The sequence below is a fragment of the Paenibacillus sp. Lou8.1 genome, from assembly GCF_024213565.1.
GTDB lineage: Bacteria > Bacillota > Bacilli > Paenibacillales > Paenibacillaceae > Paenibacillus > Paenibacillus polymyxa_B.
In genome coordinates, this window is the sequence record NZ_JANAVN010000025.1 from 1 (window position 1) to 56,799 (window position 56,799).

At 45.3% G+C, this 56,799-nt stretch carries 69 protein-coding genes, 1 rRNA gene and 1 other annotated feature (1 of these 71 only partly in view); all 70 genes read left to right on the forward strand.

The features are described from left to right. Window positions 1–74, forward strand: a 5S ribosomal RNA gene (rrf, locus tag NLX78_RS26945); the annotation flags it as partial. Window positions 75–236: 162 nt separating this feature from the next. Beyond that, window positions 237–1,424, forward strand: coding sequence for a GNAT family N-acetyltransferase (locus NLX78_RS25470; RefSeq protein WP_254351856.1), 1,188 nt, complete (start codon window positions 237–239; stop codon window positions 1,422–1,424). A gap of 538 nt (window positions 1,425–1,962) precedes the next feature. After that, a complete protein-coding gene (locus NLX78_RS25475; RefSeq protein WP_254351857.1) occupies window positions 1,963–2,427 on the forward strand; it encodes a CtsR family transcriptional regulator in 465 nt (154 codons plus the stop codon). Window positions 2,428–2,496: 69 nt separating this feature from the next. After that, window positions 2,497–3,021, forward strand: a complete 525-nt coding sequence (mcsA, locus tag NLX78_RS25480; RefSeq protein WP_023990574.1) for a protein-arginine kinase activator protein McsA — start codon at window positions 2,497–2,499, stop codon at window positions 3,019–3,021. Between the two features lie 28 nt (window positions 3,022–3,049). Next, a complete protein-coding gene (mcsB, locus tag NLX78_RS25485) occupies window positions 3,050–4,114 on the forward strand; it encodes a protein-arginine kinase McsB (RefSeq protein WP_254351858.1) in 1,065 nt (354 codons plus the stop codon). 44 nt (window positions 4,115–4,158) lie between these two features. Then, on the forward strand, window positions 4,159–6,603 hold the full coding sequence (gene clpC / locus NLX78_RS25490; protein WP_023990572.1) for an ATP-dependent protease ATP-binding subunit ClpC: 2,445 nt from the start codon (window positions 4,159–4,161) through the stop codon (window positions 6,601–6,603). Window positions 6,604–6,843: 240 nt separating this feature from the next. Then, a complete protein-coding gene (gene radA, locus NLX78_RS25495) occupies window positions 6,844–8,217 on the forward strand; it encodes a DNA repair protein RadA (RefSeq protein WP_013312184.1) in 1,374 nt (457 codons plus the stop codon). A 12-nt stretch (window positions 8,218–8,229) separates the two neighbouring features. Then, entirely contained in the window at window positions 8,230–9,306 is a 1,077-nt protein-coding gene (gene disA, locus NLX78_RS25500) for a DNA integrity scanning diadenylate cyclase DisA (protein WP_013312183.1), read from the forward strand. Between the two features lie 54 nt (window positions 9,307–9,360). Then, window positions 9,361–10,107 carry a CDP-diacylglycerol--serine O-phosphatidyltransferase gene (pssA, locus tag NLX78_RS25505; protein ID WP_254351859.1) on the forward strand — a complete coding sequence of 249 codons (747 nt, stop codon included), beginning with the start codon at window positions 9,361–9,363 and terminating at the stop codon, window positions 10,105–10,107. 193 nt (window positions 10,108–10,300) lie between these two features. Continuing rightward, complete coding sequence (locus NLX78_RS25510; protein ID WP_254330788.1) at window positions 10,301–11,386, forward strand: PIN/TRAM domain-containing protein; 1,086 nt, start codon at window positions 10,301–10,303, stop codon at window positions 11,384–11,386. 69 nt (window positions 11,387–11,455) lie between these two features. Continuing rightward, window positions 11,456–12,154: a 2-C-methyl-D-erythritol 4-phosphate cytidylyltransferase gene (gene ispD, locus NLX78_RS25515; RefSeq protein WP_061831389.1), complete on the forward strand. Its 699-nt coding sequence runs from the start codon at window positions 11,456–11,458 to the stop codon at window positions 12,152–12,154. Further along, entirely contained in the window at window positions 12,151–12,627 is a 477-nt protein-coding gene (gene ispF / locus NLX78_RS25520) for a 2-C-methyl-D-erythritol 2,4-cyclodiphosphate synthase (protein WP_254351860.1), read from the forward strand. Before ispD ends, ispF begins: the two co-directional genes overlap by 4 nt. Window positions 12,628–12,666: 39 nt before the next feature. Then, complete coding sequence (gltX, locus tag NLX78_RS25525; RefSeq protein ID WP_254351861.1) at window positions 12,667–14,127, forward strand: glutamate--tRNA ligase; 1,461 nt, start codon at window positions 12,667–12,669, stop codon at window positions 14,125–14,127. 486 nt (window positions 14,128–14,613) lie between these two features. Next, window positions 14,614–15,294: a serine O-acetyltransferase gene (gene cysE, locus NLX78_RS25530; protein ID WP_069290484.1), complete on the forward strand. Its 681-nt coding sequence runs from the start codon at window positions 14,614–14,616 to the stop codon at window positions 15,292–15,294. A gap of 24 nt (window positions 15,295–15,318) precedes the next feature. Next, window positions 15,319–16,722: a cysteine--tRNA ligase gene (cysS, locus tag NLX78_RS25535; RefSeq protein WP_069290483.1), complete on the forward strand. Its 1,404-nt coding sequence runs from the start codon at window positions 15,319–15,321 to the stop codon at window positions 16,720–16,722. Further along, window positions 16,719–17,177: a Mini-ribonuclease 3 gene (locus NLX78_RS25540; RefSeq protein WP_250260331.1), complete on the forward strand. Its 459-nt coding sequence runs from the start codon at window positions 16,719–16,721 to the stop codon at window positions 17,175–17,177. The genes cysS and NLX78_RS25540 overlap by 4 nt, the downstream gene beginning before the upstream one ends. Window positions 17,178–17,232: 55 nt before the next feature. Further along, window positions 17,233–17,979, forward strand: coding sequence for a 23S rRNA (guanosine(2251)-2'-O)-methyltransferase RlmB (gene rlmB / locus NLX78_RS25545; RefSeq protein WP_013312173.1), 747 nt, complete (start codon window positions 17,233–17,235; stop codon window positions 17,977–17,979). A gap of 4 nt (window positions 17,980–17,983) precedes the next feature. Next, window positions 17,984–18,505 carry an NYN domain-containing protein gene (locus NLX78_RS25550; RefSeq protein ID WP_007432599.1) on the forward strand — a complete coding sequence of 174 codons (522 nt, stop codon included), beginning with the start codon at window positions 17,984–17,986 and terminating at the stop codon, window positions 18,503–18,505. 162 nt (window positions 18,506–18,667) lie between these two features. Then, window positions 18,668–19,312 (forward strand): RNA polymerase sporulation sigma factor SigH, encoded by a 645-nt coding sequence (gene sigH, locus NLX78_RS25555; protein ID WP_016324748.1) that lies wholly within the window; start codon window positions 18,668–18,670, stop codon window positions 19,310–19,312. Between the two features lie 334 nt (window positions 19,313–19,646). After that, complete coding sequence (rpmG, locus tag NLX78_RS25560; RefSeq protein WP_023990562.1) at window positions 19,647–19,796, forward strand: 50S ribosomal protein L33; 150 nt, start codon at window positions 19,647–19,649, stop codon at window positions 19,794–19,796. Window positions 19,797–19,816: 20 nt separating this feature from the next. Next, window positions 19,817–20,008 (forward strand): preprotein translocase subunit SecE, encoded by a 192-nt coding sequence (gene secE / locus NLX78_RS25565; protein WP_013312170.1) that lies wholly within the window; start codon window positions 19,817–19,819, stop codon window positions 20,006–20,008. Window positions 20,009–20,030: 22 nt separating this feature from the next. After that, window positions 20,031–20,564 (forward strand): transcription termination/antitermination protein NusG, encoded by a 534-nt coding sequence (nusG, locus tag NLX78_RS25570; protein ID WP_007432596.1) that lies wholly within the window; start codon window positions 20,031–20,033, stop codon window positions 20,562–20,564. Window positions 20,565–20,637: 73 nt separating this feature from the next. Then, window positions 20,638–21,063, forward strand: a complete 426-nt coding sequence (gene rplK / locus NLX78_RS25575) for a 50S ribosomal protein L11 (protein ID WP_007432595.1) — start codon at window positions 20,638–20,640, stop codon at window positions 21,061–21,063. A gap of 87 nt (window positions 21,064–21,150) precedes the next feature. Then, entirely contained in the window at window positions 21,151–21,843 is a 693-nt protein-coding gene (gene rplA / locus NLX78_RS25580; RefSeq protein ID WP_013312169.1) for a 50S ribosomal protein L1, read from the forward strand. Between the two features lie 68 nt (window positions 21,844–21,911). Continuing rightward, window positions 21,912–22,063 (forward strand) — a sequence feature (ribosomal protein L10 leader region). A gap of 74 nt (window positions 22,064–22,137) precedes the next feature. After that, on the forward strand, window positions 22,138–22,641 hold the full coding sequence (gene rplJ, locus NLX78_RS25585) for a 50S ribosomal protein L10 (RefSeq protein ID WP_013312168.1): 504 nt from the start codon (window positions 22,138–22,140) through the stop codon (window positions 22,639–22,641). Window positions 22,642–22,709: 68 nt separating this feature from the next. Further along, on the forward strand, window positions 22,710–23,075 hold the full coding sequence (gene rplL / locus NLX78_RS25590) for a 50S ribosomal protein L7/L12 (RefSeq protein WP_254351862.1): 366 nt from the start codon (window positions 22,710–22,712) through the stop codon (window positions 23,073–23,075). A 148-nt stretch (window positions 23,076–23,223) separates the two neighbouring features. Beyond that, entirely contained in the window at window positions 23,224–23,826 is a 603-nt protein-coding gene (locus tag NLX78_RS25595; RefSeq protein WP_254351863.1) for a class I SAM-dependent methyltransferase, read from the forward strand. A 355-nt stretch (window positions 23,827–24,181) separates the two neighbouring features. Next, entirely contained in the window at window positions 24,182–27,727 is a 3,546-nt protein-coding gene (gene rpoB, locus NLX78_RS25600) for a DNA-directed RNA polymerase subunit beta (RefSeq protein WP_061831396.1), read from the forward strand. A 140-nt stretch (window positions 27,728–27,867) separates the two neighbouring features. Then, a complete protein-coding gene (gene rpoC / locus NLX78_RS25605; RefSeq protein ID WP_029514492.1) occupies window positions 27,868–31,482 on the forward strand; it encodes a DNA-directed RNA polymerase subunit beta' in 3,615 nt (1,204 codons plus the stop codon). Between the two features lie 216 nt (window positions 31,483–31,698). Beyond that, a complete protein-coding gene (locus NLX78_RS25610; RefSeq protein ID WP_007432588.1) occupies window positions 31,699–31,950 on the forward strand; it encodes a ribosomal L7Ae/L30e/S12e/Gadd45 family protein in 252 nt (83 codons plus the stop codon). A gap of 144 nt (window positions 31,951–32,094) precedes the next feature. Then, complete coding sequence (gene rpsL, locus NLX78_RS25615) at window positions 32,095–32,517, forward strand: 30S ribosomal protein S12 (protein WP_007432587.1); 423 nt, start codon at window positions 32,095–32,097, stop codon at window positions 32,515–32,517. Between the two features lie 50 nt (window positions 32,518–32,567). Next, entirely contained in the window at window positions 32,568–33,038 is a 471-nt protein-coding gene (gene rpsG / locus NLX78_RS25620; protein WP_007432586.1) for a 30S ribosomal protein S7, read from the forward strand. Between the two features lie 47 nt (window positions 33,039–33,085). Further along, entirely contained in the window at window positions 33,086–35,164 is a 2,079-nt protein-coding gene (gene fusA / locus NLX78_RS25625) for an elongation factor G (RefSeq protein ID WP_029514491.1), read from the forward strand. 94 nt (window positions 35,165–35,258) lie between these two features. Continuing rightward, window positions 35,259–36,449: an elongation factor Tu gene (gene tuf, locus NLX78_RS25630; protein ID WP_023990558.1), complete on the forward strand. Its 1,191-nt coding sequence runs from the start codon at window positions 35,259–35,261 to the stop codon at window positions 36,447–36,449. 339 nt (window positions 36,450–36,788) lie between these two features. Continuing rightward, window positions 36,789–37,097, forward strand: coding sequence for a 30S ribosomal protein S10 (gene rpsJ / locus NLX78_RS25635; protein WP_005544556.1), 309 nt, complete (start codon window positions 36,789–36,791; stop codon window positions 37,095–37,097). A 32-nt stretch (window positions 37,098–37,129) separates the two neighbouring features. Continuing rightward, window positions 37,130–37,753, forward strand: a complete 624-nt coding sequence (rplC, locus tag NLX78_RS25640) for a 50S ribosomal protein L3 (RefSeq protein ID WP_013312161.1) — start codon at window positions 37,130–37,132, stop codon at window positions 37,751–37,753. A 26-nt stretch (window positions 37,754–37,779) separates the two neighbouring features. Next, complete coding sequence (rplD, locus tag NLX78_RS25645; protein ID WP_013312160.1) at window positions 37,780–38,403, forward strand: 50S ribosomal protein L4; 624 nt, start codon at window positions 37,780–37,782, stop codon at window positions 38,401–38,403. Continuing rightward, a complete protein-coding gene (gene rplW / locus NLX78_RS25650; RefSeq protein WP_013312159.1) occupies window positions 38,403–38,693 on the forward strand; it encodes a 50S ribosomal protein L23 in 291 nt (96 codons plus the stop codon). Before rplD ends, rplW begins: the two co-directional genes overlap by 1 nt. Before the next feature lie 30 nt (window positions 38,694–38,723). Beyond that, window positions 38,724–39,554 carry a 50S ribosomal protein L2 gene (gene rplB / locus NLX78_RS25655; protein ID WP_013312158.1) on the forward strand — a complete coding sequence of 277 codons (831 nt, stop codon included), beginning with the start codon at window positions 38,724–38,726 and terminating at the stop codon, window positions 39,552–39,554. 72 nt (window positions 39,555–39,626) lie between these two features. Continuing rightward, window positions 39,627–39,905, forward strand: a complete 279-nt coding sequence (gene rpsS / locus NLX78_RS25660) for a 30S ribosomal protein S19 (RefSeq protein ID WP_007432579.1) — start codon at window positions 39,627–39,629, stop codon at window positions 39,903–39,905. A gap of 36 nt (window positions 39,906–39,941) precedes the next feature. Further along, complete coding sequence (gene rplV, locus NLX78_RS25665; protein WP_013312157.1) at window positions 39,942–40,274, forward strand: 50S ribosomal protein L22; 333 nt, start codon at window positions 39,942–39,944, stop codon at window positions 40,272–40,274. 13 nt (window positions 40,275–40,287) lie between these two features. Then, entirely contained in the window at window positions 40,288–40,953 is a 666-nt protein-coding gene (rpsC, locus tag NLX78_RS25670; RefSeq protein WP_013312156.1) for a 30S ribosomal protein S3, read from the forward strand. Between the two features lie 2 nt (window positions 40,954–40,955). Further along, the gene (rplP, locus tag NLX78_RS25675) at window positions 40,956–41,390 is read left to right on the forward strand and encodes a 50S ribosomal protein L16 (RefSeq protein WP_007432576.1); all 435 of its coding nucleotides are present in this window, start codon (window positions 40,956–40,958) and stop codon (window positions 41,388–41,390) included. After that, on the forward strand, window positions 41,380–41,577 hold the full coding sequence (gene rpmC / locus NLX78_RS25680; RefSeq protein ID WP_007432575.1) for a 50S ribosomal protein L29: 198 nt from the start codon (window positions 41,380–41,382) through the stop codon (window positions 41,575–41,577). Before rplP ends, rpmC begins: the two co-directional genes overlap by 11 nt. 50 nt (window positions 41,578–41,627) lie before the next feature. Then, the gene (rpsQ, locus tag NLX78_RS25685; RefSeq protein ID WP_007432574.1) at window positions 41,628–41,891 is read left to right on the forward strand and encodes a 30S ribosomal protein S17; all 264 of its coding nucleotides are present in this window, start codon (window positions 41,628–41,630) and stop codon (window positions 41,889–41,891) included. A gap of 34 nt (window positions 41,892–41,925) precedes the next feature. Beyond that, entirely contained in the window at window positions 41,926–42,294 is a 369-nt protein-coding gene (gene rplN, locus NLX78_RS25690) for a 50S ribosomal protein L14 (RefSeq protein WP_007432573.1), read from the forward strand. Window positions 42,295–42,330: 36 nt separating this feature from the next. Continuing rightward, window positions 42,331–42,684 carry a 50S ribosomal protein L24 gene (gene rplX, locus NLX78_RS25695; protein WP_013312155.1) on the forward strand — a complete coding sequence of 118 codons (354 nt, stop codon included), beginning with the start codon at window positions 42,331–42,333 and terminating at the stop codon, window positions 42,682–42,684. 31 nt (window positions 42,685–42,715) lie between these two features. Next, window positions 42,716–43,261, forward strand: coding sequence for a 50S ribosomal protein L5 (gene rplE / locus NLX78_RS25700; protein ID WP_007432571.1), 546 nt, complete (start codon window positions 42,716–42,718; stop codon window positions 43,259–43,261). Between the two features lie 76 nt (window positions 43,262–43,337). Then, complete coding sequence (locus NLX78_RS25705; RefSeq protein ID WP_010348808.1) at window positions 43,338–43,523, forward strand: type Z 30S ribosomal protein S14; 186 nt, start codon at window positions 43,338–43,340, stop codon at window positions 43,521–43,523. Between the two features lie 32 nt (window positions 43,524–43,555). Continuing rightward, entirely contained in the window at window positions 43,556–43,954 is a 399-nt protein-coding gene (rpsH, locus tag NLX78_RS25710) for a 30S ribosomal protein S8 (RefSeq protein ID WP_007432570.1), read from the forward strand. A 33-nt stretch (window positions 43,955–43,987) separates the two neighbouring features. Then, window positions 43,988–44,530 (forward strand): 50S ribosomal protein L6, encoded by a 543-nt coding sequence (rplF, locus tag NLX78_RS25715; RefSeq protein ID WP_013312152.1) that lies wholly within the window; start codon window positions 43,988–43,990, stop codon window positions 44,528–44,530. A gap of 115 nt (window positions 44,531–44,645) precedes the next feature. Beyond that, window positions 44,646–45,014 (forward strand): 50S ribosomal protein L18, encoded by a 369-nt coding sequence (gene rplR, locus NLX78_RS25720; RefSeq protein ID WP_007432568.1) that lies wholly within the window; start codon window positions 44,646–44,648, stop codon window positions 45,012–45,014. 27 nt (window positions 45,015–45,041) lie between these two features. After that, window positions 45,042–45,539: a 30S ribosomal protein S5 gene (rpsE, locus tag NLX78_RS25725; RefSeq protein ID WP_013312151.1), complete on the forward strand. Its 498-nt coding sequence runs from the start codon at window positions 45,042–45,044 to the stop codon at window positions 45,537–45,539. Between the two features lie 12 nt (window positions 45,540–45,551). Beyond that, window positions 45,552–45,737 (forward strand): 50S ribosomal protein L30, encoded by a 186-nt coding sequence (gene rpmD, locus NLX78_RS25730; RefSeq protein ID WP_013312150.1) that lies wholly within the window; start codon window positions 45,552–45,554, stop codon window positions 45,735–45,737. Window positions 45,738–45,780: 43 nt separating this feature from the next. Beyond that, entirely contained in the window at window positions 45,781–46,221 is a 441-nt protein-coding gene (gene rplO / locus NLX78_RS25735) for a 50S ribosomal protein L15 (RefSeq protein ID WP_013312149.1), read from the forward strand. Then, entirely contained in the window at window positions 46,221–47,519 is a 1,299-nt protein-coding gene (secY, locus tag NLX78_RS25740) for a preprotein translocase subunit SecY (protein ID WP_061831397.1), read from the forward strand. The genes rplO and secY overlap by 1 nt, the downstream gene beginning before the upstream one ends. Before the next feature lie 90 nt (window positions 47,520–47,609). Next, window positions 47,610–48,254, forward strand: coding sequence for an adenylate kinase (locus tag NLX78_RS25745; protein ID WP_061831398.1), 645 nt, complete (start codon window positions 47,610–47,612; stop codon window positions 48,252–48,254). Window positions 48,255–48,259: 5 nt separating this feature from the next. Beyond that, entirely contained in the window at window positions 48,260–48,799 is a 540-nt protein-coding gene (locus NLX78_RS25750; protein ID WP_254351864.1) for a M24 family metallopeptidase, read from the forward strand. Window positions 48,800–48,808: 9 nt separating this feature from the next. Then, window positions 48,809–49,117, forward strand: coding sequence for a KOW domain-containing RNA-binding protein (locus NLX78_RS25755; protein ID WP_013312145.1), 309 nt, complete (start codon window positions 48,809–48,811; stop codon window positions 49,115–49,117). A 2-nt stretch (window positions 49,118–49,119) separates the two neighbouring features. Then, the gene (gene infA, locus NLX78_RS25760) at window positions 49,120–49,335 is read left to right on the forward strand and encodes a translation initiation factor IF-1 (RefSeq protein WP_006212898.1); all 216 of its coding nucleotides are present in this window, start codon (window positions 49,120–49,122) and stop codon (window positions 49,333–49,335) included. Window positions 49,336–49,453: 118 nt separating this feature from the next. Next, window positions 49,454–49,567: a 50S ribosomal protein L36 gene (gene rpmJ, locus NLX78_RS25765; RefSeq protein WP_003333770.1), complete on the forward strand. Its 114-nt coding sequence runs from the start codon at window positions 49,454–49,456 to the stop codon at window positions 49,565–49,567. Between the two features lie 21 nt (window positions 49,568–49,588). Next, window positions 49,589–49,957, forward strand: a complete 369-nt coding sequence (gene rpsM / locus NLX78_RS25770) for a 30S ribosomal protein S13 (protein WP_007432560.1) — start codon at window positions 49,589–49,591, stop codon at window positions 49,955–49,957. Window positions 49,958–49,976: 19 nt separating this feature from the next. Then, on the forward strand, window positions 49,977–50,372 hold the full coding sequence (gene rpsK / locus NLX78_RS25775; RefSeq protein WP_013312144.1) for a 30S ribosomal protein S11: 396 nt from the start codon (window positions 49,977–49,979) through the stop codon (window positions 50,370–50,372). Window positions 50,373–50,507: 135 nt separating this feature from the next. Then, window positions 50,508–51,452, forward strand: coding sequence for a DNA-directed RNA polymerase subunit alpha (locus NLX78_RS25780; protein ID WP_007432558.1), 945 nt, complete (start codon window positions 50,508–50,510; stop codon window positions 51,450–51,452). A 34-nt stretch (window positions 51,453–51,486) separates the two neighbouring features. Continuing rightward, on the forward strand, window positions 51,487–51,852 hold the full coding sequence (gene rplQ / locus NLX78_RS25785) for a 50S ribosomal protein L17 (protein ID WP_013312143.1): 366 nt from the start codon (window positions 51,487–51,489) through the stop codon (window positions 51,850–51,852). A 151-nt stretch (window positions 51,853–52,003) separates the two neighbouring features. Next, on the forward strand, window positions 52,004–52,789 hold the full coding sequence (gene truA / locus NLX78_RS25790; protein ID WP_061831400.1) for a tRNA pseudouridine(38-40) synthase TruA: 786 nt from the start codon (window positions 52,004–52,006) through the stop codon (window positions 52,787–52,789). 183 nt (window positions 52,790–52,972) lie between these two features. Next, entirely contained in the window at window positions 52,973–53,410 is a 438-nt protein-coding gene (gene rplM, locus NLX78_RS25795) for a 50S ribosomal protein L13 (RefSeq protein WP_013312141.1), read from the forward strand. A 20-nt stretch (window positions 53,411–53,430) separates the two neighbouring features. After that, the gene (gene rpsI / locus NLX78_RS25800; protein WP_013312140.1) at window positions 53,431–53,823 is read left to right on the forward strand and encodes a 30S ribosomal protein S9; all 393 of its coding nucleotides are present in this window, start codon (window positions 53,431–53,433) and stop codon (window positions 53,821–53,823) included. A 1,246-nt stretch (window positions 53,824–55,069) separates the two neighbouring features. Then, window positions 55,070–55,762, forward strand: a complete 693-nt coding sequence (locus NLX78_RS25805; protein WP_013312138.1) for a phosphoadenylyl-sulfate reductase — start codon at window positions 55,070–55,072, stop codon at window positions 55,760–55,762. Window positions 55,763–55,815: 53 nt separating this feature from the next. Next, window positions 55,816–56,799, forward strand: the 5' portion of a protein-coding gene (gene sat, locus NLX78_RS25810) for a sulfate adenylyltransferase (RefSeq protein WP_254351865.1). Its footprint extends 186 nt past the window's final position; 984 of the gene's 1,170 nt are visible here — the first part of the coding sequence; it begins with the start codon at window positions 55,816–55,818; its stop codon lies off the right edge, out of view.

Consider the following 56,799-nt stretch of genomic DNA (forward strand, 5'->3'; position numbering starts at 1 on the left):
ACACGACCGTTAAGCCCTCCAGCGCCGATGGTACTTGGACCGCAGGGTCCTGGGAGAGTAGGACGTCGCCAAGCAAAAGTGAAAAGGATGATAATCTCAATGAGATTATCATCCTTTTTTATGCGTTTTTAGATGACCACCTGTTTCTAAGGTTGACAGAGAGAATGGGGTTTGCCACACTCTAAGTGTGTAATCTTTTTATGGATGTCCAAGTATACAAGCGAGGTGACGAAGTTATGGAGATTAGACAATTACAACGTAAGGAATTTGAAGCGGCTATTGAATTATCTCAATATGCTTTTCAGTTTACAATGTCCAGGGAGGATCTGGAGAAAGCTAGGAAGAAGTTCAAACCAGAGCAAACATGGGGAATATTCGACGGACATGACTTGAATGCTAAACTGACTTTGTTACCGCTACAGGTATACATAAACGGTCAGGTTTTTGATATGGGAGGCATTGCTGGTGTGGCAACATGGCCAGAAAAGCGTCGCGGAGGCATGGTTTCACGTTTGTTGACGCATGCGCTTGAAGAGATGAAGTCTGCGGGACAAAGCCTTTCTTTTCTGCATCCCTTCTCCTTTGCCTTCTATCGTAAATTTGGATGGGAAACGTATATTGAATACAAAAAGTACGTCATTCCCATTGAAAAATTCCCTGCAAAACTTAAAACAGAGGGTACAGTCAAACGCGATGTCAACGATATTTTAGAATTGGACCAAGTGTATCAAGCGTATGCATCTCGTTATAATGGCACGCTGGTACGAGATAAGGAATGGTGGCAAGAGCGGATTTTAAATGAGAATTATCGAACTGCGGTATATTACTCAGAAACAGGCGATCCTCAGGGATATGCACTGTACAAAATTGAAAATAAACAGTTGAATTGTGATGAGTTGGTTTATGAAAATGAGACGGCCCGTCGGGCTTTATGGACTTATTTTGCAAATCATGACTCCATGATAACCCATGGTAAATTTATTTACGTTCCAGCAGATGACAATCTGCCATTTTTACTTGATGATCCGCGAATTCAACAGGAGACCGTGCCTTATTTTATGGGCCGTATTGTGGATGCAGCTGCTTTTGTAGAAAGATACCCTTTTGAGCAGGTTGGAGAGGAAACACGTTTAACCTTAAATCTGACAGATCGGTATGCACCATGGAATGAAGGAGTATGGAGATTAACAATTACTACGGAAGGGAAAGGACATCTGGAGAGAGTGGGTACAAGCAATTCATCTGAAAACGCTATGGTAGCTGACTTGAAACTTGGGATTCAGTCATTGACGACTCTGATGCTTGGCTACCAGCAGGCTGATGATCTGTATAAGTGGGGACGTATTGAAGGGGACAGTGAATCTGTGTCTGCACTTAAACGTGTAATACCAGTAAAACAAACGTTCTTATTGGATTTTTTCTGATAAAGGCCCATTTAGGTCTTCTTATGCTTCGTTTTTCAGGGAATATAACTTGTGTGATTATTATAATTTTCAAAACTCTTTCTGTAATTGGGAAGAGTTTTTTTATGGTATTGTATAAAACATAATTAGATTGCGAAAAATGGTATTGACCCCTTGGCAAAAATGAATAATGTGCTATAATATGAGTATAGTCAAAGAAAGTCAAAGTCAATCAAACCTCGTGAGGTTCTGTAGAAGTATTTTGATGGATTGGCCGTATAAAGTAATTTTAATAGCAAAGAAGCAAACGAGGATCGAAATGATTTGCGTATAATTAGGAACTGCCTTTTATGAAAATAAGAGAAGTGTATGACTAATCGCAAATAAAGGCCACACTAGAGACAAAACGGTACAATTCCAATGAGTGTAGAATAGGCAACAGCCTGAATACAGCTTAGGTTCGTGACTTTACCGTTTGGTTAAGTTCAATATACGGCGGACTCTGTGGAGCGTGAAATGTACTTGAATACTTGCGTTTCCGTTAGTGGAGGATGATGAAATGCGCAATGTTTCCGATATTATTGAACAATATTTAAAGAGTATATTGCTGGAAAGTTCCCAAGGTTTAGTGGAGATTCAGCGCAATGATCTGGCTGACCGCTTTTCCTGCGTGCCGTCGCAAATTAATTATGTAATTAGCACCCGGTTTACGCTGGAAAAAGGCTATGTGGTGGAAAGTAAACGCGGTGGCGGGGGCTACATTCGTATTCAGCGAATTCAGCTGCCTGCACAGCATGCCATCCATACACATCTTCATCAGAGCATCGGGGAGGAAATAAGCCAATCGGCAGCAGAAGGACTGATTTATCAGTTAGAGGAGGCCCATTTTTTAAGCAAAAGGGAAGCTAATCTAATGAAGGCTGCCTTATCGAGGGATACATTATTACTGAAGCTTCCCTATCGTGATCAACTGCGAGCAAGATTGCTTAAGGCTATGCTGATCTCGTTGCTGGCGACCAAATAGTTTGTGAATAGAGACTAACGTTTGGATGTAGGGATTGGTATAAATCCTGACATTAAAGGAGGTGCTTTTATGCTGTGCCAAGAATGTAATATGCGGCCGGCAACTTTGCATTTCACCAAAATTGTGAATGGCGAAAAGACAGAGTTTCATATTTGTGAGACGTGTGCCAAGGAAAAAGGGGAGATGATCCCTGGAACACCTAACGGCTTTTCGATTCATAGCTTGTTGTCGGGGATGCTGGATTTTGACTCCAGTACAAAGAGCCAGTCTCCAGGCCACAGTGGTCCGCAAAACCTGCAATGCAAGGATTGTGGCATGACCTATGCACAGTTTAGTAAGCTGGGACGTTTCGGATGCCCGTCGTGCTATCAATACTTTGATAGTCGTCTGGACCCTCTGTTCAAGCGTGTGCATGGCAGTACGAATCATGTTGGTAAAGTTCCGGTTCGCACTGGAGGACGACTGAAGGTTAAACGGCAAATTGACGATTTGAAAAAAGAGATGCAACAGCATATTGTACAGGAAGAATTTGAATCAGCTGCTGAGCTTAGGGATCAAATCAGAGAGCTTGAAAAAGAAATGACTGAAGAGTAAAGTTTGTGAAGAGTAGGAGGGATGCGTAATGCCCAATATTCGGTTTACGGAGAAGCCGCTAAGTGACTGGATGCGTGGTGATGCTGCGGATTCGGAGATTGTCATTAGCAGCCGGGTGAGAATTGCGCGTAACTTGCAGCATCTGCCTTTTCCCATGCTTGCTACCAATCAGCAGTCGGAAGAAGCGCTTCAACGCTTAACGGATATCCTTCAGTATGATGATTTAGGTGGTTTTGGTACTTTTCATACGTTGAAAATATCCGATTTGGATGAGATCGACAAGCGGGTGCTGGTTGAGAAGCATTTGATTAGTCCTAATTTGGCGAACGAATCTCGTAACGGTGCTGTTTTAATTAGCGATGATGAATCGGTTAGTGTTATGATAAACGAAGAGGATCATCTGCGAATCCAGTGCTTATATCCGGGATGTCAGGTTAGGGAAGCTTGGGAACGCGCTATGATTATTGATGATGCATTTGAAGCGCATGCTGATTATGCATTTGATGATCGGAGAGGTTTTCTGACCAGTTGTCCGACGAATGTCGGCACAGGTATGAGAGCTTCGGTGATGATGCATTTGCCCGCATTAGTCATGACTCATCAAATCAATCGTATATTGTCTGCTGTTTCACAAGTAGGTCTTACGGTTCGCGGCATTTACGGTGAAGGTAGCGAAGCTGTCGGAAATTTGTTCCAGGTATCTAATCAGATTACACTAGGACAAACCGAAGCGGAAATTATAGAGAATCTACATGGCGTGGTGCTACAAATTATTGAGCACGAGCGTTCTGCCAGAGAACGGCTAATGAATGAATCTATGCTGCGAATTACAGATCGGGTGATGCGTTCATTCGGTATTTTGTCATATGCAGCAGTATTGGATTCCAAGGAGGCTGCACAGCGGCTGTCCGATGTGCGTCTTGGCGTAGATTTAGGAATTTTGGAGCGTCCTTCCACCGCAGCGATGAATGAGCTGAATGTGATGACACAACCCGGGTTCCTGCAAAAAAGCTTTGGGGATAAAATGAATACCGAAGAGCGCGATATGTACCGGGCGAAGCTGATCCGGCAAAAATTAGGCACAACCCTTTAATATATAGAATGATCTGAAATACACACTGTGGAGGTGCAGGATATATGATGTTTGGAAGATTTACGGAACGTGCACAGAAAGTGCTTGCTTTGGCTCAGGAAGAAGCTGTTCGATTGGGACACAACAACATTGGCACAGAGCACATTTTGCTAGGCCTCATTCGTGAAGGTGAAGGAATAGCAGCGAAAGCTTTAATCGGTTTAGGACTGGGACTGGAAAAAATCCAGGATGAAGTGGAAACGCTGATTGGACGCGGTCAAGAGCAACCGACGAACATTGCCTATACTCCACGCGCCAAAAAAGTCATCGAACTGTCTATGGATGAAGCCCGCAAACTGGGCCATACCTATGTAGGTACAGAACATATTTTGCTTGGTCTTATTCGTGAAGGCGAAGGCGTAGCAGCACGTGTACTGAATAACCTGGGCATTAGTCTGAACAAAGCGCGTCAGCAAGTGCTTCAATTACTCGGTAGCAGCGAGGCTGTTTCCAGCCATCACGGTGCTCCAGCTAATGTCAGCACGCCAACTCTGGACAGTCTGGCACGCGATCTGACGGCATCTGCGAAGGAAAACAACCTGGACCCTGTTATTGGGCGTAGCAAGGAAATTGAACGCGTAATTCAGGTGCTCAGCCGCCGTACAAAGAACAATCCGGTTCTGATTGGTGAGCCTGGGGTAGGTAAAACGGCGATTGCCGAAGGATTGGCCCAAAAAATCATAGCGAATGAGATTCCCGAAACGTTGCGCGACAAGCGCGTAATGACACTGGATATGGGTTCTGTGGTAGCAGGCACCAAGTATCGTGGTGAATTCGAGGATCGTTTGAAAAAAATTATGGACGAGATTCGTCAAGCGGGTAATATCGTGTTGTTCATTGATGAGCTGCATACGCTGATTGGTGCTGGTGGAGCGGAAGGCGCAATTGATGCGTCCAACATCCTGAAACCTGCTCTGGCACGTGGCGAGCTGCAATGCATCGGTGCGACCACGCTGGATGAATACCGCAAATATATTGAGAAAGATGCTGCTTTGGAGCGTCGTTTTCAACCAATTACAGTGGATCAACCTTCTCCAGAAGAGGCGATTCAAATCTTGTATGGTCTGCGTGACCGTTACGAAGCGCATCACCGTGTAAAGATCACTGATGAGGCTATTGAAGCAGCCGTAAAATTGTCAGATCGTTATATCACCGACCGCTTCCTGCCAGATAAGGCTATTGACCTTATTGATGAGGCGGGCTCCAAAGTAAGGCTGAATTCTTACACTGTACCGCCAAACCTGAAACAGCTGGAAAACCGTCTGGAAGATATTCGTAAGGAAAAGGATTCAGCGGTACAAAGTCAGGAGTTTGAAAAAGCGGCAGCGCTGCGTGATACAGAGCAAAAAATCCGTGAAGAGTTAGACGTAACGAAAAACCAATGGAAAGAACAACAGGGTCGTACAGATTCCGAAGTTACCCCAGAGGATATTGCTCAAGTCGTTGCAATCTGGACAGGTGTTCCAGTCAGCAAGCTGAAAGAGGAAGAAACACACCGCTTGTTGAATATGGAAGAGTTGCTGCATGAGCGGGTAATTGGACAGGATGAAGCAGTTAAGGCAGTAAGCCGGGCGATTCGCCGGGCACGTGCCGGACTGAAAGATCCGAAGCGTCCAATTGGTTCCTTTATTTTCCTCGGTCCAACTGGGGTTGGTAAAACAGAGCTGGCACGCGCCTTGGCTGAATCCATGTTTGGAGATGAAAATGCGGTTATCCGTATCGATATGTCCGAATATATGGAGAAACACTCCACGTCCCGTCTGGTAGGAGCGCCTCCAGGGTACGTTGGATATGAAGAAGGCGGCCAACTGACTGAGAAGGTACGTCGTAAGCCATACTCTGTTGTGTTGCTGGATGAAATTGAAAAAGCACACCCAGAAGTATTCAATATTCTTCTGCAAGTGCTGGAAGATGGGCGTCTGACAGATTCCAAAGGTCGTGTCGTTGATTTCCGTAATACACTCATCATCCTAACATCTAATGTTGGTGCACAGGCGATTAAACGTAACTCCACGCTTGGTTTTACAGCTGTAGTGGACGCTGGAGCGGATTACGATAATATGAAGGGCAAAGTGATGGATGAACTGAAGAAAAGCTTCCGTCCTGAGTTCTTGAACCGGATTGATGAAATTATCGTTTTCCATTCTCTCGAAGAAAAACATATTGCCGAAATTGTATCACTCATGTCTGAGGAGCTGCGTAAGCGCCTGAATGAGTATGAAGTGGACTTCGAGTTGACAGACAATGCTAAAAAATTCCTTGCCAAGGAAGGCTTTGATCCAGCGTATGGTGCGCGTCCATTGCGTCGTGCAATCCAGAAGCATATTGAAGATCGCCTGTCCGAGGAACTGTTGACTGGCAACATTACTAAAGGTGACTCACTCTTCATTGATGAGGAGAACGGTGCATTGACTGTAACCAAAAAGGATAATGTATCTGCCAAGTCCTAAAGCAGTTTACTAAATAAATAGTAGAAAAGGGTGTCTCGCAAGCTGGAAAGCTATTGCGAAGACACCCTTTTTGTGTATAAAACACGGTGAAAAGGTTGGGTAAATGCTTTGGGAAAGTTTGTGATATTGCTTTACGTCCGCCAAGCTTCAATGGTAAACTTTTATTGTTACAGCTCTTTCTGGGCTGTATGAACATAAATTTGACATCATCGTCGTCAATAAGGAGCCAGGGAACAAAGTATGGCTAAAGTGAAAACTAAATTTTCCTGTACGGAATGTGGTTATGAATCGCCCAAATGGTACGGAAAATGTCCTGGATGCCAGGCATGGAATTCCATGGTCGAAGAAACGGAAAGCGTTGTAAAAACTCAAGGAATGGGGTCTTCCCTTCTTACTCATAGCACAAAAGACAAGCCACTCCCTATTATAGAGGTGGAGAGTGGCAAAGAAACACGAATTTTGACGGGAATTGGCGAATTGAATCGAGTACTCGGTGGAGGTGTGGTGCCGGGTTCACTCGTTTTGGTGGGCGGTGATCCGGGAATCGGTAAATCTACGCTCATGCTGCAAACATCTAATGAACTGGCTTTAACTGGTTTAAAGGTGCTGTACGTGTCTGGTGAGGAATCTGTCCGTCAAACGAAACTACGTGCAGATCGGCTCGGTGCCTTGTCCCCCAGCCTATACGTATTATGTGAGACGAATTTGGAGACGATTGAAGAAGCGGTGGACAGCTTGAAGCCGGAGTTTTTGGTCATCGATTCGATACAGACTGTATATTTGCCTGAGGTGACGAGTGCACCAGGTAGTGTGGCTCAGGTGCGGGAGTGTACTTCACGCTTTATGCGAATTGCCAAGGGGCTAGGTATTGCTACGGTATTGGTAGGACATGTGACCAAGGAAGGGGCCATTGCAGGTCCGCGTTTGTTGGAACATATGGTTGATTGTGTGCTTTATTTTGAAGGAGAGCGTCACCATACGTATCGGCTTTTGCGTGCAGTTAAAAATCGTTTCGGTTCTACAAATGAAATTGGTATTTTTGAAATGGCTGAAAGCGGTTTGCGTGAGGTGTCGAATCCTTCTGAACTTTTCCTGTCTGAACGACCACTGGGTGTGGCAGGCTCTACTGTTGTAGCCAGTATGGAAGGAACCCGGCCTGTATTGGTTGAACTGCAAGCATTGATTGCAGCTACACATTTTCCCTCTCCACGCCGAATGGGCACAGGAGTCGACCATCATCGAATGGGATTAATCATAGCCGTGCTAGAAAAGCGGATGGGCATGTTTTTGCAAAACCAGGACGCTTATCTCAACGTAGCCGGAGGCGTGAAGTTGGATGAACCGGCGGTGGATTTGGCTATAGCTGTGAGTATTGCTTCCAGCTTTAGGGATGCTCCTACAAAGCCGTATGATGTGATTTTTGGCGAGGTGGGACTGACAGGTGAGGTGCGCGCGGTATCCCGAGCAGAACAGCGAGTACGAGAAGCGGAGAAACTAGGTTTCAAACGGGTGATCATGCCGGAGAAAAGCTTGAAGGGCTGGACACATCCGAAAGGGATACAAATTATAGGAGTAGGAACGGTGGCAGATGCACTGGCAGCCGCATTAGATTAGGGGGCATTGAGAATGAAAGAAGCGAGCCAACTGGATAAAATGAACGATTTGCTGCGGCTTGTGGCACCGGGAACTCCCTTTCGCGACGGGTTGGAAAACGTTTTGCGTGCCAAAACGGGTGCTCTTCTGGTCGTTGGCTATAGCCCAGAAGTTATGGAAGTCGTGGATGGCGGTTTCTCCATCAATTGTGATTTTTCACCGAACTATTTGTATGAGTTGGCTAAAATGGACGGCGCAATCATATTGAGCGAGGATTTAAAACGAATTTTATATGCCAATACACAACTGATTCCGGACTCCTCCATTTCTTCAATTGAAACAGGAATTCGGCACCGGACAGCAGAACGAGTTGCAAAGCAAACTGGCAAATTAGTTGTGTCTATTTCCCAGCGGCGTAATATTATTACCTTGTATCAGGGGACATTACGGTATGCGCTCAAGGAAATCGGAGTTATTTTAACGAAAGCCAATCAGGCTATTCAGACGTTAGAAAAATATAGATCCGTGTTGGGGCAAGCCTCTACCAATTTGACAGCATCTGAATTTGAAGAGTTGGTTACCATGCCGGAGGTCGTTAATGTCATCCAGCGGATCGAAATGGTGCTGCGCATCAAAATGGAAATCAAACGATTTATTAACGAGCTCGGAAATGAGGGCCGTCTGATTAGCATGCAGATGGAAGAACTTGTCAGCAATATTGAGGAAGAAGCTTGGTTGCTGTATAAGGATTATGCCAAAGACGATAGCGACGAGAAGATTCGTGAAATTATATTGGGACTCAAACGTTCTACGGACGATGAATTGTTGGATGTGAATCATATTGTACGTTTACTAGGCTACCCTTCTTCAGCTGCGACATCAGAGGAGTATATTGCTGCACGTGGCTATCGGGTACTGAACAAGATACCGCGTTTGCCAAATGTGATTATTCATAATCTGGTGGAGCGGTTTGGACGTTTTCCACATGTCATCACAGCAACGATAGAAGAACTGGATGAAGTGGATGGTATTGGAGAGGTTCGTGCGCGTACGATTAAAGAAGGTCTTAAACGTTTGCAGGAACAAGTTTTCATTGACAGGCAAATGTAAATGTAATACAGTGAAAGGATTATAATGGAACAATTCATACATTGAGGTGAAGAGATGATTACCAAATCAATTCCGAACATGTGTACCTTAGGTAACTTGTTTCTCGGAATGATCGCCATTTTATTGGCGGTAGACGGAAAATACAGTCTTGCCGCTATTATGGTTATTGTCGCCATGTTGTTGGACGGACTGGATGGTAGGATGGCCCGGGTCCTGAATGCCCAAAGCGAATTCGGTAAAGAACTGGACTCCTTATCAGATATGATATCTTTTGGTGTTGCTCCCGCAGTTATTATGTACATGGTTGCTTTTCATGATGCGAATTCGGCTCTCGCTTGGACGGTTACTGCCATTTTCCCGATGTGCGGAGCGTTGCGTTTGGCTCGATTTAACGTACGTCCTGGTGTTCCAGGTTATTTTACGGGGTTGCCAATTCCGGCAGCAGGTGGCGTATTAGCCACTTTGTCCTTATTCCATAACGATATTTCATTGTTATACATGTCGATTGCCATGTTGCTGGTTTCTTATTTGATGGTCAGCTCCATGAGATATCCGAATTTTAAAAAGGTCGGCCTTCCGAAAAAAGCGATCTGGGTTGCTCCATGGGTCGTAATTGCAGCGGTGGTGTTGGCTGTTAAATTCCCTGACCAGCTGTCGAAGCTGATTTTTGTGCCGCTGGTGCTGTATGCATTGTATGGTATGAAGCTGAACATTCGTAAGCTGTCACGCAGACGTGGACGTGATCGGGAGCGTTCCAGTCAGGAAGAACAGGACGATCAATATCGTCATTCACAGCACTAGTATCAAGCAAGAACAAGAATAAGCATTTATTTCCTTGAATCATTTTAGGGAGATAAATGCTTTTTTTTATGCATAAAAAGTGAAAATACAGGGTTAGTTATGTGGGAAATGGATCATACTGGTAAGAGAAATGCTATGTATCCAACAAGCAGCAGACTATATGCAAAGAAAATAAAGGAGGTATAGAGACTCAATGTGGAGAAAGGCTATTTTAACTTTTACAGGATTGTGCGGAGCATGGTTTGGCTATACGTTATACCAGCGGGTAGGAGGCATTGTATCGTGGATGCCACAATGGTTGAGTGATGGGTCTTTACCGGGAATGATTGTTTGGATGATGGCGGGAGCAGTGCTATTTATGGCTGGGTGTTCATTCGCAGGGGCATCCGTGGCAAATCGATTGCAGCAGGGCATTGAAGGCTTGGTACGAATTCCGATGAACGAGATGATGGCAGGTGTGATTGGTTTAGCGGTGGGATTGATGCTTTCCTTAGCAGTTTATCCGCTTTTTTCATGGTTGGGGGCCCCAGGTCAACTTATCCAGACCGCTGTTACCGTGATATGCGGATATGTAGGATTGATGGTTGGACTAGAAAAGCGGGACGAGCTGTCATCCTTTTGGAGTTCTGGTTTTTTTGGTCGGGGAACGGGTGTAGAAGAACGCAAGCTGGAGGAACATAAAATATTGGACACCAGCGTCATTATAGATGGACGTATTGCAGATATTTGCAAGACAGGTTTTATTGAAGGAACGATTGTGATTCCTGAATTTGTGCTGGAGGAGCTTCAGCATATTGCAGATTCATCAGATTTACTTAAGCGTAATCGTGGACGCCGGGGTCTGGATATTTTGAATAAAATCCAAAAAGAGCTGGATGTGAATGTGCTCATTTACGAAGGTGATTTTGAGGAAATTTCAGAGGTCGACAGTAAGCTGGTCAAGCTGGCAAAGGTGTTGCAGGGTAAAGTTGTAACTAATGATTTTAACCTGAATAAAGTATGCGAACTGCAAGGTGTATCGGTGCTAAATATTAACGATTTGGCGAATGCAGTGAAGCCTGTCGTATTGCCCGGCGAGGAAATTATGGTGCAGATTATTAAAGACGGCAAGGAGCATGGGCAGGGTGTAGCCTATCTGGATGATGGCACGATGATTGTTGTAGAAGGCGGACGTGACTATATTGGCTCTTTGATGGAGGTACTGGTCACGAGTGTACTTCAGACCTCTGCCGGTCGTATGATCTTTGCTAAACCAAAATTATTGGAAAAAGCTCAATAAACGCGGTATGATGAAGTAGATGTGTTATCATACGGATCGTCCAAAGCGATCAGGGCAGGAGTTATTTGAATGAACAATCGGGTAGGAGTTGTCATTGTGGCAGCAGGGCGCGGCTCCCGTATGGGGACGCAGGAGAGCAAGCAATTTCTGCTTTTGCGGGACAAGCCCATCTTCATACATACACTTGAAATATTCGCAGCTATGCCCGAAGTGGATGAAATGGTGATGGTGACTGGGACAGGAGATGTGGAACGCTGCCGAGATTGGATTCATCAATACAAAATCGGTAAAAATGTACGGGTGGTGGCTGGTGGCAATGAACGCCAGCATTCGGTTTATCGCGGTCTGCGCCACTTACAAGCGGATTGGGTGATGGTGCATGATGGTGTGCGTCCACTCATTCAACCTGAGCTTGTACGTTCATGCCTTGAGGCAGCCCAGCGTACTGGTGCTTCTGTAGCGGCAGTACCTGTAAAGGATACAGTCAAGCAAGTGAACGGGGATGGTATCATTACAGCAACGCCGGATCGCCGAAGTCTGTGGAGTATTCAAACGCCACAGACTTTTCGTCTTTCCGATCTGCTGCGAGCCTATGAGGAAGCGGAGCAGTCGGGATTCTTGGGAACAGATGATTCTATGCTGATAGAGCGGCTAGGAATTCCGGTTACTGTCGTTCAAGGCAGCTACAAGAACATCAAAATTACTACGCCTGAGGATTTGGATATGGCGGCGTTATGGGTAAAAACAGAGGGAGAGGATATCAAATGATCAGAGTGGGACAAGGATTTGACGTCCACCAGCTGGTGGAAGGAAGGCCATGCATCATCGGAGGTGTGAATATTCCGTATGAAAAAGGTTTGTTGGGCCATTCCGATGCAGACGTGCTGCTGCATGCCATTAGTGATGCTATCCTAGGCGCGCTTGGCTTGGGAGACATCGGGAAGCATTTTCCGGATAATGACCCAGAATTTAAGGATGCCGACAGTCTTAAGCTACTGGAGCATGTGTGGGGGCTAGCTAAAGAGCGAGGATATCGCTTGGGGAATATCGATTCTACGATTATCGCACAAAAGCCCAAAATGGCATCGTATATTCCGCAGATGAATGAAGTCATCGCACGGGTGCTGGAAGCAGAGGAGCTATCCCAGGTGAACGTCAAGGCGACCACGACAGAGCAACTCGGGTTTCCCGGACGGGGTGAAGGAATCGCGGCTCAATCGGTTGTCTGTCTTATCAAGTAAATGCTATCATCTTGAGTAATTCAATTTGGAGGAGATTATATGAGCACGGAAGTTCGTGTACGCTATGCACCAAGCCCTACAGGGCATCTGCACATTGGAAATGCCAGAACGGCATTATTTAATTATTTGTTTGCTCGCAATCAAGGTGGAAAATTTATTATTCGTATTGAAGACACAGATGTGAAGCGCAATATTGAGGGCGGAGAAGAAAGCCAACTTAAATATTTGAAATGGTTGGGTATGGACTGGGATGAGAGCGTAGACGTGGGAGGCGAGTTTGGACCTTATCGTCAGACGGAACGCTTGGACATATATAAAACGTACTGGCAGGATTTGCTGGATCGTGGTTTGGCTTATCGCTGTTACTGCACTGAAGAAGAGCTGGAGCGCGAGCGTGAAGAACAGACGGAACGTGGGGAGACACCACGCTATTCTGGAAAACATCGTGATCTAACAGAAGAACAGTGCCAGGCATTCGAAGCAGAGGGCCGTGTACCAAGTATTCGTTTTCGCGTACCGGAAGATCGTGAATATACGTTTGACGATATCGTTAAAGGTCAAATTACGTTTAATTCCAAGGAAAGCGGCGATTTTGTTATCGTCAAAAAGGATGGTATTCCGACATATAACTTCGCTGTAGCGGTTGACGATTATTTGATGAAAATATCGCATGTACTACGGGGCGAAGACCATGTTTCCAATACACCGCGGCAGTTGATGATCTTTGAAGCTCTCGGTTGGGAACCGCCACGCTTCGGTCATATGACGCTGATTGTAGGCGAGGATCACAAAAAGCTCAGTAAGCGTAACGAATCCATTATTCAGTTCATGGAGCAGTATGATAAGTTGGGCTATTTGCCAGAAGCTATATTCAACTTCATTGCACTACTGGGCTGGTCCCCGGAAGGCGAAGAAGAGATCTATGATCGGGAACAACTGATTTCGATTTTCGATCCTAATCGTTTGTCCAAAAGTCCAGCTGTGTTTGATACAAATAAGCTTGCTTACCTAAACAATCACTATATTAAAAAGGCTGATCCTGAGCGAATTTCCAGTATGGCGATTCCACATCTCCAGGCAGCGGGGCTGTTGCCAACTGAACTGTCTTCGGAACAACTGGATTGGGCTAAGGCCCTTGTTCGTTTATACCAGGAACAGATGACTTCTGCATCCGATATTGTAGCGTTGTCTGAGTTGTTTTTCCGTTCACATCTGGAGCTGGATGCTGAAGCAGCAGCTGTATTGGCCGAAGAGCAGGTTCCTGAGGTACTTAGAGCTTTTACGGGTAAAGTTGAAACGAGCGAGGAATTTACAGCTCCACAAATGGCTAAGCTGATCAAGGAAGTTCAAAAGGAAACGGGTTTTAAGGGAAAACAACTATTCATGCCGATTCGTGTGGCTCTTACAGGCCAAACGCATGGACGAGATCTGAATGAAACCATCTTTTTGCTCGGACGTGACAAGGTACTGGATCGTCTCAAGGCACAAATTAAAGGCTGATATTTCTTGTCAATTTGTTGTCTTTTCGCTATAATGACTCCATTGATACGGATTGATATTTACGTGTAAAGGCTGCGAACAGGAGAAGTACACTGCATATGGGCATCTGCCAGAGAGGACGGTCGAGGGGAAACTCCAGGCTGAGAGCCGTCCAGATGACCTGCGGAGGAAATGCGCCTGGGAGCCGTGCGCCCGAACTTTCATTAGCGTCAAATGCTGATGTGACAAGGGCGTGCCGAGTCGTTCCCGTTACAGGACGCCAAAGACGGACTGTCTGCTTTTTATGCAGCAGATATGTTCGAAGCAGAGTGGGACCACGTTCATGCGTCTCTGCAGCTTAGGCTGCGGAGACGCTTTTTCTTTTTTATCAGACTCAGACTCGTTATAGATTGAAAAATGTCGAAGAGTGCTGGTGGATGCGAAAATTGGCGGAACGTGAAGTGTTGTGATGATGCGGCAAGGATATGAAGGGAATAGGAGGGCGACATGTTCAGACATTTCAAATCCGACATTCAGACTGTTTTGGATAATGATCCGGCCGCCCGGAGTAAGCTGGAGGTCATTTTTACGTATTCCGGCGTTCATGCCCTTTGGGCACATCGAATCGCACATTGGTTTTATTTGCGAAACTGGTGTACTCTAGCCCGTGTTATATCCCAGGTATCAAGGTTTATGACAGGCATTGAAATTCATCCTGGCGCTCGTATCGGAGATCGGCTGTTCATTGATCATGGCATGGGAGTTGTCATCGGTGAAACCTGTGAGATTGGCGACGATGTCATATTGTATCAGGGGGTCACACTCGGCGGGACTGGGAAAGAGAAAGGGAAGCGCCATCCGACCATTGGGAATAATGTTGTTATCGGCTCCGGTGCAAAGATATTAGGTTCTTTCACGATTGGGGCACAATCCAACATTGGCTCTAACTCGGTTGTGCTCAAAGAAGTTCCACCAAACAGTACGGTGGTGGGCATCCCGGGGCGAGTTGTCAGACAGGATGGTAGGCGTCCAGACCGACTTAGTCATCAATTGCCTGATCCGGTTGTGGACTCTATGCGAGAACTTCAACGGGAAATAGAACGTTTGCGTGCAGAAATGTCTGATTTGAAGGATGGGGCATCTGCTCAGAAACATCAGGTGACCCAAGAGAATAAATTAGAAAAATGATTTTCATGAGGGAGGAACATAACAATGCCGCTTCAAATTTATAATACAATGACGAGGAGTCGGGAGCCTTTTGTGCCACTAGAGCCTGGAAAGGTTAAAATGTATGTATGCGGACCTACCGTGTATGATTACATTCATATTGGCAATGCACGACCTGTAATTGTATTTGACGTGGTGCGCAGCTACCTGGAGTACTTGGGCTATGATGTAAACTATGTGGTGAATTTTACGGATGTCGATGATAAATTAATCCGCAAAGCTCGGGAACTTGATATGGAGGTTTCGGCAGTTGCTGAGAAATTTATTGCTGCCTACCATGAAGATCTGGCAGGATTGAATGTTCCTGCTGCCAGTATGAACCCTCGTGTAACAGAGAGCATGGACCTGATTATTGATTTTATTAAGGAATTGGTAGACAAGGACTATGCCTATGAGAATGATGGCGATGTGTTCTATCGAACCAAAAAGTTCAAAGATTACGGACAACTGTCAGGTCAAAATCTGGAAGAACTTCAGTTCGGTATTCGCATCAATGTGGATGAGCGCAAGGAAAATGCTGAGGACTTTGTACTCTGGAAGGCAGCGAAACCGGGCGAAATTTATTGGTCGAGCCCTTGGGGAGATGGACGACCAGGCTGGCATATCGAATGCTCTGCTATGGCTCGCCATTATTTGGGGGATACACTGGATATTCATGGAGGCGGACAGGATCTGCAATTTCCGCATCATGAATGTGAATGCGCACAATCCGAAGTGATCACGGGTAAGCCATTATCTCGCTACTGGATGCATAACGGCTATATTCGCATAGATAATGAAAAAATGTCGAAATCACTCGGTAATGGTATTTTGGTTAAAGATTTGCGCGCTCATCACAAGCCGGAGGCTTTACGTTATTTTATGTTGTCGACGCATTATCGGAATCCGTTGAACTACAACCAAGAGACTATGAGTCAGGCGGAGAACAGTGTCGAGCGGATCGCCAATGCAGTTGCCAATGTGAAGCATCGTTTAGCTAATGCGCTGGAAGGTAATGGGGGAGTATCGACGGAACTGCAAACGAAGCTCGACGGAATTTTGCAGCAGTTTGGCGAAAAAATGAATGATGATTTCAATACACCTGATGCGATTACTGCTGTATTTGATTGGGTTAGCGAAGCAAACCATTTGTTGCAGCGAGATGTCGTACATCAGGCGGAACTACAAGCTGTATTGCATACCTTTCAATCGATGAATAACGTTCTTCGCATTTATTCGGAACCGAGTGAAGAGTTGCTGGATGACGAAATTGAGCAGTTAATTGCAGAACGTGTCGAAGCTCGTAAGACCAAAAACTGGGGTAGAGCTGACGAAATTCGCGATCTGTTGGCTGCAAAAGGCATTGTGCTTGAAGATACGGCGCAGGGTATGCGGTGGCGGCGAAAATGAGTGATAAGCCACTGAACTCAGGAGCATTGGCAGGTACGGGGAACTGGTTCCCGTACCCTGCGTCCAAGCCAGCTCGTTTGATGCCTCCCATTGCACTAGCTTATATTGGTGATGCAGTGTATGAGGTAGCTGTCCGGCAATATTTGTTGGCACAGCCCAACCTGCGTCCAAATCATCTGCACCGCCGAGCCACAGGGCTAGTCTCCGCCAAGGCGCAGAGTCGCATGTTGGGGCTATTGGAAAAGATACTGACGGAAGAAGAACGCGATATTGTCCGACAAGGAAGAAATGCTAAATCAGGAAGTTTGCCCAAAAATGCTGATGTGCTTGAGTATCGGCACGCCACTGCACTGGAAGGGTTGATTGGATCTCTTTATTGTGATGGACATTTGGACAGATTAAGAGAGTTGATTACGTACGGAATTGCACAGATGGAAAATACAGAAAAATCATAAATGGGAACGGACTGGATGGAACAAGTATCGGCCGTTTCCCGGGAGGAAGCTAGAGATGGAAGAAGAATGGATTGCCGGTAAGCATTCGGTAACGGAGGCATTGCGTTCAGGCAGAACGATAAATAAAATATGGATTGCGGATAATGCACAAAAACATTTGACGCTGCCGATTACAGCGGAGGCCAAAAAAGCAGGAATTATTGTCTTGCAGGTGGACAAGCGTAAGCTGGATCAAATGGTTCCGGGCATTCAGCATCAGGGAGTGGTCGCGCAAGCTGCGCCTTTTGCCTATGTTGAAGTGGAAGAATTGCTCGCCACTGCTCGTGATAAGGGAGAAGAGCCGTTTTTAATTTTGCTGGATGAGATTGAAGATCCTCATAATTTGGGCTCCATCCTTCGTACAGCGGACTGTACTGGAGCACATGGTGTTATTGTGCCGAAAAGGCGCTCTGCAGCTGTAACTGTAACAGTGTCCAAAACATCGGCAGGTGCTGTGGAGTACGTCCCGGTGGCGCGTGTAAACAATCTGGGACAAACCATTGATCGTCTTAAAGAAGAAGGTGTATGGGTAGTTGGCACGGATGTTACAGCGACAGACCCTGTCTTTGGGAATGGAGTATTCACGGGACCAGTAGCCATTGTCATTGGTAACGAAAATAAAGGAATGGGCCGTTTGATCCGTGAAAAATGCGATGTACTCGTCAAGCTGCCAATGGCGGGGCAAATTAATTCCCTTAATGCTTCTGTAGCTGCGGGTGTTGTCATGTACGAAGTATTGCGCGGACGACAGGCACGGGGCTAACGATATGGCTGACACGCGGGATGTTCTGCTTGTGGACGGTTACAACATGATTGGAGCCTGGCCCGAACTTTCCGCACTGGTACAATCTGGTATGCAGGAGGCGAGGGACAGACTTCTTGAACGACTGGCGGATCATCAGGCGTATTCCGGCAGAAGAGTCATCGTCGTATTTGATGCTTACAGGGTGCCAGGATTAGGTAAAACTTTTGCTCAGAGCAAAGTCCAGATTTATTTTACCAGAGAAAAAGAAACTGCTGATGAGTGCATCGAGCGATTGGTTCGGGAGCTGAGCAGTAAAAGAAGAAGTATTTACGTAGCGACAAGCGATCAGGTAGAGCAACATGTCGCATTTGGACAAGGTGCACTCAGGGTGTCGGCGCGGGAATTACTGATCGAGATTGAGGAATCCGAAAGGGAAGTGCAGAAGCGAATCCAGCAGGATAGTGCCAAATTGTCCCGTAACTCGCTAGATGCCAAACTGAGTCCGGAGCTTCGAAAGTTGTTTGAACGATGGAGAAGAGAATAAACCAATAATTGGGCGCTCCTCCATTTTGAAACCATTGACAATTTTGTTAGCGCTCTTCTTTTTTAGGTTGTTGTGGTTGACGGTATCAGGTTACATCGCGTATACTTGTCGTATATTTGAGAGAGTAACGGGTACCTTGCGTTGCAGCCGGAGGGATTGTTAGTGAGTGTGGACCTCAAGGATATCATGTTGTCAAAGTTTGATTACAAAAATGATGAAGACATTGTCGGAGCAGTCCATGAAGGTGATGGGGAAGCGCTGGAGTTTCTGATTAACAAATACCGGAACTTTGTGCGGGCCAAGGCCAGATCCTACTTCTTGATTGGTGCTGATCGCGAGGATATTATTCAGGAGGGCATGATTGGTCTCTACAAATCCATTCGTGATTTTAAGGGAGACAAGCTTGCTTCGTTCAAGGCTTTCGCCGAGTTGTGCATTACACGACAGATTATTACGGCAATTAAGACGGCTACACGACAAAAGCACATTCCTCTGAACTCTTACGTATCTTTGGACAAACCCATCTATGATGAAGAGTCAGACCGCACGTTGCTCGATGTGATTTGCGGAACACAAGTAAGTGACCCTGAAGAGCTGATAATCAATCAGGAAGAGTTTGTGGGCCTTGAGGACAAGATGTCCGAGATTCTGAGCGAGCTGGAACGCAAGGTACTTATGTTGTATCTGGACGGACGTTCGTATCAGGAGATTGCAGAGGATCTTGACCGCCATGTGAAATCCATTGATAACGCGCTGCAACGGGTCAAGCGTAAACTTGAAAAGTATCTGGAAGTAAGAGATAGTTGAAAGTAGAGGCTGACAGGGAAAAGGCTCGAGTCCGAGTCTTTTTTTATTCGTTATAGGTAGGCTATGCAGGTTTATAAGTGTTACAAATGATTTATACTAAAAAAGATGAGTAATAGATATCGCCTTGATTTTTGAAGCAGCTTTTCAGAGAACAGTTTTAAAGGATGCACAGATGTTAAAATGCACCACAGCCGGGACTGCGAATTGTATGCAAACATTCGTTGACATGGAAAACCCCGTGTGATAAAGTGTTTTAGGTAGGCCTAAATTCGCGGTTTTTTTTAGGATCAATTATGAGACTTCCGGTGTTGGATGTCTTCGGGAGGTGCACATCATGCGGGTAATTATTACTTTGGCTTGTACAACATGCAAACAAAGAAATTACACAACGACGAAAAACAAGCGTAATCACCCCGACCGCATGGAGATGAAGAAATTCTGTAAGTCCTGTAACGAACAGACTTCTCATCGGGAAACCAGATAGTTTTTGGAGGTGTAGTCGGCGTGAAACGCAGTTTCAAGTCTCTGTTTTCCTTTTTCTCTGAAAGCTGGGCTGAACTCAAGAAGGTTCGCTGGCCCAATCGTAAAGAACTGACCAACTATACGTTGATTGTCATAGGGACAATTGCGTTCGTCACGATTTATTTTTGGGTTCTCGATATCGGCATTTCCGCTGTGATCGAAGCGATTATCTAGGAAGGGTTCCAGGTGGCTTGATATGGAAAAAAGATGGTACGTCGTTCATACCTATTCAGGGTATGAGAACAAAGTCAAAGCCAATTTGGAAAAACGCGTTGAGTCCATGGGCATGGAAGACAAGATATTCCGTGTTCTTGTTCCTATGGAAGAAGAACTGGTAACCAAGGACGGTAAGAAAAAAACCGTTATGCGTAAAGTCTACCCTGGTTATGTCTTAGTCGAAATGGTCCAAACCGACGACTCTTGGTATGTTGTACGCAATACACCAGGTGTTACGGGATTTGTAGGGTCGACAGGCTCGGGTTCCAAACCGACGCCATTGCTTCCAGAAGAAGTTGAACAGATTCTGAAGCATATGGGCATGGTAGAGCCGAAACCGAAGATTGAATTCGATGTTAAGGAATCCGTGCGAATTAAAGTTGGTCCTTTTGCGAATTTTGTGGGCTCCGTGGAAGAAATTTTGGTTGAGAAGAGCAAGCTTAAGGTTCACGTCAACATGTTTGGGCGGGAAACCCCGCTTGAGTTGGATTATACTCAAGTGGAGAAAATATAGATTTTTCTTACAGGTTTCTTGTGGGAGGATCGATAGGTCCGTCTACCACTATTGAGTCAAGGAGGTGTCATCCATGGCAAAAAAGGTAATTAAAATGGTAAAACTGCAGATTCCTGCAGGGAAAGCTAATCCAGCGCCTCCAGTAGGTCCAGCTTTGGGTCAAGCAGGTGTCAACATCATGGCATTCTGTAAAGAGTTCAATGCTCGTACTGCTGATCAAGCAGGCCTGATTATTCCGGTTGAAATTTCGGTATTTGAGGATCGTTCTTTTACGTTCATCACCAAAACTCCACCGGCTGCTGTTCTGTTGAAAGTTGCTGCTAAAATCGAAAAAGGTTCCGGTGAACCGAATAAAACGAAAGTTGCAACTGTAAATCGCGCTGCTGTTCGTCAAATTGCAGAGCAAAAAATGCCTGACCTTAACGCAGCTTCCGTAGAATCGGCAATGCGTATGGTTGAAGGTACTGCTCGCAGCATGGGTATCACCATCGTAGATTAATTTTATTAATCTACGTGTGCCGGCAGTTTGACTGTCCGGCAAGTGTGGGAGGAATATCCGCTAATACCACATAAGGAGGAAAACATTATGGCTAAACATGGTAAGAAGTACCTGGAAGCTGCTAAGCTGATTGACAGCGAAGCAACTTACGAGCCTTTAGAAGCCGTTGAACTGGTGAAAAAGGCTGCGACTGCTAAATTCGACGAAACCGTTGAAGCAGCAGTTCGTCTGGGCGTAGATTCCCGTAAACAAGACCAGGCTGTTCGTGGTGTTGTTGTCCTGCCGCATGGTACGGGTAAAACACAACGCGTTCTGGTATTTGCAAAAGGTGACAAAGTGAAAGAAGCGGAAGCGGCTGGCGCTGATTTTGTTGGCGATCAAGATATGATCAACAAAATCCAACAAGGCTGGTTCGAATTCGACGTCTGCGTTGCGACACCTGATATGATGAGTGAGGTTGGTAAACTGGGTCGTTTGCTCGGTGGTAAAGGTTTGATGCCTAACCCTAAAGCAGGCACAGTTACTTTCGACGTTGCCAAGGCTGTTCAAGAAATTAAAGCCGGTAAAATCGAATACCGTCTCGACAAAGCCGGTCAAATTCACGCGCCAATCGGCAAAGCTTCCTTCAGTGCTGAACAGCTGAACGAGAATCTTAAAGCCTTGGTTGAAGCCTTGAACCGTGCGAAGCCAGCGGCTGCTAAAGGTGTATACCTGAAAAACATCGCTATTTCTTCGACTATGGGACCAAGTGCACGTGTGAACGCATCTGTTTATAGATAATGTTTTGATTGACATGTTCAATCAAATTTGTTATTCTGTAAAAGTTGTGAGTCCTTGTGACTGACCATTAAAGTTGAATATGCTTACCGTAGACAGTAGGTGCCTTTGGGCTTAATTTCCTACCGAGGTGTTATGATAGAACGTTTCATGTGACGGGCTTGTCCCGTCCATGTAGATTTATCAAGCCTTCGTACTCTACGGAGGCTTTTTTCATGCTTATGAAAGCAAGCTTTGTAAGATCACCAGATTGGGTGCTTCGAACAAAGCGGATAAATTGATCAGGAGGTGTACAGTTTGGCAAATGCAAAGGTGATTCAAGCAAAACAAGAAGCTGTTGAAGTTGTAGCTGCAAAATTGCGCGAGAGCGTAACGACTGTGGTTGCAGACTATCGCGGTCTGAATGTTGCCCAAGTAACTGAGCTGCGTAAGCAGCTTCGCGAAGCCGGAATCGAATTTCAAGTGCTGAAAAACACACTGCTCCGCCGTGCAACTGCGGCAGCAGAATTGACTGAACTGGACGCAGTATTGACAGGTCCTACTGCAATCGCGTTCGGCAAAGATGATGCAGTGTCTGCAGCTAAAATCTTGAACGATTTCGCTAAGAAGAACAATGCACTGGAACTGAAAGGTGCAGTTGTAGAAGGTCGCGTTATCGGTGTTGAGGAAATCAAAGCACTGGCAGAACTGCCATCCCGCGAAGGTCTCCTTTCCATGCTCCTCAGCGTGCTTCAAGCTCCTGTGCGCAACTTCGCGCTTGCAGTTAAAGCTGTTGCAGAAAAAGAAGAACAAAGCGCATAAGTTAGGGATTAAACCTGCTGTATAGCAGTTGAGAACAAAAAAATACGAATTTAAATGGAGGTTCAACCATGAGTAAAGAGCAAATCTTGGAAGCAATTAAAGGTATGTCCGTATTGGAACTGAACGATCTCGTGAAAGCAATCGAAGAAGAATTCGGCGTAACTGCAGCAGCTCCAGTAGCTGTAGTAGGTGGCGCAGCAGGTGGCGCAGCTGAAGCTGAGCAATCCGAGTTCGACGTAATCTTGACAAGCGCTGGCGCTTCCAAAATCAACGTTATCAAAGCAGTTCGCGAAATCACAGGTCTTGGCCTGAAAGAAGCAAAAGAACTGGTTGACAACGCTCCAAAACCACTGAAAGAAAAAATCGCTAAAGAAGAAGCTGAATCCATTAAAGCAAAATTGGAAGAAGCAGGCGCTTCTGTAGAAGTAAAATAATTGACTGCTTTCTAGCAGACAATGGACTAAAACAAACCCCTTGAGGTGATCTTCAAGGGGTTTGTTGCTGTAAAACGGTAGTACCAGCATGTCTGAAAGGTTATTGTAAAGGCTATGATGGTAGTACAACCGAAAGAGGTGGGCATGAATGGCTGATCATTATTACTCCAAGCGGCCAGAGACGGCGCATGAACGACGGAGCCTGGAAACAGTGCTGCGGGGGCGGTCATACCGTTTTGCCAGCGATTCAGGCGTTTTTTCGAAGCAGGGAATTGATTACGGGAGTCGTGTGCTGATTGAAGCGATGCAGCTTCCTGCACAAGCCTCGGTATTGGATGTAGGATGCGGTTACGGCCCGATTGGTCTGGCGGCAGCCGCGCTTGTCCCAGAGGGACACGTCACAATGGTTGATATTAATGAGCGAGCCGTTCAACTTGCGATAGAGAATGCGGAACGTAATGGGGTTAAGAATGTCACCATTAAGCAAAGCGATTTGTTTGCGGAAGTGAAGGAAGAACGCTTTGACGTGATCTTGACGAATCCTCCTATACGTGCAGGAAAAGAAACAGTGCATACCATTTTTGAGCTTGCTTATGAGCATTTAAACGAAGGTGGAGCTTTGTGGGTAGTCATTCAGAAAAAGCAGGGGGCCCCTTCGGCGAGTGCTAAGATAGAGAGCCTTTTCGGTCATGTAGAGGAAGTTACAAAGGATAAAGGTTATCGAATTTTGAAGGCTGAAAAAAGTTTTTAAGAAAATGCAATAGGACCATTGACTTGAATCCTGGTCTGTGATATTATTATAAAATGTCAGTATTAGGATGCCCTCCATGGCTTTAGTTTGTTGAAATGTCAATAGATTTATGCGTAGTAGGTATAGTATTTATCTCTATTACGTATAATACAACCATTTTGGGCAAATCTACAAGTGATGAAGATCTTCCGGTAAGAGGATTCTGCAGATACGGTGCTCTTTTTTCGAATGCATTCGAGTAAGGGCTTTTCTGTATTTGTAAGATTGAATCTTCTGTATGTGTCTTATTATAAGGTCACAAACAGAGGTTCGCAATGTATTTTTAAAGTGAGTAGACATGAGGGGTGAGTTTAAGTTGGCAGGACATCTTGTTCAATATGGTCGACGCACTCGGCGCAGTTATGCACGTATTAATGAGGTACTCGAGGTTCCGAACCTGATTGAGATCCAACAAAAATCCTATGATTGGTTTTTGGAGGAAGGATTACGGGAAATGTTTCGGGATATTTCTCCAATTCAGGATTTCACTGGAAATCTAATTCTGGAGTTTATCGACTATTCTCTCGGAGAACCCAAATATACCGTTGACGACGCAAAGGAACGCGACGTTACGTATGCAGCACCGCTTCGGGTAAAAGTCCGGCTTATTAATAAAGAAACCGGGGAAGTGAAAGAGCAGGAAGTATTCATGGGAGACTTCCCGCTGATGACTGAAACGGGTACGTTTATTATTAACGGTGCGGAACGGGTTATTGTCAGCCAGTTGGTTCGCTCTCCCAGCGTCTATTTCAGCACAAAAGTCGACAAGAATGCGAAAACAACATACACCGCAACGGTAATTCCTAACCGGGGGGCTTGGCTCGAACTGGAGATGGATGCGAAGGATATTATCTATGTCCGGATTGACCGTACCCGCAAAATTCCGGTTACGGTGTTGCTGCGTGCGCTGGGCTTTGGCACTGATGCTGAGATTCTGGATTTGCTCGGCAATGACGAATATATCCGCAACACACTTGATAAAGACAACACGGATTCCACCGAGAAAGCGCTGATTGAAATTTATGAGCGTCTTCGTCCAGGTGAGCCGCCTACACTGGATAACGCAAAGAGCTTGCTAGTTGCTCGTTTCTTTGACCCTAAACGTTATGATCTGGCCAACGTAGGCCGTTACAAAATCAATAAAAAGCTTCACATCAAAAACCGTTTGTTCAATCAACGACTTGCTGAGACTTTGATTGATACAACAACTGGTGAAATCATCGCTGAAGCCGGTCAAATGGTAGATCGCCGCCTGTTGGACGAGATTTTGGCCCAACTGGAGGAATCAGTAGGACATCGTACGTATCATGTTGCGAGTGGTGTGCTAGAAAGCAATGATATTCCACTTCAAACAATCGATGTATTCTCACCAATTGAGGATGGTAAAGTAGTAAAACTGATTGCTAACGGAAATATTGATAAATCGGTTAAGAATATTACGCCTGCCGATATTATTTCCTCCATCAGTTATTTTATTAACTTGCTTCACGGAATCGGAAGTACGGACGATATTGACCATTTGGGTAACCGTCGTTTGCGTTCTGTAGGTGAGTTGCTCCAAAACCAGTTCCGTATCGGTTTGTCCCGTATGGAACGTGTGGTGCGTGAAAGAATGTCAATTCAGGATGCTAATGTAATTACGCCACAAGCGCTGATTAACATACGTCCAGTAATTGCTTCGATTAAAGAGTTCTTTGGTAGCTCGCAGCTGTCTCAGTTTATGGATCAGACGAACCCGCTTGCTGAATTAACGCACAAACGTCGTCTGTCCGCACTCGGACCCGGCGGTTTGACGCGCGAACGCGCGGGCATGGAAGTGCGTGACGTCCATCCGAGTCACTACGGCCGTATGTGTCCTATCGAGACACCAGAGGGACCAAACATTGGTTTGATCAACTCTTTGTCCACTTTTGCACGCATTAACGAGTATGGGTTTATCGAAGCTCCTTATCGTTGGGTAGATCCAAAAACCGGAAAAGTTACAGACCAGATTGATTACCTGACTGCTGATGAAGAAGATAACTACATCGTAGCTCAGGCGAATGCGGAATTGACGGAGGAAAACACCTTTAAGGATGAGGTTGTCATTGTCCGTTATAACAAACAGTCTGATAACATTATTCCGATGGCTAGTAGCCGTGTCGATTACATGGACGTATCGCCTAAACAGGTCGTATCGGTCGCGACTGCACTGATTCCGTTCTTGGAGAATGATGACTCTAACCGCGCATTGATGGGTTCCAACATGCAGCGTCAGGCTGTCCCGCTTCTGATTCCGAAGTCTCCATTGGTCGGAACAGGAATGGAGCACAAGTCTGCAAAAGATTCCGGTGTTTGCGTTGTATCCAAATACAACGGAGTTATCGAACGTTCTTCGGCTAACGAAATTTGGTTGCGTCGTATCGAAACTGTAGATGGCGCTGAAGTGAAGGGCGACATTGTTAAGTATAAATTACACAAATTTATGCGATCTAACCAAGGAACTTGCATCAACCAACGTCCGATTGTGAACAGAGGAGATATTGTCAAAGTTGGCGATATTCTTGCGGATGGTCCATCTACAGAGATGGGTGAGTTGGCGTTGGGACGTAACGTTGTCGTTGCCTTCATGACTTGGGAAGGTTACAACTACGAGGATGCGATCTTGCTGAGTGAGAAACTGGTTAAGGAAGATGTATACACCTCAATCCATATTGAGGAATACGAATCCGAGGCTCGTGACACGAAGCTTGGACCTGAAGAAATCACTCGCGACATTCCAAATGTCGGTGAAGAAGCGCTTCGCAACTTGGATGAGCGTGGTATCATACGTATTGGTGCTGAAATTGGCGCAGGTGACATTCTCGTTGGTAAAGTAACACCTAAAGGTGTGACTGAATTGACAGCTGAAGAACGTCTCTTACACGCAATCTTTGGTGAGAAGGCACGCGAGGTTCGCGATACTTCTTTGAGAGTTCCTCACGGAACAGACGGGATTGTTGTAGATGTAAAGGTATTTACACGTGAAAATGGCGATGAACTGCCACCAGGTGTAAATCAGTTGGTTCGTGTATATATTGCTCAAAAACGTAAAATCTCCGAAGGCGATAAAATGGCTGGACGTCACGGTAACAAGGGTGTCGTTGCCCGTATTCTGCCTGAAGAAGATATGCCGTTCCTGCCGGATGGCACACCAGTACAGGTCGTTCTGAACCCGCTGGGCGTACCTTCACGGATGAACATCGGACAGGTGCTTGAAGTCCATCTGGGTATGGCTGCAATGCGTCTTGGTATTCATGTGGCAACTCCAGTATTCGATGGTGCCAAGGAATATGACGTATTCGATACAATGGAAGAGGCAGGCATGCAGCGTAATGGTAAGACTGTGTTGTATGACGGACGTACGGGTGATCGTTTTGAACGTGAAGTTACTGTCGGTGTCATGCACATGATCAAACTGGCGCACATGGTCGATGATAAAATCCATGCTCGTTCTACAGGTCCTTACTCTCTCGTTACGCAACAACCATTGGGTGGTAAAGCTCAATTCGGTGGACAGCGCTTCGGGGAAATGGAAGTATGGGCATTGGAAGCCTACGGTGCAGCGTACACGCTTCAGGAAATTTTGACTGTGAAATCTGATGATGTGGTTGGACGTGTTAAAACTTACGAATCCATTGTCAAAGGTGAAAATGTACCTGAACCGGGTGTTCCAGAATCATTTAAGGTCTTGATCAAAGAGCTGCAAAGCTTGGGTATGGACGTGAAGATTCTGTCTGAAGACGAACAAGAGATCGAAATGAGAGAGCTTGATGATGAGGATGACACAACCGGCGATAAGCTGAGTTTGAATCTGGAAGGCTCTGAGGTTGGCGTAGAGTAGTTTGACTGCTGACTGACTCATATCAGCTTTGTTATATACCTTGATCCATTCTAGGATGGATCAGGTTTCTTGATACCGCCCGGTGCTGCTGGGCGGTATCAAACCTAAAAACTCAGGATTTGGTTAAGGAGGGTTGCTCCTTGTTGGACGTTAACAATTTCGAATATATGAAAATCGGGCTTGCTTCCCCCGAAAAGATTCGTTCTTGGTCCCGCGGAGAAGTCAAAAAACCGGAGACGATTAACTATCGTACGCTTAAACCGGAAAAAGAAGGACTATTTTGCGAGAAAATTTTCGGACCTACGAAAGACTGGGAATGTCATTGCGGTAAGTACAAACGTGTACGCTATAAAGGTGTTGTCTGTGACCGTTGTGGAGTAGAAGTTACTCGTGCTAAGGTTCGCCGTGAGCGTATGGGCCATATTGAGTTGGCTGCTCCTGTATCGCACATTTGGTACTTTAAAGGCATTCCAAGTCGTATGGGTCTTGCTCTTGATATGTCTCCAAGATCTCTGGAAGAGATCATTTACTTCGCATCTTATGTTGTAACCGATCCAGGAGATACGCCTTTGGAGAAAAAGCAACTCCTGTCCGAGAAAGAATACCGTAGCTACCGTGAGAAATACGGCTATGGCTTCCAGGCAGGTATGGGTGCTGAAGCGGTTAAAAAGCTTCTTCAAGATTTGGATATAGACAAAGAGTTAGAATTCTTGAAAGAAGAGCTGCGTACAGCTCAAGGACAACGTCGTAACCGTGCGATCAAACGCCTTGAAGTTATTGAGGCATTCCGTAACTCCGGCAACCAACCGGATTGGATGATCATGGATGTACTTCCTGTTATTCCTCCTGAGCTTCGTCCGATGGTACAGTTGGATGGTGGTCGTTTCGCTACCTCTGACCTTAACGACTTGTATCGTCGTGTTATTAACCGTAATAACCGTCTGAAACGGTTGTTAGATCTAGGTGCGCCAGATATTATCGTGCAAAATGAAAAACGGATGTTGCAGGAAGCTGTTGACGCCTTGATTGATAATGGCCGTCGTGGTCGTCCTGTTACAGGTCCAGGTAACCGTCCTTTGAAATCCCTCAGCCACATGCTGAAAGGTAAACAAGGACGTTTCCGTCAGAACTTGCTCGGAAAACGTGTTGACTACTCTGGTCGTTCCGTTATCGTTGTAGGCCCGTACTTGAAAATGTATCAATGCGGTTTGCCAAAAGAAATGGCACTGGAACTGTTCAAACCTTTTGTTATGAAGGAACTGGTGAACAAAGGTTTGGCGCACAATATCAAGAGCGCGAAGCGTAAAGTAGAGCGTGTGAGTGCAGAAGTATGGGATGTGCTGGAAGAAGTAATCAAGGAGCATCCAGTTCTTCTGAACCGTGCCCCTACGCTGCATAGACTCGGTATCCAGGCGTTCGAACCGATTTTGGTTGAAGGCCGTGCGATTCGTCTGCATCCGCTCGTATGTACTGCATATAATGCCGACTTTGACGGTGACCAAATGGCTGTTCACGTTCCGTTGTCTGCGGAAGCCCAAGCTGAAGCTCGTTTGCTTATGCTAGCATCCGGCAACATTTTGAATCCAAAAGACGGCAAGCCAGTTGTTACACCTTCCCAGGATATGGTTCTTGGTTCTTTCTATCTGACTATGGATAACAAAGAAGAAGAAGGAAGCAATATGATCCTTCGCAACATGAATGAAGCTATATCGGCTTACCAACGTGGTACAGCTGGACTTCATGCTCGTGTAGCTATTCCGGTTAAAGCTTTGAATAAAACGAGCTTTACGGAAAAACAACAGGAAGCGATGTTGATCACAACGGTTGGTAAAATTATCTTTAATGAAATTTTCCCGGCAAGCTTCCCGTACATCAATGATGCTACCCGTGCGAACCTGCTTTATGGTACTGCGGAGGAGTTCTTTGTTTACGAGAAGGGTGTAAATCTTACAGAAGCCATTCAAAACGCTCCGCAAGCTAGTGGGGTAGGCAAGGATTACCTTGGTAATATCATTGCCCGTTGTTTTGAGACTTACCATACAACAGAAACAGCTGTAATTCTGGATAAAATCAAGCAGCTTGGCTTTACGTATTCCACTCGTGCAGGGGTAACCGTTGCTGTATCGGACGTAATCGTGCCGGTGGAAAAACAAGAGATTCTTAAGGGATCCGAAGACAAAGCGCAAGTTGTAACGAATCAGTACCGTCGTGGTCTGATTACGAATGAAGAACGCTATGACCGGATTATCGATATTTGGTCTAAAGCGAAAGATGATATTACCGAAGTATTGATGAAGTCCATGGATCGCTACAACTCCATCATGATGATGGTGGACTCCAAAGCGCGGGGTAACAAATCACAGATTACTCAGCTCGGAGGTATGCGTGGTCTGATGGCCAATCCATCCGGACGTATTATCGAACTCCCAATCAAATCAAACTTCCGTGAAGGTCTGACAGTACTCGAGTACTTCATCTCCACTCACGGAGCGCGTAAAGGTTTGGCGGATACAGCCCTTCGTACGGCTGACTCCGGTTACCTGACTCGTCGTCTCGTAGATGTGGCGCAGGATGTTATCGTGCGGGAAGAAGACTGCGGAACGGATAAAGGCTTCACGGTAAGTCGTATCCAGGACGGTAAAGAAGTAATTGAGGATCTCTATGACCGTCTGGAAGGTCGCTATTGCTTTGAAACGGTACGTCATCCTGAGACTGGCGAGATTTTGGCTAGACGTAACGAATTGATTGACTCCGACAAAGCTGAAGCGATTGTTAAAGCTGGCGTACACAAAGTTCAAATACGTTCTGTATTAAGTTGTCGGGCTAAACATGGCGTCTGCAAGAAATGTTACGGTCGCAATCTGGCTACTGGTAAACACGTTGAGATTGGTGAAGCAGTTGGTATCATTGCTGCACAATCCATCGGTGAGCCAGGAACACAGCTTACTATGCGTACGTTCCACACAGGCGGCGTAGCGGGTGACGATATTACACAAGGTTTGCCTCGTATCCAGGAGCTTTTTGAAGCACGTAATCCTAAAGGTCAGGCAACTATTAGTGAAATTGACGGTACAGTTAAAGAAGTTCGTGAAGGTAAAGACCGCCGTGAGATTGACATTCAGGGTGAAGCTGAAACGAAAACATACTCAGTAACGTATGGTTCCCGCCTGCGCGTAAGCGAAGGTATGACTGTTGAAGCTGGGGACGAACTGACGGATGGTTCGATTGATCCTAAAGAAATGCTACGTATTAAAGGTATTCGCGGGGTACAGAACTATATCCTTCAGGAAGTTCAACGCGTATACCGGAACCAGGGCGTAGAAATCAACGACAAGCACGTAGAAGTTATGATTCGTCAAATGTTGCGTAAAATCCGTATCATTGATGCGGGCGACACGATCTTACTTCCAGGCTCTTTTGTTGATGTCCATGAGTATGAAAATGCAAACAAGATAGCGATTCTCAGCGGCCAAGAACCAGCGGTAGCCAAGCCGGTACTGCTCGGTATTACCAAGGCATCTCTGGAAACTGACTCCTTCTTGTCAGCAGCATCCTTCCAGGAAACTACTCGTGTCCTGACTGATGCAGCTATTAAAGGCAAGGTCGATCAGTTGCTTGGACTGAAAGAGAACGTAATTATTGGTAAATTGATTCCTGCGGGAACAGGTATGAACCGTTACCGTAGCGTGAAATTTGCCCAACCGGAAGAGGGGCAGTCTCCATCTGAGGAGCTCGAACCAATTTCGGCCGAGTAATATAAAAATAGTATGATTGCCGGAACACCGTAGACATAAGCTTTGCATAAAAGCTACAGCAGACGGTGCTCCGGTGCTTTTCAAAAATGAATCGTACTATTCTGTTTAAATGAATTATAGTTTATAATTGTCTTGACATTACTTATAGTCAATGCTAATATAGCAAAGGTGCGTGAGCAGCCTATATGCTATTGGGTCTTTTCGGAGGAATGAGATATGTCTAAAGAACAAGGACTGCAAGATGCTCATGTCAAAATCGGTACCAAACAAACCATTCGTATGGTAGAATTGGGCTTTGCCTCAGAAGTATATGTGGCAGAAGACGCAGATCAGCGTCTCACTTCCAACATCATTGCTTTGTGCAACAAGCAAGGAGTCAAAGTGACTCTCGTAGACACAATGAAAAATCTCGGAGCTGCATGTGGGATTGAAGTGGGAGCCGCAATGGCTGCTATCGTAAAACAATAGGGTAAGGAACGTTTTTGTCTAAGGAATTGTTATTCTTGGCGGCAAAGACTTTTCATTTGTTCTTTTATGAACCGCCTGGGTCTGTGGGCTTAGATAAGGTTTGTAAAGTAACAGCAAAAATTGAGGAAGGGGGTGGCAACCAACATGCCAACTATTAACCAACTGGTTCGTAAAGGACGTCAAGCCAAAATCGAGAAATCGAAATCACCGGCTTTGCAAAAAGGTTTTAATGCCTTGAAACGTGAAGCTACCGACATCAGTGCCCCGCAAAAACGCGGAGTGTGCACTCGTGTAGGTACTATGACTCCGAAAAAACCAAACTCCGCACTTCGTAAATATGCTCGTGTTCGCTTGACGAACCGTGTAGAGGTGACTGCTTACATTCCAGGTATTGGACATAACCTTCAAGAACACAGCGTAGTGCTGATTCGCGGCGGTCGTGTAAAAGACCTTCCGGGTGTGCGTTACCACATCGTTCGCGGTGCTTTGGATACTGCAGGCGTAAACAACCGCATGCAAGCTCGTTCCAAATACGGCGCAAAACGCCCTAAAGCTAAAAAATCCTAATGAATATAAACCGCGTATGTCGGTTTAACATGTAAGAAAGGGGGATATCCATGCCACGCAAAGGTCCAGTTACCAAAAGAGACGTGTTGCCAGATCCGGTATACAACAGCAAGTTGGTTACCCGCTTGATCAACCGCATCATGCTCGACGGAAAACGAGGCGTTGCTCAAAGCATTCTGTACAATGCGTTCAAGCTTATCCAAGAACGTACGGGGAATGACCCGATGGAAGTTTTTGAAGCAGCTATCAAGAATATCATGCCAGTCCTGGAAGTTAAAGCACGCCGTGTCGGCGGTGCCAACTACCAAGTACCAATCGAGGTAAAACCAGAAAGACGTACGTCCCTGGGATTACGTTGGCTCGTAAACTACTCCCGCAACCGCGGTGAGAAAACCATGGAAGAGCGTTTGGCGGCTGAAATTATTGATGCTTCCAACAACACAGGCGCTTCCGTGAAAAAACGTGAAGACACGCACAAAATGGCTGAAGCGAACAAAGCGTTTGCTCACTATCGTTGGTAGGATTCAGCTCAAAAAAATAACTTCAATTTTGAAGGGAGACCCATTTCATGGCAAGAGAGTTCTCCTTGAAAAATACACGTAATATCGGGATCATGGCTCATATTGACGCGGGTAAAACCACAACAACAGAGCGGATCTTGTTCTACACAGGCCGTACGCACAAAATCGGTGAAGTTCACGAAGGCGCTGCGACAATGGACTGGATGGAACAAGAACAAGAGCGCGGAATCACGATTACTTCCGCTGCGACGACCGCTGCCTGGAAAGGTCACCGCGTCAATATCATCGACACCCCGGGGCACGTTGACTTCACTGTTGAAGTTGAACGTTCCCTTCGTGTATTGGACGGAGCAGTTGGTGTTTTCAGTGCGAAAGAAGGCGTTGAGCCTCAGTCCGAAACCGTATGGAGACAGGCTGATCGCTACGGCGTTCCACGGATCGCATATGTAAACAAAATGGATATCATTGGTGCCGACTTCCTGAATGTTGTCTCTGACATGCGTGATCGCCTTCAAGCGAACGCAGTTGCGATTCAATTGCCAATCGGCGCAGAAAATGATTTTACTGGTATTATCGATATCGTTGAACAAAAAGCTCATATGTACAAAGATGATCTTGGTCAAGATATCGAAGAAGTAGAAGTTCCTGCGGAATTCAAAGATCAAGTTGAAGAACTTCGTAATGAATTGATCGAGAAGGTTGCTGAACTGGACGAAGAATTGACAATGAAATACCTGGAAGGCGAAGAAATTTCGGTTGCCGAAATTAAAGCCGCTCTCCGTAAAGGTGTTGTAGAAGTTAAAATCTTCCCAGTTATCTGTGGATCTTCTTACCGCAATAAAGGTGTTCAGCTGATGTTGGATGCTGTTCTCGACTATTTGCCGGCTCCTATTGATGTGCCAAGCATTCAAGGACATTTGGAAGACGGTACGGAAGTTGAACGTCACTCTTCCGATGAAGAGCCATTCTCCGCATTGGCATTCAAAATCATGACGGATCCTTACGTTGGTAAGTTGACATTCTTCCGCGTATACTCCGGTGTTCTTCAATCCGGTTCTTACGTATTGAATGCAACAAAAGGTAAACGCGAACGTATCGGACGTATTCTTCAAATGCATGCGAACAGTCGTCAAGAAATCACTGTAGTTTACTCTGGTGATATTGCGGCTGCCGTAGGTTTGAAAGATACAGGTACAGGTGATACACTGTGTGATGAGAAGAGTCCTGTTATTCTCGAGTCCATGAACTTCCCTGATCCGGTTATCGAAATCGCGGTTGAGCCTAAAACCAAAGCTGACCAAGATAAAATGTCTGTAGCTCTCGGTAAGTTGACTGAAGAGGATCCAACTCTTCGTGCTCATACTAACGAAGAAACAGGTCAAACCATCTTGGCGGGTATGGGTGAGCTTCACTTGGACATCATCATTGACCGTATGCGTCGTGAGTTCAAGGTAGAAACAAATGTGGGTAAACCACAGGTTGCTTACCGTGAAACGTTCCGTGCTCCAGCACGTGTCGAAGGTAAATTCGTTCGTCAGTCCGGTGGTCGTGGTCAATATGGTCACGTATGGGTTGAGTTCGAACCGCTCGAGCCAGGTACTGGTAGTCAATTCGAAAGTAAGGTAGTCGGCGGCTCTGTTCCTAGAGAGTACATCGCTCCTGCTCTTGCTGGTATTGAGGAACAAATGAAAAACGGCGTTATCGCAGGCTTCCCGCTTGTGGACGTTAAAGCTACAATCGTGGACGGATCATACCATGATGTCGATTCCAATGAAATGGCATTTAAAATTGCCGGATCAATGGCGCTGAAAGCAGCGAAAGACAAATGTAAACCAGTATTGCTCGAGCCGATTATGAAAGTTGAAGTAACGGTTCCTGAGGAATATATGGGTGACGTAATGGGTATGTTGAACTCCCGTCGTGGTCGGATTGAAGGTATGGATTCCCGCAGTGGAGCTCAAATCATTCGTGCGAAGGTGCCTTTGTCCGAAATGTTCGGATACTCGACTACACTTCGCTCCGGTACACAAGGACGCGGCGTGTTCTCCATGGAACTCTCTCATTATGAAGAAGTACCGAAGAGCATTGCTGAAGAGATTGTTGCCAAAACCAAAGGCGGCGAGTAATACAATGTATCAGCTGACCGGTATGCTTAAGGTTTTACCAAAAAGGCATCCGGCAGCCTAAAATAAAACAAGTTATTGAGGAGGAATTGTTCAAATGGCAAAGGCTAAGTTTGAACGTAACAAACCGCACGTTAATATCGGTACTATTGGTCACGTCGATCATGGTAAAACTACTTTGACTGCTGCAATCACAACTGTATTGTCCAAAACTTACGGTGGTGCTGCTGTAGCATTCGATCAAATCGATAAAGCTCCAGAAGAGCGCGAACGCGGTATCACAATCTCCACTGCACACGTGGAATATGAAACACCTAACCGTCACTATGCACACGTTGACTGCCCAGGTCACGCCGACTATGTTAAAAACATGATCACTGGCGCTGCACAAATGGACGGAGCGATCCTGGTTGTATCCGCAGCTGACGGCCCAATGCCGCAAACTCGTGAGCACATCCTGTTGTCCCGCCAAGTTGGTGTTCCTTACATCGTTGTATTCCTGAACAAATGCGACATGGTTGAAGACGAAGAGTTGCTGGAATTGGTTGAAATGGAAGTTCGCGACTTGCTGAGCGAGTATGACTTCCCAGGCGACGACACTCCAATCACTCGCGGTTCCGCTCGTGAAGCACTGCAAAACCCAGATGGCGACTGGGCTAAGAAAATCGTTGAAATGTTCGAAACAATCGACACTTACATCCCAACTCCAGAACGCGACACTGACAAGCCTTTCCTTATGCCTGTCGAGGACGTATTCTCCATCACTGGTCGTGGTACAGTTGCTACAGGCCGTGTAGAGCGTGGTACAGTTAAAGTGGGCGACGAAATCGAAATCATCGGTATTCAAGAAGAATCCCGTAAATCCGTAGTAACAGGCGTAGAAATGTTCCGTAAATTGCTTGATTCCGCTCAAGCTGGTGACAACATCGGCGCACTGCTTCGCGGTGTAGATCGTGCACAAATCGAGCGTGGCCAAGTATTGGCTAAACCAGGTTCTGTTAACCCACATACAGAATTTTCTGCTCAAATCTACGTTTTGACTAAAGAAGAAGGCGGACGTCACAAACCTTTCTTCACTGGTTACCGTCCACAGTTCTACTTCCGTACAACTGACGTAACTGGTATCATTACTTTGCCAGAAGGCTCTGAAATGGTAATGCCTGGTGACAACATCACGGTTACTGTTCAACTGATCAACCCGATCGCAATCGAAGAAGGAACTAAGTTCTCTATTCGTGAAGGTGGACGTACAGTTGGCGCTGGTGCCGTAGCAACAATCTCCAAATAAGAAGGCTTTAGCCTTTAAATAGAGCAACAGTGTACTGTAACGAGTAACATTGTATTGGAACGAAGCTAAACGAGCCCCTGCCCTGGTGCGGGGGCTTTTCTCTTGAAAAAAATTGCGAGCTGCGAGCACAACTGTATCTTTTGAAAATAAGATGCATTGTTTTTTCGTTTTTGCTTGCAATAGGCAGAACTATTCGATATAATAACTAATGTTGTTTGTGACTGTGCGATGATGTGAGAGGTTACTGACACACCCGGCCCCTTTGCCATGGGAGGGCTGTCGGAAAATTTTCACGGAGTATGTCCGATACCAAATTGGGCGATAGAAGGAGGGACTAAAATGGCAAAGCAAAAAATTCGTATTCGTTTGAAAGCTTACGATCATAGAATTCTTGATCAATCCGCTGAGAAAATTGTTGAAACAGCTAAACGTTCGGGCGCAGGTGTATCCGGGCCAATTCCGCTGCCAACTGAAAAACAAATCATTACTATTCTCCGTGCGGTACACAAGTACAAGGATTCCCGGGAACAGTTCGAAATGCGCACACACAAGCGTTTGATCGACATTGTTAACCCGACTCCACAAACTGTGGATGCCTTGATGCGCTTGGACCTGCCGTCCGGTGTAGATATCGAAATTAAATTGTAATATGTAATTAGGAAAAGAAATGAGGTGTCAACATGAAAGGTATCTTAGGAAAAAAACTCGGAATGACTCAAGTGTTTACCCCTGAAGGTAACGTACTTGCTGTTACGGTTATCGAAGCAGGTCCTTGTGTTGTTCTGCAAAAGAAAGATCTGGAAAACGATGGATACGAAGCTATTCAACTCGGTTTCTCTGATAAGAAAGAAAAAAGATCCAACAAACCTGAAGCAGGACATGCGAAAAAAGCAAATACTGCACCTAAGCGCTACGTTCGTGAACTTCGTGGCATCGACCTTGCTGCGTACGAGGTTGGCCAAGAACTGAAGGCTGATGTCTTCACAGAAGGCGAGTTCGTTGACGTAACAGGTATTTCTAAAGGTAAAGGTTTTGCCGGCGTTATCAAACGTTGGGGACAAAGCCGCGGACCAATGGCACACGGATCGCGTTACCACAGAGGTCCAGGTTCTATGGGTTCCATTCAAGCTAACCGCGTTCCTAAAGGTAAACACCTTCCAGGACACATGGGGCATGAAACGGTAACGATCCAACGTCTTGAAGTTGTTAAGATCGATACAGAACGTAATGTATTGCTCGTGAAAGGTTCCATTCCAGGACCTAAAAATAGCTTCGTTAAAGTATTAGAAACGGTGAAAAAATAAACAACTGAAGAAAGGAGGAACACGAAATGCCAAAAGTAGCACTATTTAATATTAGCGGCAGCCAAGTTGGTGAAATTGAATTGAACGACGCAGTGTTCGGTATCGAGCCGAATAAGCACGTTCTTCATGACGCTGTTGTTATGCAATTGGCTTCCCTGCGTCAAGGTACTCACAAAGTAAAAGGACGTTCTGAAGTACGCGGTGGCGGACGTAAACCTTGGAAACAAAAAGGTACTGGCCGCGCTCGTCAAGGTTCGATCCGTGCACCGCAATGGGTTGGTGGCGGTACTGTATTCGGTCCGACTCCACGCAGCTATGCTTACAAATTGCCTAAAAAAGTTCGTCGTCTGGCGATCAAATCGGCGTTGTCATCCAAAGTGATTGAGAATGAAATTATCGTATTGGACGCTCTTACACTGAACGGACCTAAAACGAAAGAATTCGCAGCCATTTTGAATAACCTTAAAGCTGATCGTAAAGCATTGATTGTAGCTCCTAGCTATGATGATAATGTAGCACTGTCCGCTCGTAATATTCCTGGTGTGAAGTTTGTAGCCGCAGACGGCATTAATGTTCTTGATGTGCTCGGACACGACAAACTGATCATTACGAAGGAAGCAGTTCAGAAGGTAGAGGAGGTGCTCGCGTAATGAAGGATCCTCGTGATATTATCAAACGTCCGGTTATCACCGAACGTACGGCTGGTATGATGAATGACTTGAAATACGTTTTCGAGGTTGACATTCGTTCTAACAAAGTCGAAGTTAAAAAAGCAATCGAAGCCATTTTTAACGTGAAAGTAAGTAACGTAAATACGCTTCGTGTTCCTGCAAAACCAAAACGCTACGGACGTCATTCCGGCTATACGAGCGAGTGGAAAAAAGCGTTCGTAACGCTGAGCAAAGACAGTAAGCCGCTTGAGTTTTTTGAAACGGTATAATTGAAACTGTAAAGTAAGGAGGGAAACTCAGTGCCAATTAAAAAGTATAAACCAACGTCCCCGGCCAGACGTGCTATGTCTGTATCTACTTTCGAGGAGATTACAACTAATCAGCCCGAGAAATCGTTGCTGGCACCTCTGAGCAAGCAAGCTGGACGCAATAACCAAGGTAAAATTACAGTTCGTCATCAAGGCGGCGGACACAAACGTAAATACCGTATTATTGACTTCAAACGTAACAAAGATGGAATACCGGGCCGCGTTGCTACGATCGAATATGATCCAAACCGTACGTCCAACATCGCACTTATCCACTATGTGGATGGTGAAAAACGTTACATCATCGCTCCTAAAGGTCTGAAAGTAGGAGACGAAGTGGTATCCGGTGCAGGTTCCGATATCAAAATCGGTAACTCCTTACCATTGGAAAACATTCCAGTAGGTACGGTTATCCACAACATCGAATTGAAACCGGGTAAAGGTGGCCAACTCGTTCGCGCCGCTGGTACGGAAGCCCAGCTTCTTGGTAAAGAAGAAAAGTATGTTACAATTCGTTTGACTTCTGGTGAAGTTCGCCGCATTCTGAAAGTTTGCCGCGCTACAATCGGTTCTGTAGGTAACGAAGACCACGAACTGGTGAAGATCGGTAAAGCTGGTCGTAGTCGCTGGTTGGGACAACGTCCTGAAGTTCGCGGTGTTGTAATGAACCCTAACGATCACCCACACGGTGGTGGTGAAGGTCGCGCTCCAATCGGACGTAAATCTCCAATGTCTCCATGGGGTAAACCAACCCTTGGTTACAAGACGCGTAAAAAAGGTAAAGCATCTGATAAGTACATCGTTCGTCGTCGTACTAAGTAATAAAACGTGCGCTTAAGTCGCACGTTAACATATTAAGGAACGACTACGTTTTAACGAAGGGAGGATTCATAAATGGGTCGCAGTCTCAAAAAAGGACCATTCATTGATGGTTACCTGTTGAAAAAAGTAGAGGTTTTGAACGAGTCGGACAAAAAAGTGGTAATCAAAACTTGGTCCCGTCGCTCTACGATTTTCCCACAATTTATCGGACATACGTTTGGTGTATATGATGGTCGTAAACACGTGCCAGTATACGTAACGGAAGATATGGTCGGACACAAATTGGGCGAATTTGCTCCAACACGTACGTACAAAGGCCATACGGATGACGATAAGAAAACAAGAAGATAATCAACACAGCGTAGTGTTTGAGAGGAGGTAAACTCAATGGAAGCAAAAGCACATGCTAAGTCCGTACGGATTTCTGCTCGCAAAGTGAAACTTGTTATCGATTTGATTCGCGGTAAGCAGGTTGGTGAGGCGATCGCAATTCTTCGTCACACTCCAAAGTCCGCTTCTCCAGTCGTTGAGAAATTGTTGAATTCTGCGATTGCAAATGCAGATCACAACTACTCTTTGGACGTAAATAAATTGGTAGTATCTCAGGTTTTTGTAAACCAAGGTCCTACAATGAAACGATTCCGCCCGCGTGCAATGGGTCGTGCAAGTCGCATCAACAAACGCACCAGTCATATTACTCTGGTGGTATCTGAAAAATAAGGAGGGAAAACGTGTGGGCCAAAAGGTAAATCCCGTCGGACTCCGAATCGGTATTATCCGTGATTGGGAATCCAAATGGTATGCAGGCAAAGATTTCGGTGATCTTTTGCTGGAAGACGTTAGAATTCGTGAACATCTGAAAAAAAGATTGAAAGACTCCGCTGTATCCCGTGTTGAAATCGAGAGAGCAGCTAACCGTGTCAACGTAACGATTCACACTGCGAAACCAGGTATGGTTATCGGTAAGGGTGGTTCCGAAGTTGAAAATCTGCGTAATGAAATTACTAAAATCGCAGGCGGTAAAAAGGTACACATCAATATTTCTGAAATTAAAAATCCTGAACTGGATGCAATTCTGGTTGCTGAAAGCATTGCACAACAATTGGAACGTCGTGTTTCTTTCCGTCGTGCTTTGAAACAAGCAATTCAAAGAACTATGCGTTCCGGAGCAAAAGGAATTAAAACTCAAGTAGGCGGACGTCTTGGCGGTGCCGAAATCGCTCGTTCCGAAGGGTACAGCGAAGGAACTGTTCCACTGCATACGCTTCGTGCCGACATTGACTATGGTACAGCGGAAGCTCATACTACTTACGGTCGTCTTGGCGTAAAAGTATGGATCTATCGTGGAGAGGTTCTTCCTCCAGCTAAGAAACAAGCTCCTCAGGAAGGAGGCAACTAATCATGTTGGTACCAAAACGCGTAAAACATCGTAAACAACAACGTGGTCATATGAAGGGTCGTGCAAAAGGCGGTACTACACTGAACTTTGGTGAGTACGGTTTGCAAGCTACTGAACCTGCATGGATTACTAACCGTCAAATCGAAGCTGCTCGTATTGCGATGACTCGTTACATCAAACGTGGTGGTAAGGTTTGGATTAAAATTTTCCCTGACAAACCAATTACTCAGAAGCCTCTTGAGGTTCGTATGGGTAGTGGTAAAGGTAACGTAGAAAAATGGGTTGCAGTAGTGAAACCAGGCAAGATTATGTTCGAACTTGCTGGTGTTCCGGAAGAGATTGCTCGTGAAGCAATGCGTCTTGCCGCTCACAAACTGCCAATCAAAACTAAGTTTGTGAAACGTGAAGAATTGGGTGGTGAAGCAAATGAAGGCTAGTGAATTCCGCAACCTAACCACTGCTGAAATCGAACAAAAGATCTCCGGTTTTAAAGAAGAACTTTTCAACCTTCGTTTTCAACTCGCTACCGGTCAGCTTGATAACCCGACTCGGATCGGCGCTGTGCGTAAGGAAATTGCTCGTGCTAAAACTGTGATCCGTGAAAGAGAACTTGGGATTAGCTAAGATATCAGACCGGGTGGAAAATCCGCCTGTAATTAGGAAGGAGGCCAACAATGAGCGAACGTAATGCCCGTAAAGTATTAGTCGGTAAAGTAGTCAGCGACAAAATGGATAAAACGATTGTGATTGCTGTAGAAACTTACAAAAAACATGATCTCTACCATAAACGCATTAAAGTAACTAAGAAATTCAAAGCTCATGATGAAAACAACACCGCACAAATTGGTGATACTGTTAAAATCATGGAAACTCGCCCTTTGTCCAAAGACAAAAACTGGAGACTGGTCGAAATCGTTGAAAAAGCTGTTATAATCTAATGTAGTGTAGTTTTTCCGAAAGGAGGATAAATAAATGATTCAACCATTTACACGTTTGACTGTAGCTGACAATTCCGGCGCGAAGGAACTGATGTGTATCCGTGTGCTCGGTGGTACGGGGCGTCGTACAGCTCAAATTGGTGACCTGATCGTTTGTTCCGTAAAACAAGCAACACCAGGCGGCGTTGTCAAAAAGGGTGATGTAGTAAGAGCGGTTGTTGTTCGTACTAAACGTTCTATCCGCCGTAAAGACGGTTCCTACATCGGATTTGACGAAAACGCAGCAGTGGTCGTTAAAGAAGACAAGAGCCCACGTGGTACTCGTATTTTCGGACCAGTTGCTCGCGAACTTCGTGACAAGGACTTCATGAAAATCGTTTCCTTGGCTCCGGAAGTGATCTAAACTCACCTTAAAATGTGCCCGTAGGAGGTGTACGAAATGCCAAAAGTGAAAAAAGTTCTGGAATCCCATAACAACAAGCTGCACGTCAAAAAAGACGACACTGTTCTGGTGATTACAGGTAAAGATAAAGGTAAAAAAGGTCGCGTTATCGCTGCTTACCCTCGTCAAAACCGTGTGCTTGTGGAAGGTGTTAACATGATTAAAAAACACCAAAAGCCTAATCAGTTGAATCCACAAGGCGGCATCATCGAGAAAGAAGCTCCGATTCACGTTTCCAACGTTATGCACATTGATCCGAAGAGCGGAAAAGTAACCCGTGTTGGTTACAAAGTTTTGGATAACGGAAAAAAAGTGCGCATTGCAAAACGTTCTGGCGAAGTGATCGACTAATTATTTTTTGAAGAAAGGAGGTATATGATTCATGGCTACAACAAGAATGAAAGAACGTTTCTTGAAAGAAATCACTCCTGCTTTGATGCAGAAGTTCAACTATACAACAGTGATGCAAGTGCCTAAAATCGAGAAAGTTGTAATCAACATGGGTGTTGGCGACGCAGTCCAAAACTCCAAAGTACTTGATTCAGCTCTCAACGACATGCAGCTGATCGCTGGTCAAAAACCAGTAATCACTCGCGCAAAAAAATCTATTGCAGGTTTTAAATTGCGTGAAAACATGCCGATCGGTGTAAAGGTAACACTTCGTGGCGAGCGTATGTATTATTTCTTGGACAAATTGTTCAACATTACTCTTCCTCGCGTACGTGACTTCCATGGTGTATCGACAAAAGCTTTTGACGGACGTGGTAACTACACGCTTGGTCTGAAAGAACAGTTGATCTTCCCGGAAATCGAGTATGATCAAGTTGATAAAGTTCGTGGTATGGACATCGTTATCGTAACGACTGCCAAAACTGACGAAGAGTCCCGTGAGCTTCTGACTCAGCTGGGCATGCCTTTCGCAAAATAATGTTGGCATAACGTTTCGGGCGTCTGATTTTAAAGACACCCTGTTCTCCGAAACTATTTAGGAGGTGTCAGGCTAAGTGGCAAAAACTTCAATGAAAGTCAAACAACAACGCGCACCAAAGTTTAAAGTTCGTGCTTACACTCGTTGCGAGCGTTGTGGTCGTCCACATTCGGTACTGCAAAAGTTTAAGATCTGCAGAATTTGCTTCCGTGAATTAGCTTATAAAGGCCAGATTCCTGGCGTGAAAAAAGCAAGCTGGTAAAAAGTCCTGTTTGGGAAGGAGGTTTATACACAATGACTATGTCTGATCCAATTGCAGATATGCTTACTCGTATTCGTAACGCGAACACAGTTCGTCACGAAACAGTAGAAATGCCTGCATCTACAATGAAAAAACAAATCGCCGACATCCTGAAACGTGAAGGATTCATTCGTGATGCGGAATTTGTTGAAGATAGCAAACAAGGGATCATCCGTATTTTCTTGAAATACGGTGCAAACAACGAGCGTGTTATTACAGGTTTGAAAAGAATCAGTAAACCAGGTCTTCGCGTTTACACGAAGAGCAATGAGATTCCACGCGTACTGGGTGGACTCGGGATCGCAATCATTTCAACATCCAAAGGTATCATGACTGACAAAGAAGCGCGTCAGTCCAAAGCCGGCGGAGAAGTTGTTTGCTACGTTTGGTAAGATAACGTTTAAAAGATAGGAGGTGCAACAGATATGTCCCGTATTGGTCGTAAACCAATCACAGTACCAAGTGGTGTTGACGTGACTTTGAACAACACAGCAATCACAGTTAAAGGTCCTAAAGGAACATTGACTCGTGAGCTTCATAAAGACATGTCCGTTACTGTGGAAAACAATGAAATTAATGTAGTTCGTCCTTCGGACAACAAACTTCACCGCTCTTTGCATGGAACAACCCGCAGCGTTGTCAACAACATGGTAAGTGGTGTAACTGAAGGGTTTTCAAAATCTCTGGAGCTGGTTGGGGTCGGATATCGTGCAAGCAAATCCGGAGATAAAATCGTTCTGAACGTTGGATACTCTCACCCGGTTGAAATCACACCGGAAGCGGGCATCGAATTCGAAGTTCCTTCGAACACTAAAATCATCGTTCGCGGAATTGATAAAGAGCGTGTAGGTGCCTACGCTGCTAAAATTCGTTCCGTTCGTGAACCTGAACCGTACAAAGGTAAAGGGATTAAATACGAAGGCGAGCGCATCATTCGTAAAGAAGGTAAAGCCGGTAAGAAGAAATAAGTTTCTTACCGACTTTGTGCGGTCTTTCTGCTGGAAAGACTTCGTACTTCTTTTTTACCCAGTGCGTCTTAGTATAAAGTTTTAAAAGGCAAACTGAAGGGAGTGAAAACTTGAGATGATTACAAAACAAGATAAAAATAAAGCACGTGTCAGAAGACATCTGCGTGTACGTAAGAAAATCGAAGGTACGGCTGTACGTCCTCGTTTGAACGTGTTCCGTTCTTCCAAGCATATCTACGCACAACTGATTGATGATGTAGCTGGTGTAACATTAGTATCTGCATCCACTATGGATAAAGAACTGAGCAGCGAAATCAAAAACGGCGGTAGTGTAGAAGCAGCTCGTAAAGTTGGCGAACTCGTTGCTAAACGTGCGAAAGAAAAAGGTCATGCTAACATCGTATTTGACCGTGGTGGATACTTGTATCATGGACGGATTCAAGCTTTGGCTGATGCAGCTCGCGAAGCAGGCCTTGAATTCTAAGACATTTCTCAAAAGGAGGTTAACGACTTGCGTGTAGATCCGAATACTTTGGAACTGACTGAAAGAGTAGTAAATATTAATCGTGTAGCTAAAGTTGTCAAAGGCGGACGCCGTTTCAGCTTCAGTGCTCTGGTAGTAGTGGGCGACGGCAACGGCTGGGTAGGCGCTGGAATCGGTAAAGCTGGCGAAGTACCTGATGCAATTCGCAAAGGTATTGAAGATGCTAAGAAAAACCTGGTTCACGTTCCACTCGTAGGAACAACAATTCCTCACCTTGTTACAGGTAAGTTCGGTGCTGGCCGGGTTCTGTTGAAACCGGCATCGGAAGGTACTGGAGTTATCGCTGGTGGTCCGGTTCGTGCTGTACTGGAACTTGCTGGTGTAGGTGATATCTTGACAAAATCTTTGGGTTCTTCGAATTCCATGAATATGGTCAATGCGACTTTGGAAGGTTTGTCCCGCTTGAAACGCGCTGAAGAAGTTGCAAAATTGCGCGGCAAATCCATCGAAGAGCTGCTGGGCTAAGGAGGGAATATCATGGCGAAATTAGAAATTACCCTCGTTCGTTCGTTGATCGGCCGTCCTGGTAATCAGAGAACGACTGTTAAAACGCTCGGCTTGCGTAAAATCAACCATAAAGTAGTTCAACCCGACAATGCAGCTATTCGCGGGATGATTAATCAAGTTAGCCATTTGGTTTCTGTTAAAGAAATTGAGGCTTAAGAAATAAAGTATTTTAACAATAATCAAGGAGGTGCAACGAACGATGAAGTTACATGAGCTTTCCCCAGCTCCAGGCTCCCGCAAAGAACGTAAACGTTTGGGTCGTGGTCCTAGTAGCGGTACGGGTAAAACTTCTGGTCGTGGTCATAAAGGTCAAAACGCTCGTTCCGGCGGTGGTGTACGTCCGGGCTTCGAGGGTGGTCAAAACCCACTGTATCGTCGCTTGCCTAAACGCGGTTTCGTAAATCCTACTCGTAAAGAGTATGCGGTTTTGAATATCGAAGATTTGAACAGTTTTGCAGCGGGTACAGAAGTAAGCCCTGAGTTTTTGCTGAACAATGGCATTGTGAAAAACGCCAAATCCGGAATTAAAATTCTGGGTAACGGTGAAATCACTGTGAAGTTGACAGTTAAAGCGAACAAGTTCTCTCAATCTGCGGTAGAGAAAATTGAAGCTGCCGGCGGTAAAACCGAGGTGATCTAATGTTCAAGACCCTGAAAAATATATGGCGGGTTGAGGATCTTAGAACCCGAATCCTGTTTACCCTGTTTATACTCTTTGTATATCGTATTGGCTCCTTCGTGCCGGTTCCCGGCGTGAACAAGCAAGTCTTTACTTCTCAGGATCAGGCAGGAAGCGAGTTGTTTGGACTCCTTAACACCTTCTCAGGGGGCGCATTGTATCAGTTTTCGATCTTCGCCCTCGGGATTATGCCATATATTACAGCGTCCATCATTGTACAGTTGCTGTCAATGGACGTGATTCCGAAACTTGCGGAATGGGCTAAACAAGGAGAGCATGGTAAAAAGAAGTTGGCTCAAATTACGCGTTATGGTACGGTAATACTTGGCCTGATTCAAGCATTCGGAACGTCGATTGGCTTTAATCGACTGTACGGTGCAGCGATGATTCCAGGAGCCACTTTTGCAGATTATCTGGTTATTGCCATTGTGCTTACAGCAGGAACTACGTTCCTTATGTGGCTCGGTGAGCAAATTACTGAAAAGGGAATCGGCAATGGTATCTCTATTGTTATCTTCGCAGGGATTGCGGCGGGTATTCCAAGACATATTCGGACGGTTGTAGAATCTCAGTTTATTCAGGCAGATCAGCTGTTTATGAATATTCTGAAGGCAATTATAATTGCCCTGGTGATTGTTCTGATTATTGTTGGTGTTATCTACATCCAGCAAGGTATTCGGAAAATCCCGGTACAATACGCGAAACGTGTAGTTGGCAACAAAATGTACGGTGGCCAGAATACGCATATTCCGATGAAAATTAATGCGGCAGGCGTTATTCCGGTAATCTTTGCGGTATCATTGCTGCAATTCCCGACAATTATTGCGAGTTTCTGGGCAGATCATGCTTGGGCTAAGTGGATTACCACTTACTTGTACTATGACAAGCCGCTGGGCATGGTTTTGTATGTCGTAATGATTATCGGTTTCACATTCTTCTATACCTTTGTACAGATGAATCCGCAGCAAATGGCCGACAATATGAAGAAGAACGGCGGTTATATTCCGGGAATTCGCCCGGGTAAGGCCACGGAGAAATACTTGACACGAGTAATGTCACGTTTGACAATGACAGGAGCTTTGTTTCTGGCAGTCATATCCGTTTTGCCGGTATTCTTCGGTTCGCTTTCGGGCTTGCCTCGTTCCGTGCAAATTGGCGGTACTTCATTGCTCATCATCATTGGTGTAGCATTGGATACAATGAAGCAAATCGAAAGCCAACTGATCAAACGCCATTACAAAGGCTTCATCAACAAATAGGCAATAGGTACCGGCTTAGGATGTTCGCATGCTTACCGGCACCTTTTGTGCTGTTTCTTGTGTAGGGGTCGTCTTGAGGAGTGACAGATTGTGAATATTTTGATCATGGGCCCTCCGGGGGCTGGTAAAGGTACACAAGCAGATGTCATTGTGAAGGAATTCGGCATTCCTCATATCTCGACAGGTGATGCTTTTCGCCTAGCGATGAAACAGGGAACACCTATTGGCATTAAAGCTAAAGAATATATCGACAAGGGTGAACTTGTTCCGGATGACGTAACAATCGGTATCGTTGAAGAACGGCTACAACAGCCAGATTGCAAGAAAGGGTTCTTGCTGGACGGTTTTCCAAGAACTTTGGCTCAAGCTGAAGCCTTGGATCAAATTTTGGGTCGTTTGAATACGAAGCTAGATGACGTCATCAACTTGAAAGTGGATAGTGACAACTTGTTGGCACGAATCACAGGACGGCGGGTTTGTAAAAGCTGCGGAACTAGCTATCATATTGTCTTTAATCCTCCTAAGGTTGAAGGCATTTGCGATAAAGACGGTGGGGAACTCTATCAGCGTCCTGACGATAATGAAGATAGCGTAAGAACACGACTTGAAGAATATAGTAATAAAACAGCACCACTCCTCACGTTTTATGAGAACCAGAATCTTCTGCGTCATATTGACGGAGAACAGGATATTGATGTGGTTTCCCAAAATATCGTGTCCTTGTTGCGGGGTTAGCTGTAATGATCATTTGCAAGTCGGGGACGGAATCAAGCTTAATGAGGAACGCTAAGAGAATAGATACGGAGACGGATCATCTCTTGGCAGGACACATCGAGCCCGGTATTACGACCGGTGAACTTGATCATTTAGCTGATCGGTATATTCGCAGTCAGGGAGCTGTGCCGTCTTTTAAAGGTTATAACGGTTTTCCTGCTAGCATTTGCGCTTCAGTCAACGAACAACTGGTGCACGGATTTCCCGGCAAACGCAAGTTAAACAAAGGCGATATCATCGCGAAAACTCGCCAGTTTACAATGTCGCATGCCATTCGGCAATATATTGAGAATCCAAACCGTGGTATTCCTGAGCAGGGGCCGAGGCTGAAAACCGGCATTGAGCTGGCTATTGAATCTATGATTCAGATAGGTTCTCACCATGTAGGGACGCTGGAAGACAACTGGACGGTCGTTACGATGAACGTAACCTCATGTGCTCATAACGAGCAAGCGGTGACGTGCGAAACGGGCGGCATGGACATTTTCACGAAACTGAGTGCGTAGGTGATTGGAATGATTCAGCAAGGAAACCTGCAAATCGGTCAGCTGGTGAAGATTCTGAAGGGCAGAGGTGCCGGACAGATTGCGGTTGTCGTTTCAGTAGCAGATAGCAGGTTTGTATATATTGCGGATGGGGATAAACGAAAGTTTGATCAAGCGAAGAAGAAAAATGTTCTTCATTTGGTGCCTCAGCCAAAGATTAGTAGCGAGATTGTAAACAGTTTAAACGAAAGCGGTCGGGTGACGAACGGAAAGCTGCGCCATGCAGTGAAAACTTTCCTGGACTCGTCCGAATACCAAGCTGAAGAGAAAGGAGACTGACTTTGGCCAAAGAAGATGTCATTGAGGTTGAAGGTACGGTAATCGAGCCACTACCGAACGCTACGTTCAAGGTAGAGCTGGAGAACGGTCATCAAATTCTTGCTCATGTTTCCGGAAAGCTGCGGATGCACTTTATCCGTATTTTGACAGGCGACAAGGTGGTTGTACAGTTATCGCCTTACGATTTAACCAAAGGCCGTATAACGTACCGCAAGTAATTCATGCAGGTTTTTATTAAACGTATGTCATTTAAAAAAACTTGTTTTGCTCGGCAAAACGATGTGAATGTTCACGAAGCGAGTTTTACCAGGGTAAAGCTTGGAGGAGGTAATCAACATGAAGGTAAGACCTTCTGTAAAACCTATTTGCGAAAAATGCAAAGTCATTCGCCGCAAAGGGAATGTAATGGTTATTTGCGAAAATCCGAAACACAAACAAAAACAAGGTTAATAGAAGGGGGTGTAGCGTAAAATGGCTCGTATAGCTGGTGTGGATTTGCCACGTGACAAACGCGTTGAGATCGCCTTGACTTACATTTTCGGAATCGGTAAAACGACTTCTCAGAAAATCTTGAAGGAAACAGGCATCAGTGCAAACACGCGTGTTCGTGATTTGACTGAAGATGAAGTGAGCAAATTACGTGAAACGATCGACAAAGAAGTTAAAGTAGAAGGCGATCTGCGTCGTGAAATTTCCTTGAATATTAAACGTCTGACTGAGATTGGCTGCTACCGTGGTGTTCGTCACCGTCGTGGATTGCCTGTTCGCGGACAACGTACTAAAACTAATGCTCGTACCCGTAAAGGTCCTCGTCGGACTGTAGCGAACAAAAAGAAATAAGAAGGGAGGATAACATTCAATGGCTAAACCGAAAAAAGTTGTACGTACAAAACGCCGTGACCGTAAAAATATCGAGACTGGCGTGGCACACATCCGTTCCACGTTCAACAACACGATCGTTACGATCACAGATCCACACGGTAACGCAATCTCTTGGGCCAGCTCAGGCGGCATGGGATTCCGTGGTTCCCGTAAATCTACTCCATTCGCAGCACAAATGGCCGCAGAAACTGCTGCTAAAGCTGCTATGGAACACGGCATGAAAACTGTCGAAGTCATGGTTAAAGGACCTGGTGCAGGTCGCGAAGCAGCAATTCGCTCTTTGCAAGCTGCTGGTTTGGAAGTTAACCTGATTAAAGACGTAACTCCGGTACCTCATAACGGATGCCGTCCTCCAAAACGTCGTCGCGTCTAATGAGATTTCTCCTCTGCGTGTAGTATAGATCCGGCACAAACTGCCAAGAATGGATGTTTAGGTATACTGCATGATAGACTATGGATAAGGTGAATGTTTCATATAGGAGCGACGTTTTGAAGGAGGGATATTGCAGTGATAGAAATCGAAAAGCCGAAAATTGAGACGGTTGACGTCAATGATGATGGCACCTATGGAAAATTCGTAGTAGAACCGCTGGAACGCGGATACGGTACGACGTTGGGTAACTCGCTTCGCCGTATTCTGTTATCCTCGTTACCGGGGGCAGCAGTCACATCGGTTCAGATCGATGGGGTTCTGCACGAGTTTGCAACGGTTCCCGGTGTGAAGGAAGACGTAACGGAGATCATTCTGAACTTGAAAGCTTTATCGCTTAAAATCCACTCGGATGAAGAGAAAGTACTCGAAATCGATGCGGAAGGCGAAGGAGTTGTAACGGCAGGAGATATCCGTGCGGATAGTGATGTGGAAATTCTTAATCCGGATCTTCACATTGCTACGCTCGGACCGGGTTCGAGACTTCACATGCGTATTTTTGCCAATCGCGGTCGCGGTTACGTTAAGCAGGATCGGAACAAACGTGATGACCAGCCGATCGGCGTCATTCCCGTCGACTCCATCTACACTCCGATTGCACGCGTGAACTACGGCGTAGAAAATACGCGTGTCGGCCAGGTTACGAATTACGACAAGCTGACACTTGAGGTTTGGACTGACGGAAGTATTCGTCCCGAGGAAGCAGTGAGCCTTGGAGCCAAAATTTTGACCGAGCATGTGATGTTGTTCGTGGGTCTCACGGACGAGGCAAAAGATGCTGAAATTATGGTTGAAAAAGAAGAAGACAAGAAAGAAAAAGTTCTTGAAATGACGATCGAAGAGCTGGATCTCTCCGTCCGTTCCTATAACTGCCTTAAGCGCGCTGGTATCAATACGGTACAAGAACTCACGACTAAATCTGAAGAAGATATGATGAAGGTCCGTAACTTGGGTCGCAAATCTTTGGAAGAAGTACAAGAGAAGCTTGAGGAACTTGGTTTAGGACTTCGTACGGAAGAATAGTACAGCAACGTTTTTGTGAAGGAGGGGAAATTACATGGCATACCAAAAATTGGGCCGTAACTCCAGTGCCCGTAAAGCTTTGTTTCGTGATTTGGTAACCGATCTGTTCTTGTATGAGCGTATCCAAACTACTGAGGCTAAAGCGAAAGAAGTTCGTTCTATTGCTGAAAAACTGATCACCAAAGCGAAAAAAGGAGATCTGCACGCACGTCGTCAAGTGGCTGCGTTCGTTCGCCGTGAAACTTTGGATGGTGAGCAGGATGCAATCCAAAAGCTGTTTAGCGAATTGGCTACACGTTACACTGAGCGTCCAGGTGGATACACTCGTATCTTGAAATTGGGACCTCGTCGTGGCGACGCCGCTCCAATGGTATATCTGGAATTGGTTGACCGCGCGTAGACAGGCGAAGATGAGGGAAGGGTGGACAGAATCGGCTTGATTCTGAACAACCCTTTTTTTCTCTTGGAGGAGTCCTTGAGGGGCTTCTCCTTTGTTATGTTCGGTTATTCCTTGTAAGGCCAGAGACTACCCCTATAAAGGTGTGAGAAACATGCGGAACTTGTGCATGAAGGTGAACTATGACGGAACCCACTATGATGGCTTTCAGACGCAGCCTGACGGTAACACCATTCAGGACTGCCTTGAACATGCTATTTACTCATTGACGGGCGAGCGTCTTAAAATTACAGGCTCAGGCCGTACAGATGCAGGTGTACATGCATACGGGCAGGTATTCAATTTTCACACTGAATCGCCGATTCCGTTACAGCGCTGGTGTCTGGCACTTAATGCCTGGTTGCCTCGTGATATCATCGTTACGGATGCGAGAGAGGTGCCACTGTCCTTTCATGCACGCCGCATGGCGAAGCGGAAGACATATCGGTACAGCATTAATGCGAACCGGTTTCCGGACATCTTTCACCGTCGTACACAGGCCCATCATCCAACGAGACTGGATGTAAGAGCGATGGAGGAAGGGTTGGCTCATTTAGTGGGCACCTTTGACTATACTTCGTTCGCATCTCGACGTTCCCAAAAGACGAATCATGTTCGCACTATTTACGAAGCCTATATGACAGTAGACCATTCCTTTTCACGTCCGGGCTCGGATGATCAGGGAATTATCCATACTTATATTACAGGTAGCGGATTTTTACAGCACATGGTTCGGATTATTATGGGTACTTTGCTGGAAGTGGGAGAAGGCAAAAAATCGTCGGATGATATTCCTTCCATTTTGGAGGCGAAAAATCGTTCAAAGGCTGGACCTACGGCCGTTGGACACGCTTTAACGCTCTGGAATGTAGAGTACGACGAAAACATCAAAAAACATTGATTTTACCCTTGCGGAATTGATGGTTATCCTGTAATATAAAAGTTGTGTTTTCTTAATGGCTTTCCCACAGCCCCAATTAAGATAATCACTTTAAATTAACATCTAATCCATCAATAATGCAGCAACTTAACGAACGAAGATAAATGATGATTTCTGTTAACGAACTTAAGGAGGATACTTTTCATGCGTACTACGTATATGGCGAAGCCAAATGAAGTTGAGCGCAACTGGCACATCATTGATGCCGAAGGTAAAACGCTCGGCCGTCTGGCAAGCGAAGCGGCTGCGTTGATTCGCGGCAAACACAAGCCACAATTTACACCACATGTGGACACAGGTGATTTTGTTGTTGTAATCAATGCGGAAAAAATCGTATTGACCGGTAAAAAAATGGAGAACAAGAAATACTACCGTCACTCCCTGCATCCGGGTGGTCTGAAAGTAACGGTTGCACAAGAAATGGTTAAGAACAAGCCTGAGCGCATGTTGGAATTGGCTGTTCACGGTATGCTTCCTAAAACTCGTCAAGGCGAGAAAATGAAGCTGAGACTTAAAGCTTACAGAGGCACTGAGCATCCACATGCAGCACAAAAACCTGAAGTTTACGAACTTCGCGGATAATTAAAAGGGAGGACAGTTTCATGGCACAAGTACAATACTATGGGACAGGTCGTCGTAAACATTCGGTAGCTCGTGTTCGTCTCGTACCGGGTGAAGGACGCATTGTCATCAATAAGCGTGATATTAATGAATATTTTGGTTTGGAAACTCTCAAACTGATCGTAAAACAACCACTGAACCTGACAGAAACAGTTGGCAGCTATGACGTACTCGTTATCGCTCATGGTGGTGGTATCTCTGGTCAAGCCGGCGCAATTCGCCACGGTATTTCCCGTGCTCTGTTGAAAGCAGATCCGGAATTCCGTCCAGCTTTGAAAAAAGCAGGCTTCTTGACTCGTGACCCACGTATGAAAGAACGTAAAAAGTACGGTCTCAAAGCCGCTCGTCGTGCACCACAGTTCTCGAAACGTTAATATTTCGAATACAGAAGAACCTTTTCCTTATGGAAAGGGTTCTTTTTTATTTAGTCATTTCCTGATCATTATCCACATGTGGATAAGTAGATCTACTCTAAAAGTTACAAGCTTCAGCATGTTTCAGCGAATACATAAATAACTGCATGCAAATGCACGGAATACGAAAAGTTATCAACGATGGAATTGAAGATGATATTGTTATACACAAATACAGTTTGCTATTTCAACGCAGTTTATTCTGTAATGTTTATAACCTGTGACTAAAAATATAATGTTCGGCTATTCAATATAGCCTCATCTTAATATTCTCTGCTAAGTGCTGTTTCACGAGGATACTTTGCTTTCACTTGTTTATGTAAAGTCCTCCTTGATATGTTCTGGCTGGCACTGTCTATGCCTCTTGTACAGCTGTTTTGGGCGTAGCTAGGGATACGGCAAGGAATACCCCTTTTTATTTGTGTGAACGGAGCAGAAGGACGGTCCTTAGCCTAGCAGTGTCCGCTTCCTAGGCTACTGCAATTGCAACGGCGATGTACATGTTACTGGTAATAGAAATAGTCTACACAGCAATCGCTCCAAACTATAACCGGGAGCCCGTGTATTGTCCGACTGTCTACCCTCATAAAATCGCCCTTCATTGATGACAGGCTTTAAATAGGCTTCCAGTAGCGATAAGAGTCTTGCTTGTGTTCAGTGATCAATTCCTTGGGAATTGCCGCTACGAGCGCTTTAGGATTGAATAGAGGTATACTAAGAGTTCAGCGCGCAGTCATTCCTTTTATAATTTTCAGAATGAAGGCATCGCTGACGCCAGAGCTCCAGAATAGTAGAGTGAAACCTAAAGTCATTTTCAATTCCCTCGGTTAGCATCCTTCGATAATCTTAGATTTAGAAACGATGCTTGCTTTCTTCTACAGATGGTTCTTGCTTGATCAAAGCAACCCAAAGCTGTTCAGCATTACCGATGGCTGCCGCGCACTGGGCCTATGGGCCATTTTTCAAATGTTTGGTATAAGAATATTTTATATAAAGTCAATGAACTTGATTGGATACGCAAGAAAGCATTAAAGAATGCTGACAGAGCAACATTCCTGCAAATTTAGGTGGATAAATGCTTGCATCAGGGCATTTTGCGGTGGATTGACAATGATTGTGAAAGTTTTATACTGTATTTAATCTTATTAGTTTAGTCGGTATTGGAGTGACACTTATTTATGAATCTTCATATGGAGGCGCATTGATAATGAATTTATTGGAGAAAGAAGCGTTGATTAGAGTCAAGGCAATTGAACTGGAAGAGGCTACGCCAGAGGAAATTATCCAGTATGCTGTTCTTACATTTCCCAATCTTACCTTTGCTTGTAGCTTCGGAGCAGAAGATGTAGTACTAGTAGATATGCTTCAAAAAATTAGCCCTTCCACCGACATTTTTTACTTGGACACCGACTTTCATTTTCAAGAAACTTATGATACGCGAGATCAGATGAAAGCCAGATATAACTTGGATTTTGTTAGGGTCTCTCCCTTAATTACTCCTGAAGAGCAAGCGGCTGAGCATGGAGAGGAACTGTGGAAAACAGATCCAAACACATGTTGTGGTATACGCAAAGTTGAGCCGCTGACACGTATTTTGTCACAATACGATGCATGGATTACCGGTATTCGCCGGGATCAGGCCCCTACCCGTGCGAATTCAAAAAAGGTAGAGTATGACGAAAAGTTTGGACTCGTTAAATTTAACCCCTTGGCAAGCTGGACATCCGAGGATGTATGGAACTATATCCGTACTCATGAAGTGCTGTATAATCCATTGCATGACCGCAATTATCCCAGTATTGGTTGTGAGCAATGTACCCGTGAGGTCCTACCAGGTGAAGATCCTCGTGCAGGTCGCTGGTCAGGTAATGAGAAAACGGAGTGCGGGCTCCATCAATAAAATGGTATTCAGGTAGCTATGAGTCATATTTATGAAGAGAAGGGAAGTGCATTATGACTGCAATTCTTCCGCATGGCGGAACACTTGTTGATAAAATCATTACAGGACCGAAGCAAAAAGCACTTTTGCAGGCCGCAGAGGAATTGTTTCCAATCCGTGTAAACTCATGGACCATTTCTGATCTGGATTTGATTGGAGTGGGGGCATTCTCTCCTTTGACGGGGTTTATGAATGAATCTGATTATCGGTCAGTGGTAACAGATATGCGTCTTGCCGATGGTACAGTCTGGAGTATTCCCATTACTCTTGCAGTTGCAGAAAGTGTAGCCAGTGAATTGAAATTAGGTCAGCAGGTGGCTTTGGTGGGTGAAACAGATGGTACTATTTATGCTGTACTTGATATTGAAAGTATTTATCAGGTAGATCAGGCTGAGGAAGCCAGACGAGTATTCAAGACGGATGACCCGGCTCATCCTGGCGTAAAAAAACTGTTAGATCGACCTGCTACGTATGTTGGTGGATGTGTGCAAGTGCTGAATCGGCCTGAGCCCACACAATTTAGTGAGTTTTACTATACACCATCACAGACACGCGACTATTTTGCAGAAAAAGGCTGGAAAACAGTAGTAGGATTTCAAACACGAAATCCGGTACACCGGGCACATGAGTACATCCAAAAAAGCGCGATGGAGATTGTGGATGCTTTGTTTCTAAACCCACTCGTTGGTGAAACCAAGTCAGATGACGTTCCGGCAGATGTGCGTATGAAGAGCTATCTGGTGCTGTTGGACAATTATTATCCGGCTGATCGGACTTTTCTGGGGGTATTTCCTGCTGCCATGCGATACGCGGGTCCTAGAGAGGCCATTTTCCATGCTATTGTGCGAAAAAACTATGGCTGCACCCATTTTATTGTTGGAAGGGATCATGCTGGTGTAGGAGACTATTATGGTACCTACGAAGCACAGGAAATTTTCAGGCACTTTACACCTGAAGAGCTGAGGATTACTCCATTGTTCTTTGAACACAGTTTTTAT

Coding starts and splice junctions, on each gene's coding strand:
- rpsK (WP_013312144.1), top strand. CDS start 49,977: ATGGCTAAACCGAAAAAAGTTGTACGTACAAAACGCCGTGACCGTAAA.
- rplP (WP_007432576.1), top strand. CDS start 40,956: ATGTTGGTACCAAAACGCGTAAAACATCGTAAACAACAACGTGGTCAT.
- NLX78_RS25610 (WP_007432588.1), top strand. CDS start 31,699: ATGTCTAAAGAACAAGGACTGCAAGATGCTCATGTCAAAATCGGTACC.
- rplW (WP_013312159.1), top strand. CDS start 38,403: ATGAAGGATCCTCGTGATATTATCAAACGTCCGGTTATCACCGAACGT.
- NLX78_RS25755 (WP_013312145.1), top strand. CDS start 48,809: ATGATTCAGCAAGGAAACCTGCAAATCGGTCAGCTGGTGAAGATTCTG.
- rlmB (WP_013312173.1), top strand. CDS start 17,233: ATGGAAGAAGAATGGATTGCCGGTAAGCATTCGGTAACGGAGGCATTG.
- rplC (WP_013312161.1), top strand. CDS start 37,130: ATGAAAGGTATCTTAGGAAAAAAACTCGGAATGACTCAAGTGTTTACC.
- rplN (WP_007432573.1), top strand. CDS start 41,926: ATGATTCAACCATTTACACGTTTGACTGTAGCTGACAATTCCGGCGCG.
- pssA (WP_254351859.1), top strand. CDS start 9,361: ATGATTACCAAATCAATTCCGAACATGTGTACCTTAGGTAACTTGTTT.
- rpsQ (WP_007432574.1), top strand. CDS start 41,628: ATGAGCGAACGTAATGCCCGTAAAGTATTAGTCGGTAAAGTAGTCAGC.
- rpmC (WP_007432575.1), top strand. CDS start 41,380: ATGAAGGCTAGTGAATTCCGCAACCTAACCACTGCTGAAATCGAACAA.
- rpsG (WP_007432586.1), top strand. CDS start 32,568: ATGCCACGCAAAGGTCCAGTTACCAAAAGAGACGTGTTGCCAGATCCG.
- NLX78_RS25475 (WP_254351857.1), top strand. CDS start 1,963: ATGCGCAATGTTTCCGATATTATTGAACAATATTTAAAGAGTATATTG.
- rpsS (WP_007432579.1), top strand. CDS start 39,627: ATGGGTCGCAGTCTCAAAAAAGGACCATTCATTGATGGTTACCTGTTG.
- rplR (WP_007432568.1), top strand. CDS start 44,646: ATGATTACAAAACAAGATAAAAATAAAGCACGTGTCAGAAGACATCTG.
- NLX78_RS25595 (WP_254351863.1), top strand. CDS start 23,224: ATGGCTGATCATTATTACTCCAAGCGGCCAGAGACGGCGCATGAACGA.
- mcsB (WP_254351858.1), top strand. CDS start 3,050: ATGCCCAATATTCGGTTTACGGAGAAGCCGCTAAGTGACTGGATGCGT.
- NLX78_RS25750 (WP_254351864.1), top strand. CDS start 48,260: ATGATCATTTGCAAGTCGGGGACGGAATCAAGCTTAATGAGGAACGCT.
- rplA (WP_013312169.1), top strand. CDS start 21,151: ATGGCTAAACATGGTAAGAAGTACCTGGAAGCTGCTAAGCTGATTGAC.
- rpsM (WP_007432560.1), top strand. CDS start 49,589: ATGGCTCGTATAGCTGGTGTGGATTTGCCACGTGACAAACGCGTTGAG.
- rpmD (WP_013312150.1), top strand. CDS start 45,552: ATGGCGAAATTAGAAATTACCCTCGTTCGTTCGTTGATCGGCCGTCCT.
- NLX78_RS25540 (WP_250260331.1), top strand. CDS start 16,719: ATGAGTGATAAGCCACTGAACTCAGGAGCATTGGCAGGTACGGGGAAC.
- NLX78_RS25805 (WP_013312138.1), top strand. CDS start 55,070: ATGAATTTATTGGAGAAAGAAGCGTTGATTAGAGTCAAGGCAATTGAA.
- rplO (WP_013312149.1), top strand. CDS start 45,781: ATGAAGTTACATGAGCTTTCCCCAGCTCCAGGCTCCCGCAAAGAACGT.
- rplK (WP_007432595.1), top strand. CDS start 20,638: ATGGCAAAAAAGGTAATTAAAATGGTAAAACTGCAGATTCCTGCAGGG.
- radA (WP_013312184.1), top strand. CDS start 6,844: ATGGCTAAAGTGAAAACTAAATTTTCCTGTACGGAATGTGGTTATGAA.
- NLX78_RS25510 (WP_254330788.1), top strand. CDS start 10,301: ATGTGGAGAAAGGCTATTTTAACTTTTACAGGATTGTGCGGAGCATGG.
- secY (WP_061831397.1), top strand. CDS start 46,221: ATGTTCAAGACCCTGAAAAATATATGGCGGGTTGAGGATCTTAGAACC.
- fusA (WP_029514491.1), top strand. CDS start 33,086: ATGGCAAGAGAGTTCTCCTTGAAAAATACACGTAATATCGGGATCATG.
- rpsI (WP_013312140.1), top strand. CDS start 53,431: ATGGCACAAGTACAATACTATGGGACAGGTCGTCGTAAACATTCGGTA.
- rpsL (WP_007432587.1), top strand. CDS start 32,095: ATGCCAACTATTAACCAACTGGTTCGTAAAGGACGTCAAGCCAAAATC.
- rplF (WP_013312152.1), top strand. CDS start 43,988: ATGTCCCGTATTGGTCGTAAACCAATCACAGTACCAAGTGGTGTTGAC.
- rplD (WP_013312160.1), top strand. CDS start 37,780: ATGCCAAAAGTAGCACTATTTAATATTAGCGGCAGCCAAGTTGGTGAA.
- rplL (WP_254351862.1), top strand. CDS start 22,710: ATGAGTAAAGAGCAAATCTTGGAAGCAATTAAAGGTATGTCCGTATTG.
- ispF (WP_254351860.1), top strand. CDS start 12,151: ATGATCAGAGTGGGACAAGGATTTGACGTCCACCAGCTGGTGGAAGGA.
- tuf (WP_023990558.1), top strand. CDS start 35,259: ATGGCAAAGGCTAAGTTTGAACGTAACAAACCGCACGTTAATATCGGT.
- rplX (WP_013312155.1), top strand. CDS start 42,331: ATGCCAAAAGTGAAAAAAGTTCTGGAATCCCATAACAACAAGCTGCAC.
- truA (WP_061831400.1), top strand. CDS start 52,004: ATGCGGAACTTGTGCATGAAGGTGAACTATGACGGAACCCACTATGAT.
- rplM (WP_013312141.1), top strand. CDS start 52,973: ATGCGTACTACGTATATGGCGAAGCCAAATGAAGTTGAGCGCAACTGG.
- rpsH (WP_007432570.1), top strand. CDS start 43,556: ATGACTATGTCTGATCCAATTGCAGATATGCTTACTCGTATTCGTAAC.
- rplV (WP_013312157.1), top strand. CDS start 39,942: ATGGAAGCAAAAGCACATGCTAAGTCCGTACGGATTTCTGCTCGCAAA.
- NLX78_RS25550 (WP_007432599.1), top strand. CDS start 17,984: ATGGCTGACACGCGGGATGTTCTGCTTGTGGACGGTTACAACATGATT.
- mcsA (WP_023990574.1), top strand. CDS start 2,497: ATGCTGTGCCAAGAATGTAATATGCGGCCGGCAACTTTGCATTTCACC.
- rpsJ (WP_005544556.1), top strand. CDS start 36,789: ATGGCAAAGCAAAAAATTCGTATTCGTTTGAAAGCTTACGATCATAGA.
- cysE (WP_069290484.1), top strand. CDS start 14,614: ATGTTCAGACATTTCAAATCCGACATTCAGACTGTTTTGGATAATGAT.
- cysS (WP_069290483.1), top strand. CDS start 15,319: ATGCCGCTTCAAATTTATAATACAATGACGAGGAGTCGGGAGCCTTTT.
- clpC (WP_023990572.1), top strand. CDS start 4,159: ATGATGTTTGGAAGATTTACGGAACGTGCACAGAAAGTGCTTGCTTTG.
- gltX (WP_254351861.1), top strand. CDS start 12,667: ATGAGCACGGAAGTTCGTGTACGCTATGCACCAAGCCCTACAGGGCAT.
- disA (WP_013312183.1), top strand. CDS start 8,230: ATGAAAGAAGCGAGCCAACTGGATAAAATGAACGATTTGCTGCGGCTT.
- ispD (WP_061831389.1), top strand. CDS start 11,456: ATGAACAATCGGGTAGGAGTTGTCATTGTGGCAGCAGGGCGCGGCTCC.
- rplE (WP_007432571.1), top strand. CDS start 42,716: ATGGCTACAACAAGAATGAAAGAACGTTTCTTGAAAGAAATCACTCCT.
- nusG (WP_007432596.1), top strand. CDS start 20,031: ATGGAAAAAAGATGGTACGTCGTTCATACCTATTCAGGGTATGAGAAC.
- rplQ (WP_013312143.1), top strand. CDS start 51,487: ATGGCATACCAAAAATTGGGCCGTAACTCCAGTGCCCGTAAAGCTTTG.
- rpmG (WP_023990562.1), top strand. CDS start 19,647: ATGCGGGTAATTATTACTTTGGCTTGTACAACATGCAAACAAAGAAAT.
- NLX78_RS25470 (WP_254351856.1), top strand. CDS start 237: ATGGAGATTAGACAATTACAACGTAAGGAATTTGAAGCGGCTATTGAA.
- rpmJ (WP_003333770.1), top strand. CDS start 49,454: ATGAAGGTAAGACCTTCTGTAAAACCTATTTGCGAAAAATGCAAAGTC.